Raw genomic sequence first — 55861 nt, forward strand, 5'->3', positions numbered from 1 at the left:
GTACAACAAGCACTAGCAGCTATCAATTTCAAAGCATACCTGGACCAGCAAGGCCTGACCGACCCGCACCTGCGCTGGTATCTGGACTACTGCTGCCGCGACGACTTTGGCGCGGGCGCGGCCACCGTGTCGGCCTGGGCGGGCATCCACTACTTTGCCAGCCGCCACGGCTTCCACGCGCCCGGCATGGACGCGGGCGAGCGTGACAGTGTGCTGACCTGGCCCGAGGGCAATGGCTGGTTGACGCAGCGCCTGGCCGCACCGCTGGGTGACCGGCTGCGCACCGGGCAGGTGATCATGCGCATCGCCGAGACGCGCCACGGCGTGGAGGTGGATGCCTTCAACACCGCCACCCAGGCGCTAGAGCGCTGGCAGGCCCGCCGCGCCATCATCGCGCTGCCGGTGTTCATCGCGGCCCGCGTGCTGCAAAACCCGCCGGATTTTTTGCGCCAGGCCGCCGCCCGCACCACGTATGCGCCGTGGCTGGTGGCCAACATCCACATCGCCACGCCGCTGTTTGATCGCCCCGGCCCCGCGCCCAGCTGGGACAACGTGCTGTATGGCGCGGCGGGCCTAGGCTATGTGGATGCCATGCACCAAAGCCTGCTGCCCGTGCCCGCCGCCACGGTGCTGACCTACTACCGGGCGTTGGGCGATGTGCCGAATGGACGGCGCGTGTTGATGGAAAAGCCGTGGGCCGCGTGGCGCGACGAGATCCTGGCCGAGCTGGCCACCGCCCACCCCGACATCGTCCACAAAACCACCCACATCGCCATCACCCGCTACGGCCACGCGATGGCCATCCCCACGCCCGCAGCTTCAAGCCAAATCGGCCTCCAGCGCACAATAGACCTGCGCAGGCAGCTACAAAAAACGCAGCGTCTGGGTTTTGCGCACAGCGACTGGGCGGGCTACTCGGTGTTTGAGGAGGCGTTTACCCAAGGCCACCGGGCGGCATAAGGGCCACAGGCAGCCACTCCAGGCGTTCTGCAATCCACCAGGCCGCCATCAGCAGCGCCAGCAGACTGACCACACGGCGGGTACGGGTATAGAACAGGGGCTGGCGCTGCGCCAACACCAGCAATGGCGGCAACAGCAGCGCCAGCAAAGCCAGCTGCACCAGCTCGATGCCCAGGTTGAAGGCCAGCAGGGCCTGGGCGTGCTGCCAAGGGGTCAAACCGGCCCCGGACAGGCTGGCAGAAAAAGCCAGCCCGTGGATGAGGCCCAGCCCCAGCGCCAGCAGCGCCTCGCCGCGCAAAAACAGCGGCCGCCAGGCGTGCCCCGCCGCAATGGCGATGGTGGCGGCCACGGCCACTTCCACCGGCTGCGATGGCAGCACCAGCAGCCCAGTGCTGCCCAGCACCAGCGTCAAGGTGTGGCCAAGAGTAAAGGCGGTGACCACGCCGACGATCTGGCGCAAGGCGGGCCGCACGGCCAGGGCGCGGCCCCAGCGCCGGGGCTGGGCTTGCAGCGGGGCCACCAGCAGCAGCAAGAATAAAAACAGCAGGTGGTCTGTGCCTTCGGCGATGTGCCACGCCCCGGCCTGTAGCAGCCGAACGATGCTGGCACTGCTGCGGGGCGCGTCCAACGCCAGCGGCAGGCGGTTGTGCGCAAAGTCCAGCTCGCCCAGCAGCAGGGGCGGCTGGCCGGCCATGCCGCCCGCCCAGTCGTTGCGCAAAAAAACCTGCACGCGGTGGGTGCGCACCTCGTGGGTGATGGCATCCAACAGCAGCGTGGGGCTGCGCGGGTCGGCACCGGGCGGGGCGCGCAGCTCCATCACCGCCTCTAGCTCGGCCGAGGCGTTATGGCCCTGCACCGACAGTTGCAGGCGCAGCGCCTGCCAACCCACATTGCCGCTGCGCGCGCCCACGTGCTGTAGCAGGTAGCGCGACAAGGCCTCGCCGTGCTGCGCCAACACCGTGCTGGAATAGTCGGCCAGCGGCTGGCCAAAGGCAGATTCCAGGGGAATCAGCGGCATTTGCAGCGTGAGCCGCAAGCCGCTGGGCGTGGTGTCTATCCACACCCGGCTCTCGGGCATGGGGTGGGCCGATGCCCCTGCCATCCAGGCGATGCAGAGCCAGCCGATCAGCGCGGCACGTACAAGCCTGCACAAGCGCATCAGCTACCGACGCAGTTACCACCGTAATCGGCCACCCGGTCGCGCCAGATGGTGTGGTAATGCACATCGTTTTGGATGATCACACCACTGGGCACCGAGAACTCGATCCACACGCGCGGGCCGACGATGCGGAAGTAGTTGTTCTGCGTGGTTACCGTGCCGTCACCGGTGTAGCCCACGTAGGTCGAAGCCAGCGCGGTGGCGCTGAGGTAGCTGCCCAGCAGCTCCGTGGCGTATTCGCTGGCCTGGGTGTTCACATACGCCGTGATCGCGGCCTGCACCAACGCCTGGGCGCTGGAAGACAGGCTGCTGTACGCCACTCCGGTGGATGCGTAGGTGGAGAAGGTGTGCGACGTGCAGGTGCCGTCGATATTGCCCGAGCCTTTGGCTCCAAACAGGATGTCGCCATACGTGCCACTGAGCTTGGCCGCAGCGTATCCGGTGAGCGCGGAGCCGAGGTTGGCGATGGCCGTGCGCTGCGCCGACATGGGGTCAAAGGCCACGCTGCTTTGCGTGAACGCGGCCCGGGGTTCGATCGCCAAAAACAGCGGGGTGGGCGATTTGTACGTACCGTTGAGGGCGATGTTGTAGGTCAGGTGGTGGCCGGTGAGTTGCAACATCCAGAAACCCGTGGTCGAGGGCGTGCCGATGAAGGCAATGTAGAAGTAGCCCGCGCCGTAGCTGCTGGTGCCGCCGCCGTTGGCAGCGAGATAGTCGTCCGCCGCCTGCATGCCGATGTGCAGGTCGTTGCCCGCCGTGCTGAGGGCGGTGGCGATCAGGGTGCGGGCAGCGGTTTTCTGGGCGGTACTCAGGTCACCCCATTTGACGCCGTTGCGGGCCACCATCGTGGATGGCAGGTTGGACCATTTGCGCGCCGTGTCGATGCTCCAGGTCGATTGAACCGTGGTCTTTTGCGTACTGCTCAAGGTGGTATTGAACGCCACTGCGGCGGTATAGACAGCGCTACTCAGTGTGCCGTTGGTGCTGGTCGAGGTGGACACACTCAGGGTGGCCGCCGAACTGGTCACCGAACCATTGGTGTTGCTAACCACCACCGTGTAGCTGCCCGCATGCATGGTGGCCACCGCGCCGATGGTGTAGCTGCTGGCGGTAGCCCCCGAGACGGCTGTGCCATCCTGGTACCACTGGTAGGTCAACGTGCCGGTGCCGGAGGCCACCACGCTGAAGCTGGCGCTGGCACCGGTGCTCACCGATTGCGCAACCGGCTGCGTGCCAATGGTGGGCGCGCCGGTGGCGGTGCTGACCGTCAGCGTGGCGGTAGAGCTGGTAACGCTGCCGTCGGCGCTGCTGACCACCACGTCGTAGTCGCCCTCGTCGGCGGCGGTGACCGTTGCAATGATGAAGGTGGCGGCGGTAACGCTGTTGATGGCCACGCCCCCTTTGCGCCACTGGTAGGCCAGGGTGCTACTGCCACTGGCCACCACGCTCAAGGTGACACTGGCACCGACTACCACCGCTTGGGACACCGGTTGTGTCGTGATGGTGGGCGCCGCCGTGCTGCTGTCGCCCCCACCGCCGCAACCGACAAAGCCCATCACCCACAGCAGACATATCCGCCCGAAAAATTGTGCCAGCATGGCCCCACCCCTTTGTATGTTTTGAGAAAACCACAGCCACAACGGATGCGCACTGCGCGGCAGCATAGGTGCGGCTTGTATGCTGCTTAAGTGGCTTGGGTAAAGTTTTGAAGCCGGTGTATTGCCGATGTGAACGGCCGATAAAATTTTAATGAAATAGGCCTCTAGCGCATACTTCACCTACGCATGTAGCTATTAAAAATATAGTAAATCTACGTCTGCGAAGGTACACCCCAAGTCTGCGGCGGAGCATCGCTACCGGCCACCGAATACAGCGCGTTGGGGGCGTTGCGGGTTTGCTGAAACACCTCTAGCGTTTCGCCGCGCATGGCGGCGTAGATGTGCAGGTTGGACACGCCCAGCACCGCACCCAGCTTTTCCAGCCCAAAGAAGATCGCGCCGTAATGGATCAGGCCGCGCCAGTCGCGCCGCGCCAGCAGGTCGCACTCTGCATCGGTCAGGCCCTTCTCTTGCATATACGCGGGGCCATCGGCCAGGAAGCGCTGGCGGTGCGCGGGCACAGCCATATCGCGCAAAAATCGGTTCAGCCGCAGCGCCTTCACGCTACGCGCAAAGTTAAACGGGTAGCTGCCTTGCAGGCGCTCGGCCCCGGCCATTTGCACGGCCATGGCGGCGCGGTGGCGCTCGACCTCGCCCGCGATCACCGGGCCGGCCAAATTCTCATACACCACCGCCGCGATGCCGGTCATGGACGGCAGGTAGTAGGCCTGGTGCAGCTTGCGCACCTGGGACGATAAGGCCCCGCGCATGGTCAGCCACATCATCACCTCGGCACCTTCCATGCCGCCCAGCGTGGCCAGCTCGGCGTGGGTCAGGCTGGCTAGGCGCTCGGGGTCGTTCTCGAACAGCTCCAAAAACTGCATGTCCCAAGGCGTGTTGTTGAAGCCCGCGCGCTCGCCGTGTACCTGGTGCGACAGGCCGCCGGTGGCCACAATCACCACGCGCAGGTCGTCGGGGTAGCTCTCGATGGCGCGGCGCAGGCCCTGGCCCAGCTTGTAAAAACGCCGGGCGCTGGGCAGCGGAAATTGCAGCACGCCCATTTGCAGCGGCACGATGTCTACCGGCCAACCGTCTGCATGGTCCCACAGCACGGACAGCGGCGAGAAGCAGCCGTGGTCCAGCGGTTTGTCTTGAAAGAAAGACATGTCGAATTCATCCGCCATCAGCGACTGGCCGATGTGCGCGGCCAGCGCGGGGTGGCCGTTTATGCCCGGCAGATCACGCGCACCACCGCCCTCGTCAGCCACCTCATAGCGTTCGCCAATACCCAGCGCAAAGGCCGAATAGTGGTCGAAGAAGAAGGAGGTGACGTGGTCGTTGTAGGTGACCACCACCACGTCGGGCTTGACATCTGCCAGCCATTGTTTGACCGGCTCCATCGCCTCGAAGATGGGGGCCCACACCGGGTCGGCCTGCTTGTCGCGGTCAAACGCGAAGCCGATGGTGGGGGTGTGCGAGACGGCTACGCCGCCGATGATTCTGGCCATAAAAGTGCTTTAACGGGTGGGATGAAAAGCACCCCGGACCGGGGTGCGCTAAGGGTCAGGGGTTGGCAGCCAGCTTGGCTTTGATCCAGCTGAAGGCTTCCTGCACGTCGTAGTTGCCGCTGTGTGGCACCAGGTAGGGGTACTTGAAGTCCACCTCTTTGACCGACGCGTCTTTTTTGATCGCGTAGTACAGCAGGGTCTGCATGGCATACGCGGTGTCACGGTCGATCATGCCGTGGCGCACATACCAATACGGGGCGGTGTCGGCGCTGGTGTTGAGGTAGGCGATCGGGTTGATCAGCTTGAGCTGGGTGGCCAGTTTGCTGGTGCTGCTGGCCAAAACCGCATCCCAGGCCAGGCCGGTGTCGTCCACGCCCGAGCCGTCGCCCTTCACGGCGTTGTTGGCCCAGCTCCAGGCGGTGAAGTTGGAGTAGCCGTAGTAGTCGGAGCCAAACAGGGTGGATTCACCGCTGATGTTGGGGTTGCCGGTCACGCCCACCGGGTCGAAGGCCACCACGGTTTTGAGCACGCGGATCTTGGTGACGAAGGCGAGGTACTTGGCGTAGTCGATACTGGCCACCGTAGCGCCAGTGCCACTGCCCGCCAGGGTCAGCCAGTCGTTCAGGTACGCCACCCCGCCGATGGTGAAGTTGGCCCCCAGCGCGGGCACGGCCGTGCCCTTGGCGAGCTGGGCTTCGATTTCTTTTTTCAGGAATACCTGGGTGCTGTCGCGCATGTTGGCGGCGGTCAGTGCCGAGCCATCTTCGCGGGTCAGGCCCAGGCCACTGAGGTAGGCCGCAAAAGTACCGGCAATCGCGGTGGACGCGGCGGGCTGCGGGCCTGCCGAGTAGGCCACGCCGCCCAGGGCAGCGGTATTGGTGTCGGTGCGGGTGGCGTTGTATTCCCACTCGTACCCGGCATCGGCATTGCCCAGGTTGTTGATCGGGCAGTAGGCCACCGCTGCGAACACATCGTCCTTAAGGGTGCTGGTGGCTGCACTGCCCGTGCCCTGTATGCCTGCTGCACCGATGTCGGCCAGGTAGGGAAAGTAGTCGGCGCTGTTGCCACTGGCCGAGACGGCAGATGTCAGCCCGCCACCACCGCTGGTGCCGGTGAGGATGATGCGGTTGGTGTTGCCCGGCAGCAGGCTGTCGTTGAGCCGCAGGTAGCGGATGGCGGCCTTGGTATCGACCACCGGGGCCGGGGACTTGCCTGCCCAGCGGCCATCTTCGGCGCGGGCCCCCCGGCTGCGGGTACCCAGGTTAACCACCACAAACCCGGCCTTCAGGGCCGCGCCAATCGCGTCCGTGTCGTTGGTACTCACAAAGGCTTTCGCTTCGGTAATGCTGGTAGATACCGCGCTGGTCATCCAGCCAGAGTTGTTGACCACCACGTAGATCGGCTTGGTCTGGTCCGCCACCAGGTCTTCGGCTACCGAGATGAACATGGTCTGGTACACATACGGGTCGGCCAGGGTGCTGGTGGTGGTCGAGCCAAACGATTGCTGCGTCAGCGCCATCTTGACGGGCTTGGCCACATACACGCGCCGGTACTGGCGCACCTTTAGCGCCACGCCGTCCAGCGTGACGTTGACGGTGGTGTAGGCCGTGGCGTCGAACTTCAGCGCGGTGTCTTCCGCGCTGACCGCTGCCGCAGCGTCTCCGCCGCCGCACCCTGCGAGCATGCCCGCACTGGTGGCCATCATGGGCATCGCAGCAATCAACGAGCGGCGTGTGAGTTTGAATGTCATGTGAGTCTCCTCCACCCTTAATGGGTTTTTTTATACAAAGAAAGTGCCCGAAGGCACGGCAAAGGTGTCAACCACCAAAAGTGCGCACCAGCACCAAGGCAATCGACGGGAACGCGAGCAAGAAACCAATGCGGATGAAGTCCGAGGCCAGGAAGGGCATCACGCCTTTGAAGGTTTCTTTCAAGGGCACGTCTTTGGCCAGGCGGTTGATGATGTAGACGTTCATGCCCACGGGCGGATGCACCAGGCCGATCTCCACCACCATCAGCGCCAGGATGCCGAACCAGATGGATTTGTCGGTGGCGGTCATGCCGTAAAAGTCCAGGCCCATCACCACCGGGTAGAAGATCGGAATGGTCAGCAGAATCATGGCCAGGCTGTCCATCACGCAGCCCAGCAGGATGTAGATCAGCAAGATGACCAGCATCACCAGCATCGGGCTGAGCTGTTGGGCCTGCACCCAGGCGGCCAGTTCCACCGGCATTTGCGACAAGGCCAGCGTGCTGTTGAGCATGTCGGCCCCCACCAGCACTAGAAAGATCATCGCCGTGGCCTGGGCCGTACCCAGGGCACTGGCCAGCACGCCCTGCATGCGCATGCCGCCGGTGGCGATGGCCAAAATGCCGCAGGCTGCCGCACCAATCGCAGCCGCCTCCGTCGGGTTGGCCCAGCCGCCATAAATGCCCACGATCACCACCGCAAACACGCCCAGCACCGGCAGCACCTGCCACAGTGCCTTCAGCCGACCGGCCCAGGGCACGACCGGGCCGGCGGGGCCGGATGCGGGGTCCACCGCCACCATGATCCTGATGACCAGCATGTAGCCCAGCATGGCAATGATGCCGGGCAGCACCGCTGCCATGAACAGCTTGCCAATGGATTCCTGCGTCAGGATGGCGTAGATCACCAGCGGCACCGACGGCGGAATCATGATGCCCAGCGTGCCCCCGGCGGCCAGCGCCCCGGTAGACAAACTGCCCGCGTAGCCAAAGCGTTTCAGCTCTGGCAAAGCCACCTGGCCCATCGTGGCGGCCGTAGCCAGGGACGACCCGCAAATCGCCCCAAAGCCCGCACACGCGCCCACCGCCGCCATCGCCACGCCGCCCTTCCAGTGGCCCATGAAGGCCGACACACACCGGAACAGCGCCGCACTCAAACCGCCGTGGGTGGCAAACTGCCCCATCAGCAGAAACAGCGGAATCACCACCAGGTCGTAGTTGGACAGGCGGGCGTAGGCCATGTTTTTCAGCATGCTGAGCAGCGGCGTGGTGTCGCCCCCGGTCAGGTACACATAACCCGCCGCGCCCATGGTGAACATGGCGATGCCAATCGGCACGCGCAGCACCAGCAGGCCCATCAACAGCACAAACACCCAGCAACCGACTGCAATACCGCTCATGGCTGCACCCCCACGCTGCTGGTATTTACATCCGCATGCTTACGGCGCTGGCCCAGATGCCAGGCGACCATGTAGAAGCCCGCCAGCGCCAGCAGCACAAAGCCCGGCACCATGGCGATCTGGCCCCACCACAGCGGCAGGTCCAAAATCATGGTGGTCTCCGCCGCTTCGCGCACGCCAAGTGCGCCCGCCGCCGTGCGCCAGGCCAACAGCGCGCCAAACAAGCCCACCAGCAAGGAGCCCCCGGCATCCAGCAGGTGCACGCTGGCAACCCGCAGGTGGGCGGTGAAGAAATCAACCTTCACATCGCCACCGTTCAGGTGGCAATAGGCAAAAAAGGTGGAGGCGGCAAAAGCGCTGCACACCTGCAGCAGCTCCACATCGCCCGGCACCGGGGCAGACCACAGCTTGCGGCCGACGATGGAGACGATGCTCATGGCGACCAGCAGCACAAACACGGCACTGCCCAGCACGCTGGCGGCCTTGCAGACGGCCAGAAGTTGGCGGCCAAAGGGGCCAAAAAGGCCGAAAGGGGTTTGCTCCAGCGGCACACCCGGAATTGGTTCTTGCATAGCTAACGGTTTCTCAAAATGGATAAGGCGCAGACATCCCGGCCCCTGCGGGCCAGGGAGAAATGGGTCGGGGAGTTACTTGGCGTGTTTGGCGATGAGGGCGCGGGCTCCATCGAGCAACTGCTTGCCGTTAGCGCCTTTGGCGGTGATGTCGCTCACCCAGGCATCGGTGACGGTCTGGCCCACGGCCTGGAACTTTTCCAGCTCGGCCTTGCCAATCACGTTGGTGGTGTTTTTGGCGGTGGTCTTCTTGCCCTCGGCATCGGCCTGCAAAAAGACCTTGCCGATCTGGCCCGACAGGGCCTGGCCGCTGTTGTTGTCCAGCACCTTTTTCAGGTCAGCGGGCAGGGCTTCGTACTTGGCCTTGTTCATGGCAAACACGAAGGTCGAGGTGTAGATGGCGGCCTCGGTGGGGTCGGTTTCGCTGTGGAACTTGACCAGCTCCTGGATCTTCACCGACGGCACCACTTCGTAGGGCACCAGCGCGCCGTCGATCACGCTTTTGGCCAGCGCCTCGCCCACCTGGGGCACGGGCATGGCGACCGGCGTCGCGCCCAAAGCAGCCAGCAGCTTGTTGGTCTGGCGGGTGGGGGCGCGCAGCTTCAGGCCCTTCAGGTCGGCCAGGGTTTTGATGGGCTTGTTGACCATGTGGAACACGCCGTCGCCGTGCACATGGAAAGCCAGCGGGTGCAGGTCTTTGAACTCGAGCGGCGCGTACTGGCCCACGTAGTCCCACAGCGCCTTGCTGGTGCCTTCGGGGCTTTGCATCATGAAGGGCAGCTCGAACACTTCGACCAGCGGAAAGCGGCCGGGGGTGTAGCCGGTGAGTGTCCAGATCACATCGACCACACCGTCGCGCACCTGGTCGATCAGCTGCGGTGGCGTGCCGCCAAGTTGCATGGACGGGTAGATCTGGCACTTCATGCGGTTGGCCGATTCTTTGGCGATGCGGTCGCACCAGGGCTGGATGAACATGGTTTGCGCATACGAGCCCGCTGGCAGGAAGTGGTGCACCTTGAGGGTGACTTCCTGGGCGGCTGCGCCGGTAGCTATGCCAGCGCACAGGGCGGCGGCAAAGAGGGATTTGGAAAGAATCGACATCAGGGGTGTCTCCGTTTTTCGTTAGGCGATGGACTAGTTAAGCGGACGGATTGTGCGAACCGCACCCTGGTTTCGGAAGATGTTGATTTCAGGCCCGTGATAACCTAGAGTTATCACGACACTAGGGTTAACCATGAAGCTCGCCACCCTCCGCGCCCTGATCGCCACCATCGACGAAGGCAGCCTGCGCAGTGCCGCCAAGCGCATGCAGGTATCGCAACCGGCCATGACCAAGATGGTCCGCGAGCTGGAGCTGGAGCTGTCCACCACCCTGCTGGTGCGCACCTCCAAGGGGGTGCTGCCCACCGCCCAGGGCAAGGCGCTGTACGAGCGGGCGCTGACGGTCTGCAAGGAGCTGGGTACGGCGGTCGATGAAATCAGCCAGCTCAGCGGCAAGATGGTGGGTACCCTGCACATCGGGGCTGTGCCGCTGGCGGTGATGCTGCTGATACCTGAGACCCTGCGCACCTTTGGCCGCGAATTCCCTGACATCCAGCTGCGCGTGAGCGAAGAGCTGTACCTGGCCCAAATGCAGCGCCTGCGCGCCGGGCATGTGGACATTGCCATCAGCGGCATCCCCACCGGGCTGTCGTCGGGTGAGTTCATCGTCGAGCCGCTGCTGAGCACCAGCATGGTGGTGGTGGTGCGCAAGGGCAGCCCGCTGGCACAGGCCACATCGCTGACCGAACTGGCCTCGGCAAAATGGGTCTATACCGGCGCATCGAACAGCACCGCCAGCGACACCGGCTACGCCAAGCTGCTGTACGAGCACCACGGCCTGACCGCGCCACCGGTGGGCGCGGTGGTCAACTCCACCCTGGCGCTGCTGTCGCTGGTGGCCACCGGGGATTTCATCGGCCTGATGCCCCAGCAAATCGCCACCCACCCTATGGCGGCCCCGTTTTTGTCGGTAGTGCCCATCGCCGAAGGCGGCTACCCGCTGACGGTGGGAGCCATCGTGCGCAGCGACGCGGTGGTGTCCCCCGCTATCCGCCACTGCATTGCCCATCTCCACCGGGCTGCACACCAGATTTCAAGCAAAATAAGCCTCTAGCGCATATTCCACCTGCGCAAGCAGCTATTAAAACAGGAGTAACCCATGACCGGCCTCTACCCGCCCCTAGAACCCTACCGCACCGGCATGTTGCCGGTAGACGCCATCCACACCCTGTACTGGGAGGAATGTGGCAACCCCGACGGCGTGCCGGTGCTGTTTTTGCACGGCGGGCCGGGCGCGGGCCTGTCACCGACGCACCGGCGGTTTTTTGACCCGGCCTACTACCGCATCGTGCTGTTCGACCAGCGTGGTGCGGGCCAGTCCACGCCGCTGGGCGAGGTGCGCAACAACACCACGCAGTTGCTGGTGCAAGACATCGAGCAACTGCGCCAACTGCTGGGCATTGCGCAATGGCTGGTGTTTGGCGGTTCCTGGGGCTCCACGCTGGCGCTGGCCTACGGGCAGGCCCACCCCGCACACTGCACCGGCTTTGTGTTGCGCGGCATCTTTCTGTGTACCCCGCCCGAGGTGGAGTGGTTCCTGCACGGCATCCGGCACTTTTTTCCGCAAGAGCACGCCGCCTTTGTCGCCCACATTCCCGAGGCCGAGCGCGGCGACCTGCTGGCGGCCTATGTGCAGCGCCTGTTCAGCGACGACCCGACCGAGAACCTGGCCGCCGCCCGCAGCTGGAGCCGCTACGAGGGCAACTGCCTGCACCTGCTGCCGCAGCCCGAGGTGGCCGACGCGTTTAGCGCGGACGCGGTGGCCCTAGGCGTAGGGCGGCTGGAGGCGCACTACATGCGGCATGGCGGCTTTTTTACCGACAACCAACTCATCCGCAACGTGGGCCGCATCCGCCACCTGCCCGCCGTGATCATCCAGGGTCGCTACGACGTGGTCTGCCCGCCCTGCACCGCCTGGGCGCTGCACCAGGCCTGGCCGGAAGCCAGCTTCCAGCTGGTCGAGGCGGCAGGCCATGCGGCGATGGAGCCCGGCATTGCCAGCGCACTGGTGGCCGCCACCGAGCGCTTCAAACGCGGCGAAGCCTTGTAACAAAATGCAAAGCAGATAAGCCCGTAGCGCTTATTTCATCTGCACCAATAGCTATACAAACAATAGCAAATCATTGGGGCAGCGGCATTCATCCTTCAAATGGTGGACACGCGCTTCAGCCCGCCTCCTATATTGAAACAGCCCATACAAGGCCCAATACAGGAGACCCCTATGCCCGTTGACCCTACTGCACCACGCGCCATTGACCCTAACGATCCCGGCCCCGACAACCCCGAATTCCAGCAGGTGCTGGAGGCCCTGGTCGGGGTCTACCGGCCCATCCTGCAAGAAGACCTGCAACGCGCCGACGACCTGCAAGCGCTGGACAAAGAGGCCGCCCAACAAGCGCCCGACTGCGAGGCCGAAATCGCCCTGGCGCAGCGCCTGTTCAGCCGCTTTGCCGATGAAAAAGTCACCCTGGCCCTGCTGCCCACCCAGGCCCGCGAGCTGCTCGGCCCCACCGACAACTGGCGCTGGGGCCTGCTGCACATCCGCTGCTGCATTATTTTTGGCTGGCTGCTGTGCCGCCGCCCGCGCAGCTTCCGGTTATCGGCCTACTACCTGTACCGCTACTGGCTGTGCGTGCGCGAAGTGCTGGGCACGCCGGTCACGCCCGGCCAGCTCAGCGCAACCGAGCGCAAAGACCTGGACACGCTGATTGCCGCTCTGGCCAAAGCCTACCGGCCCTACCTGTCGGACCAACTGGCCACGGTGGACTTCACGGCGGGCCTGCCAGAAGCGATAGACGGCGGCCAGGTCGATTGCCAGGAGGGCGAGGAAGAAGCCGCTGCCGTGTTCGAGCGGCTGCTGACGGTAGACACCGCCCAGGCCCTGCTGGGGGCCGCCGCATTCAAGCTGCACAGCGCCCAGCCGTGGTTCTGGTTCTACCGCTGCTGGTGCCTGTGCGCCATCCGCTTTGGCTGCTGCCTGGCCCGCGCCCGCAGCCTGGTAGACGTAGCCCGTTGCCTGCGCAGCTACTGGCGCTGCCTGCGCGAGTGCTTCCGCCCGCTACAGTGCGCCCTGACCGGCCCGGACGGCTGCGTGGCCGAAGAAGTCAACCAGGCCATCCCGGCCCTGGTCGTACCCATCACCGGCACGGCAGCCGGCATGGGCTTTGTGCGCTATGTGCTGGAATGGTCGCTCAACGGCGCGGTCTGGCATGCCAGCGATTTTGTCTACCCCCCCGTGCCACCGGGCAGCACCGTGCAGGGCAGCAGCCCGGTGGCGGGCGGCCTGCTGGGCTACCTCAACACCACCCTGCTGAACGCGGGCACCTACTTTGTGCGGGTCACGGTGTTTGGCAACAACCAGTCCACCGTGCCCTGCCAGACGGTGTTTTCGGTGTTCAAGAAGGACGTGCGCATCCTCGGTATTGGCGGCAGCACGGCGCTGGATTCTGCCTGGACCGACCCCGCAGCCCGGCTGATCGATTTTGTGCCCGCCCTGTGCAGCCGCCCGGCGGGCACGTTTGAAGCATCGTTTGGTGGCGGCATTGCGGTGCTGGGCTCGGCCTTCATTGGCGGCTGTGACGACCGGCAAAAAATCAAACGCTACACGCTGGACTACAAGGCGGGTTATGAATCCGATTGCTTCACACCGGGCTGGAGCAACTTCTGGTCGGTTGAATTCAACACCCCCGCGCAGTACCGGGCCATCAACATGCGCACCGACAGCTCGACACTCACCGCCTACTGGACGGCGGACTGCCTGGTGCCCGTGCCCTTTCCGCCCTGGTGCTTTTTGGACGACCCGCAAGCGCTGCTGTCGCCATCGGCCTGGAACAGCCACATCGGTGGCTGCCAGCTCAGCGGCCTGTACACCCTGCGCCTGCTGGTAGAAGATACCCTGGGCGGCACCTATTACGACATCCAGCGCGTCTGGCTGGACAACAAACCGCTGAGTGCGCTGATCCGTATCGATGCCGTGCCCCAGTGCGCCGACTTGCGCGTCAGCAAGTTCGCCCAGCCGCCAGATTGCAGCGTGCCCTGGAGCCTGCCCATCTCGGGCATTGCCTACGACGAATACATCGACGAGCTGCTGCCGCTCACCCGGCCGAACGACAACTTTGACCACTACACCTTGTCGGTCACCAAACAGGGCGGCCCGGCGCTCAACATCCCGGTGCCCGGCCCCGGCGGTGGCTGCTTCTCTGGCACCTCGCGGGTGGGGGACCCCGGCACCCGCTGCGGCGTGGTCATGGCCCCGCCCATGCTGGGTGTACTGGCCCTGTTCGACCTGCGCGCCATCGACCCGAAGTGCAAAGCCTTTATGCCCTACACGGTGGATGATGCGTTTACCACCCCACGTGGCAGCTGCTGCGTCTACACCTTCCACCTGGCGGTGTGCGACCGCACGGTACGCCCCGGTGGAACGCACTTCGTCTACGCCGAGTGGCCGGTCAAAATCTGCAACGACCTGCCCGAATGAGCATGGACACCCCCTGGTTCCACGCCGTGCTAGCCGCCTTGACCACCTGGCGGCTGGCCCACCTGCTGGCCCTGGAAGATGGGCCGTGGAATGCCGTGCTGCGCCTGCGCACGGCGGCAGGCCAGGGTGTGTGGGGCCAGATGCTGGACTGCTTTTACTGCCTGAGCCTGTGGCTGGCCGCCCCCCTCGCCCTGACCGTGGCCCGCACCCCGCTGGAATGGCTGCTGGCCTGGTTAGGCCTGTCGGGCGCGGCCTGCCTGCTGGAACGGCTGGGGCCCACCCCAGCACCGCCATTTACCAACCTGGAAGGAGACTGCGATGGGCTGCTGTGGACAGAAACGCGAAACCCTGGCGACGACCCGGCTGCCGAGCCGCACCGCCCCACCACCCACCCCGGACCGATTCACCGCGTTCGCTAAAACACCCGCACCCGCACCAGCGTCGGCCACCACGCCCGCCAGCCTGGGCAGCCAGAACCTGCGATACCTGGCCCGCTCCGCCGTGCAGGTGCGCGGCCCCAGCACCGGGCGCAGCTACCTCTTCTCGGCCGCCCAGCCAGTGCAACGCGTCGCCCGTGCCGACAGCGAAGCGCTGCTGCGCAGCGGCCACTTTCGGCTGGAAGGCTGAGGTTTCCAGCCGAATAAGGCATTCATCTCCTTTATGGCGCAAAATGCGCCATAAAGGAGATTACCCATGTCCACTGCCTTCGCCTCCGTCAAACTCCCCTCCGCCCTGGTGCAGCAAGCCCGCGAAGCCGCCCAGCCGCTGCGCCGCTCGGTGGCCGGGCAGATCGAATATTGGGCCACCCTGGGCCGCGTAGCCGAGCACTCGGGCCTAACCGTGCAAGAGGCGCGCACGGCGATTGAGGGGTATGAGACGGCGCCCCCCCCAGTCCAGGCAAACCAGGCAGACAACCTATTGGCCCAATTTGTGGCCGCACAAGACGATGGCAGCCTGGCGCAGCGGGTCCGCGAAGTGATTGCCAGCAACCAGCGCAACGCACGCAAGGCAGTCGCCTGATATGGCGCAGGCCGCGACCAACGCCGTCAAACCGGTTTTCTATTTGCTGGCAGGCCCCAATGGCGCAGGAAAGTCCACGCTCTACAAGGCGCTGGTGCTGGCCGGTACGGTGCCAACCCAGGCCGAATTCGTCAACGCCGACTTGCATGAAGCGGCCCATTTACAGCACATCGCCGACCCGCAAGCCCGGTCTGAACAAGCACGGCTATGGGCAGACGCACGGCGGGCGACACTGCTGGCAGCAGGCCAGTCGTTTGTCAGCGAAACCGTTTTTTCGCATGTCTCCAAATTGGCGTTGATTGAAGAGGCCCAAGCACAGGGCTTTTTGGTGATGCTGCTGGTCGTGTGCCTGGATGACCCACAGCACCTGCTGGCCCGTGTGGCTGGGCGCATTACCGAAGGCGGGCATGCCGTGCCCGCCGAACGGATTTTGGCCCGCTACCCCCGTACTGTAGAAAACCTGACCCGGGCGGTGCGGTTGGCGGATGTGGCAGTTTTATACGATGCACAGGATGTTGCACCCGGCACACATGCCTTGGTGGCCGTGTGCAAGCGCGACTGGACGCAAGAAAAAGTAGCACCACTCCCCCGCTGGGCACAGCAAGTTTTAGGCGCGCCCCCACCGGGCTAGCGCCTAGCAGCCTAGGCGTTACCCCGCCAGCATGCGGTCAATGCGCGGCTTCACCACAAAACCCATCAGCAAACCAATGCACATGCCCAAAGGCAAGGACTTCAAAAACGCCGCCAGCCAAGCCGCCGGGAAACTGCTGCTCCAGCCCACGTTGCTGAGGGTCACGGCGCTGGCCAGCAAAAACTCCATCATGCAGGCGGTCACAAACGCCAGAATGGTCTTGCGCAGCACCTGCGGCAGCCCCGCGAAGATGCGCTGCACACCCCGGTCCAGCCCGCCCATCAGCATGAAGCTGAGCACCATGACCGGCAGGGCCGACAAAAATCCGCGCATCCAGCGGTGCAGAAAATCTGCGCTAAAACCCACATTCGTCCAGGTAATGAAGCCGCTGAGCAGCAGCCCGATGGTCGGCAGGATCAGCAGCACCGGCAACAGGCGGCGCAGCTTGGAAGCAGGTGCAGGGATAGGGGTGGGGGTAGAAACCAAAGGGGCAGAAGAAGATGGCATGGTGCTTGTGCTATTGTTGACAATATCAACAATGTAATCCAATATAGTTGCACATGTCAACCAAAAAAACATCCCACAAGCCCTCTCCCGATCCGGTCAGCGTGGCCGCGCTGGATGCGTTCATCGACCTGTTCGAAGGCATCAAGGCCCGCATGGGCAGTGCGCTGCGCGACACCGGCGACACCCTCACGCCGATGGCGATGCGGCTGCTATCCCATTGCCTGGCCCACCCTGGCGCCAGCCAGCAAACTCTGGTGGAACTCAGTGCACGCGACAAAGGCCAGGTGGCACGGCTCATCAAAGAACTGGACCGGCAGGGCATGCTGGTGCGCGAGGACAGCCCGGACGACAAACGCAGCTACCGGTTGCAAGTGACCCCCGCCGGGCGCGCCGCCTGCGAACGCTTTCGACAGCACCACACGGCCATCGCCGCAGAGTTATTTACCCACATGGCCGGGCCAGACGTGGCGCAATTTACCCAGCAGCTGCAAGGCCTGAGCGCGCAACTCGCCCGCACGCGCTAGCTCAGCGCTTAGGTAAATCCACCACCGCTTCCAGCCCTGGCTGGGCGGGCCGCAGCGTGAGCCACCCGCCGTGCGCCTGCACCACCAGGCGGCACAGATACAGCCCCAGCCCGACCCCGCCGGTGCCGCGCTGGCGGGCTGCGTCGGCTCGGTAAAACGGTTGGGCCAATTGCGCCCATTGCGCCTCGGCCACGCCGGGACCAAAGTCACGCACCCGCAGTTGCAGCCCGCCATCGACCTGTGCCAGATGCACCTCAATCACACCCTGACCGTGCTGGCGGGCGTTGTCCAGCAGGTTGCGCAGCAGCAGGCGGATGCGCACACGGTCCAGCGGCCACAGGGGTAGGTGGGGTTCGGTATAGAGCGCAATATCAGCGCTGGCCATCTCGGCCACCAGCGCCGCCAGATCGGTGGGCTCCAGGTGCAGGGCGGCGTGCGGGCTGGCCAGGCGCTCGCTCTCCAGCAGGTCGCTGATCAGGTCACGCATCAATTGCAGGTCGCGCAGCAGGGGGTCGCGCAGGGGCTGCACGTCGGCCGTCTCGGGCAGCAGCTCGGTATTGAGCCGTGCGCGGGTCAGGGGTGAGCGCAGTTCGTGGCTGATGGCCAGCAGCAGGCCGCGTTTGGCTTCCAGCATGGCGTGGATGTCGTGTGCCATCGTGTTGATGTGTTGGACCAGATCGCCCAGCTCGTCGCGCCTGAGTAACGGTATGGGCTGGCTGAAATCCCCCGCGCCAAAACGCTGCGTGCCTTGGCGGATAGCCTCCAGCGGACGCAGCAGGCGGCGCACCACCGCAAATGCCACACCGGTCAGCAACAGCAAGACGGCCAGGGTGGCCCAGAGAATCGGCTGGCGCGACTGCTGCAAGCTGCCCATATCGCCCCAGCCCAGCACCACCCGGGTGCCATCGGGCGTGGTGCGCGTCAGCAGTTTGTGCATGCCTTGCATCTCATCGCGGTGCAGCCATGCGGGTTCGATTTTGTCGGGGTGTGAGTTCCAGTGCACCAGGGGGCCGTCCAGGCGCACCGACAGCGGCAGGCGCTGCACCAGCGTCTGGGCGCGGTCAATACGGGGTGGGCTGCCCAAGTCGGTCACCAGATGGTCCACATAGTCGGCCATCAGCGGCAAGGCGGCATCGCGCCAGCCAACCGAAAAGGCTTTTTGCATGCCGACCACGAACACTACCGACATGGTCAGCGCCAGGCCCATAAACAGCACCACCAGCCGCCAGCGCAGCGAATGGCGCACCGCATGGATGGCACCACGGATACGTTTAAACACGGGCCACTGCCAGGGAATATCCAGCATTGCGCCAGGTTTTGATGCAATCCAGTGGTTCCAACTTTTTGCGCAGGCGGCTGACCAGCAGGTCTACGGCGCGGGTTTGCAGGTCGGCCTCGTGGCCGCGCAGGCGGTTCAGGATGTCGTCGCGGCTGAACACTTTGCCGGGCTCGCGGGCCAGCAGGGTAAGCAACTCAAATTCGGTGCTGGTCAGGTCCAGCGCATCCTGGCCGCGCAGCACGCTGCGGGTGTCCAGGTCGATCGCCAGGCCGTCAAACACCAGCCGGTGCGCGTCGCTGGGCAGCCGTTGGCGGCGCAGCACGGTCAGCAGGCGGGCCACCAGCTCGCGCGGCTCGAAGGGTTTGGGCAGGTAGTCGTCTGCGCCCAGCTCCAGGCCCACCACCCGGTCCATCACATCGCCACGGGCGGTGAGCATGATGAGCGGAATGTCGCTGTCTTTGCGGATGGCGCGGCACAGGGCAAAGCCGTCCATCTCCGGCAGCATCACGTCCAGAATGGCCGCATCAAAGCCCCCCTGGCGCAGCAGGGCCAGCCCGGCGCTGGGGGTCAAGGCACATTCCAACGCCAGGCCAAACCGCGCAAAGTACACGCCCAGCGGCCCGCCGAGTTCGGCATCGTCGTCAATCAGCAGTATTTTGGGCATGCTGGATTGTCATCCCCGGTGCCACCAGCCCCCACGGTGTTGCATGAAGTCACGTATTTGCTGTTGCTGCATCGGGTTCAGCGCATCAAAGAAGTTGGCGGCTGCGGTGATGACTGCCGGGCTTTGGCTGCGCAGGGCGGCGGTTTTTTCTTCCACCAGCGCCTGGGCCTTGCTGCGGTCAAACTGCGGGCCCGCCACCAGCGCCTGTAGGTCGGCACGCGGGTCGGTGCTGCTGCCCACCAGGGCTTTGCGCTGGGCTTGCAGGGTGTCGCTCAGGGTGCCCAGCAGTTGCTTTTGCGCGTCGTTCAGATCGAGCTTTTTGCCGACTTTCTCGATCATCTTGGCGCGAAATTCGGCGCTGCGCTGCTCCGTCATCGGGCCGCCCCAGCGGTGCTCGCCACGGCCCGCGCAGGCGCTCAGGCCACCCACGAGAATGCTGGCGCCAAAGATGCCAATGAGGCTGCGTTTCAAGATGCTTTTAAGGTGGAATCGCATGGTGTGGGTCCTTGTACAAAGTGTGGTTCAACAGTGTCAGGACTAGATGCCCAGTCCCAAGGGTTCCCATCGTGCCGTGGTGCCGGCCGTGCGTCCTCTCGGGGCGGTATCGGTTTGTGTCGTTTTATGTCGTGCTGGCGCCCATGACAAATGCAATGCACCCACGGCATCCCGTCACATAGCTGCATTGCCACACCCAGAAGATCAGCCATCGCACCACAGGGGTTGCGACAACCTCCAGGAACGACTATGGCCCCCACATTCCAACGCCTCGCGGCATCCACCCTGCTAGCCCTTGCGGCAGGCCCTTTTTTGATGGCCAGCAGCCTGCCCGCCACCGCAGCCCCCTCCCCTGACGAAGCGCTGGCGACAGAGGTACACAACGCCCTCACCAGCCAACTTGGCAATGCAGTGAAAAACGTGACGGTGGCGGCCGACAACGGTACGGTGACACTGTCCGGCTGGACCCAGGGGCCGATCTCGGAGGGCAAGGCCCGCTATGTGGCCAGCACCGTGCCCGGCGTAGACCGCGCGTACAGCAAGATCCGCATGTTCTCGACCAGCGCCTACCGTTAGTACAGCGTTTCCACCTCGCTGGCCAGCAGGTAGCCCGCGCCGCGCTCGGTCAAGATCAGCGTGGGGTTAGCCGAATCCAGCTCTACCTTGAGGCGCAGGCGGCGGATTTGTACGTCGATGGTGCGGTCGTAGACCTCGGCTTCGTGCAGGCGCGACATCGACAGCAACTGGTCGCGCGACAGCACCCGCTGCGGGGCCCGGCACATTGCCCCCAGCAGGCTGAATTCGCCGTTTGACAGCTCTACCGACACGCCCAAGGGCGACACCAGGCGGCGGGTGCGCAGGTTCAGCTCCCAGCCCGAGAAGCGGAACGCGCGGCGGCTGTTGTCGCGCTCGGGCAGGGTGGCCTGCACCTGGTAGCGGCGCAGCACGGCGCGCACCCGGGCCAGCAGTTCGCGCGGGCTGAAGGGCTTGGTAACGTAGTCGTCGGCGCCCAGCTCCAGGCCCATCACGCGGTCGGCCTCTTCGTTGCGGCCGGTCAGAAAGATGATGGGCACGCTGGCACGTTCGCGCAGGGTGCGGGCCAGTTGCATGCCGTCTTCGCCGGGCAGCTTCAGGTCGAGCAGCACCAGGTCGATGGCCTCGCGGTCGATCAGCGCAAACATCTCGGCGCCCGAGGCGGCGGCGCTGACGCGCAGGTCGTTGTCGCTGAGGTATTCGACCACCAGCTCGCGGATGGTCGGATCGTCGTCAATTACTAGAATATGCGGGGCGGTAGAGGCGGACATCGGTGGGCTCACAATCAGATTCGGCGCAGGTTTTAACGTGAAACAACTTGCATGGCTCGGCCAGCGCAACAGGGAAAGTATGCAACGTATTTGGCAAAAGATAGCGGCCACGGTGCCACGTTTGTGGTTGGTGGCCATCGGCCTGGGGCTGGCGCTGGTGCTGGCAGCCGGGGTGGCCTTGGGGCATCTGCGGAGCGAGGCCATTCGCAGCCAGTCGCGCGAGCTCAACCTGCTGTCGCTGGCCTTGACCGATGAAATCCACCGCGAGCTGCGCGGCATGAACGCCGGGCTGCGCGCCATCCAAGTGGAGCTGGGCGAGGGCCACCTGCCCATCGTGGGCACGGCTGCCGCCCGGGCGCTGCAAACCCGCACCGAACTGATGGCGATGGTGGACACCTTGTCCCTGGTGGACCGCAATGGCCTGGGGCTGGCGACATCGGCCCCTACCCCCTTGCCGGGCATGGACAGCTTTGCGCCGGGGTTGAACCAGCTGGAGCCAGAAGCGGTTGCCGTCAGCCGCCCCTTTCTGGACCCGCGCACCCAGACTCCGCTGGTAACGCTGGCCGTGCCGTTTAACGATGCTTTGGGCGCACCGGCCGGCTGGATATTTGCCACCATGCGGGCCGAGGCGCTGCTGGGCGCGTTCTCGGTGGCCAAGCCGGCTGCCGATGCGCGCATGGCCGTGTTTCGCCGCGACGGTGTGCTGCTGGCCGGTGGTGTGGTCAACAACTCCCAATGGGACGAGGCCACCATCGCCCGCCACCTGGCCACCCAGCGAGACACCCAATTGCGCCGCATGCCCGACGGGGCCGAGCGCCTGGTCGCCCTGCACAGCCTGGAGCGCTACGGCCTGGAAGTGGTGCTGACCCGCGACCTGGACGTGGTGCTGGTGGCCTGGCACGAAGCCGCCACCCTCACGGCCGTGGGCATGGCGCTGCTGTTGACCGTGTTGGCCGCATCGGCCCACCTGGTGCTGCGCGCCAACCAGCGCCGCGCCGCCGCCCAGGCCGCGCTGCAAACCCAGATGTCGCGGGCCAACAAACTCGAATCGCTGGGCGAGCTGGCGGGCGGCGTGGCACACGATTTCAACAACGTGCTGGCGGCCATCGTCGGCTTTGGCGAAATGGCCCAAGATGCCGCCGCACCCGGCAGCGCCCAGGCGCGGCACCTCGACAAAGTGCTGGGTGCGGCGATGCGCGGCAAGGCGCTGGTGGAGCGCATCTTGTCGTTTGGCAAAGGCGGCGGCTGCGCATCTACCGTGTTTGCGCTGCAACCCATCGTCGCCGAAGTACTGACCCTGCTGGCCGCCACCTTGCGCCCCGGCATCGTGCTGGAGCGCGGGCTGGATGCCCCCGGCAAACTGCTGCGCGGCGACCCCACGCAGGCCTTTGAAGCCGTGATGAACCTGTGTACCAACGCCATGCAAGCCATGCCCGGCGGTGGCCAGGTGCAGGTACAACTGGTGCGCCAGCAGGTGCTCACACGCAGGGTGCTGTCGCACACCCAGCTGGCCGCCGGGCCCTACCTGGTGCTGACCGTATCCGACCAGGGCAGCGGCATCACACCCGAGGTGATGGAGCGGCTGTTTGAACCCTTCTTCACCACCCGCAGCGCCCACGCGGGCACCGGGCTGGGGCTGGCCGTGGTGCATGGCGTGGTGGCCGAATTTGGCGGTGCCATCGACGTATACAGCCAACCCGGCAAGGGGGCGCGTTTTACCCTGTACTTCCCCGAATGCACCAGTGCACCCGGCCCCAGCCCCACCACGGCCCCGCCCACCTCCGCCGGGGATGGGCAAACCCTGCTGGTGGTAGACGACGAGCCCACCCTGGTGGCGCTGGCAGTGGAAATGTTTACCGCGTTGGGTTACCAGCCGGTGGGTTTTACCGACCCTCGGGCCGCCCTGCAAGCGCTGCGCAACGACCCGCTGCGCTTTGCCGCCGTGGTCACCGATGAAGTGATGCCCGGGCTCACCGGCATCCAGCTCACCGAGGCGATACGCACCGTTGCCCCCACGTTGCCGATCCTGATGGTCAGCGGCTACGGCGGTGCCTCGCTGGCCCAACGGGCCGCCACGGCCGGGGTATCGCGCCTGCTGACCAAACCCATGCAGCGTGACGAGCTGGCCCGGGCCCTGGCCTTGTTGCTCAAACCGGTAAAGAACCCCTTATGACACATAGCAACCCGCCACACAGCCAGAACGCACGCACGCCAGAAACACCGCAGATCTGGCTTTGCCAGGCTGCTGGTGTTGCCCCCAGCAAGGGGGTTGGCGAAAGATGCGCAGCACTACAGCCTGGGGGTGAGCGGTTATGACATATGCAACACAGCAGCACAGAAGTGACGCAGGCAAAGGGCGGGTAGGCGAGCAAGATAGCGCCATGTCCAACCTGCCCCGCTCCACCCTGCTGCCAGATACCCGTTTGGTGATCCACGCCGCCGCCGACCCCACCGTGCGATGGGTGCTGTTTGCTGCGCCGCTGGAATGGTGGTGTTGGCTGCGCAGCCTGTACGCCCCGCAGGCCAAACCCGAAGGCCCGCTGCGCCTGCACATCGACACCCTGCAAGGCCAGCGGGTATTCACCGCCGACGATGCCGGGCCCCTGGTGGAGCTGGCATTGCCGGTGGGCACCTACCATGTCACCGCTGTGCAGGGCAATCTATGCCGGGGCTACACGTTGACGCTGGTGGAAGGCGTACCCAACGATCTGTACCTGTGCCCTACCCTGTGCGGCGGGGCTGGCGGAATTCAAACCAAATAGGGCTCTAGCGCACACTCCACCTGCGTCAGTAGCTATTATTATGATAGTGGCATGAACTGCTCCGCCAGGCTGGCGTGCATGGCCGCCCCCAGCGGCAAAATCGCGTCGTTGAAGTCGTAGCGGCTGTTGTGCAGGGCGCAGCTGCCCACGCCGTTTTCCACGCCCTGGCCGATGCGCATGTAGGCCCCGGGTTTGGCTTGCAGCATGAAAGAGAAGTCTTCTGAGCCCATGCTGGGGTCCAGGTCACGCACCACCTGCCCGGGCCCCACCAGGCCCTCGGCCACCTGCGCCATGAACTGCGCCTCGGCGGGGCTGTTGATGGTGGGCGGGTACAGGCGCTCGTACTGCACCGAGGCGGTGGCCCCAAAGCCCAGGGCCACGGCGCTGCTCAGCTCGGTAATGCGCCGCGCAATCAGCTCCTGCACGGCCGGGTTGAAGGTGCGCACCGTGCCCACCAGCGTGGCCTTGCCGGGCACCACGCTCATGGCCCCCAGGTCGCCCGCCTGCACCGCGCAGATGCTGACCACCCCGCTGTCGATGGCGCGAATATTGCGCGACACCACGCTTTGCAGGGCGGTGATGACATGCGCCGCCACCAGCACCGGGTCTACGTTTTGGTAGGGGTGCGCGCCGTGGCCGCCCCGGCCGGTGATCTCGATGGTGACGCGGTCCGACGCGGCCATCATCGCGCCCGCATTCAGGCCAATGGTGCCGGGCCGCATGTGGGGCCAGTTGTGCATGGCAAACACGGCATCCACCGGAAAGCGCGCAAACAGGCCGTCGTCGATCATCGCCTTGGCCCCGGCGTAACCCTCTTCGCCGGGCTGGAAGATCAGCGCCACCGTGCCGTCGAAGTTGCGGGTCTCGGCCAGGTAGCGGGCCGCGCCCACCAGCATGGCCACGTGGCCGTCATGGCCGCAGCCGTGCATCAGGCCGCTTTTGGCAGATTTCCAGGCGAAGTCGTTCAGCTCGGGCAGGGGCAGCGCGTCCATGTCGGCGCGCAGGCCAATCATCTTGCCGCTGTGGTTGCTGCGCCCGTGGATGATGCCCACCACGCCGGTTTTTCCAATGCCGGTGTGTACCGCGTCCACGCCGCACAATGTGAGCGCCTGGGCCACGCGGTCTGCCGTGTAGACCTCTTCAAACCCCAGCTCCGGGTGGGCATGCAGATCGCGGCGCAGGGCCGTCAACTCGGGGTGAAACTGGGCAATATGCGCAAACGCACGGCCATTGGCCTGGAGCAAGGGTGTGGACATAGAAACCTTAAGAGCTGCCAAAACTGTACAAGCTTTGGCCCTCTGCCCGCCCCCAGCCCGCTAGAAACCCCGCAAGTCGTCCACCGCTTGCAGCAGCTTGCCGCCCCGCACCACCTCCAGCGTGCGGGTGATGGTGGCGATACTGTTGTCGAAGCTGCCGTGGTCGGCGGGAATCAGCACCTGGGCTGCGCCGGGCAGCGCGGCGGTAGGCACGGTGGCGGTTTTGACCAGCGTCCAGCGGCCCGACTTTTCCAGCTGGGCATCGCGCACCGCACGCCGCCACAGCTTCAGGCTTTCATGGGTGCTGGAGCTGCCGTCCCAGCCAGCATCTTCGTTGCCGTAGGCCTTGGCCATGCCCGCAATGGGCGTGCGCAAATCCGCCTCCAGCGCGCCTGACACCATGTACAGCAACGACTTGCGGTAGATGCCCGCCACATTGTCGGCACGCTCCAGCGGGTCAGACAGCAGGCTCATGTGCAGCCGCTGCATCACCTGCGGGTTGTGGCCATAGTGCTGGTTGGCAAAGGCCACGCTACAGGCCGGGGCAAAGAGCTGGATGGAGGGGATGGTCTGCATCGGCACCTGGCGGTGGGCCAGGCTGTCCAGCATGTGGCCCAGCAAGATGGAGCCGGCCGAATGGCCCACCAGATGGATCTCTAGCTGCTCGCCCCAGGTGTCCAGCAGCTGCTGCAAGGCGCGGATGATTTGCTCGCCGCCGCGCCGGGTGGCAAACGCCAGCTCGGCCACGTCTTTCATTTGCGTCCAGATCGGCCGCACCAGACTGCGGCCGATGGTGGATTCGATGGCCAGGTCGGTTTTTTCGGTGACCTTCTCGGCCAGCTCCTCCAGCCAGCTACCGGCCAGTGCCGGTTCTTCGCGGCTCTGCTTGCGCAGCAGGCCGACGATGGATTCCAGCAGCCCGGTCTTCCAGACCAGGAACAGCGGGTAGCAGCCATTGGCCTCGAAGTGTCGGCCCATAGCGCGGGCGCGTTGGATGGCATCGCGCTCGCTGTTGAGGCCACCGTGGGCGTAGATGACGAGGCGTTTTTTACCCTCCAGCGGGCCGTGGGCCGGGTCGCGGAACCAGGCATCTGGCAACGCGCAGACCTGGTGGGCCAGGGTCCGGCTGAGTGCATCTTCGGTCAGGTAGCGCTTGACCCGGCCATCGTCGCCTAACACCACGCTGTGCTGGTAGGCCTGGTCGGTGCTCCACCACAGGCTGGTGTTGGCACCACCCGCCATGCCCGCGCCCGCCGGGGCGTTGAAGCAAATGCGCCCTTCCACCACGCCGGGCACACCCAGCGCCACCACCCAGGCATCCATGCCGTTGGCCAGCCAGTCGGCATAGCCCAGCACCGCAAAGCCGCCCATGCCAAAGCCGCTGCCCCACGAGTTCTGCACGATGAAGCCCTGGGTGTTGAAGCCCACCAGCGCAAACGCGTGCCCCCCGCCATCGGCCGGGCGGCCATCGAAGGGGATCAGCGGCAGGTCTTTGTGCCCGCCAGGAATGGCCGGGGTTTGCAGCACCGCGTGCCAGCCGCCGTGCGTCATGGCCGACACAAACACCGCCCCCACGGCCTGGATGGCGGCTTGCAGGTCGGTGATGGATTGCAGCGCAATGCGGTAGTACACGCCCAGGGTCTGGTCGGTAGCGTTTTGGGCAAAGCCGTAGCGCGGCTGCGGCTCATCGCGGAGCCAGAAATCCTCTAGGCAAACCCCGTGGTTGAACCAGCCTTTGAGTGCCCCCCGGCAGCTGGAGCCGCTGTAGTCTTCGCCCGCATATTCGTCGTAGCGGCGGGCGTAGTTGTAGAGCATGCGCGGGCTGACGGAGGCCACTTCTTCTGTGCCCGCCGCCTTGGTCCAGCGCAGGTAATTCACCACGCAGGCCAGGCCGTAACCGGTGCATGCGCCCTCGTTGCCCTGGTCCAAAATCAGCCCGGCGGCGGTGTAGGCGGGCAGGTATTTCTGGATGTCGGCATCGGTGGGGTAAGCCGCCAGCAAGCCCAGCGGCGGCGGTTGGTAGACGCGGTCATGCAGGTCAATCGGGTCTTTGCGCACCTTGAGCTGGCGCTCGGCTCCCAGCTTGGGGGGCTGGACGGCCTTGGCGGCCTTGGACACTTTGGCAGCACCCACTTTGGGGGAGGCGATGCCCAGCAGCCTGTCGGCCCGGGCAAACACGTCCTTGAAGCGGTCTAGCCCGTGTGAGCCGCCGTTCACCAGCTTGCGCGCAGCGGCCAAATTGCCCGCCGCCAGCGCGGCCCGCAGCGGCACGGCTTTGTCGGCCAAAAACCGCGCCAGCAACAGGGCGGCAATTTCCGGGGCATTGGCCAGATCGGCATTGCTGGCTTGCGCCACGCCCAGGTCGATGCCCAGCGCGCGGCCGTAGCGGGTGTAGTTGTCGCGCCCGGTCAGCTGCACAAAGCCGCGCCCCTTGAACCGCGCACCGTCGCCCGCCTGGGTGTTGCCCACGCGCTTGCCCGGCCCGGTGCCGGGCTCGTACAGGCCAAACGGCTTGCCGCCCGGCGCGGTGTTGAACTGCGACTGGAATTCCGAGATCGGCAAAAAGCCCTCGGTCTCGGCGCGGATGCTGCCCAGGGCGGCACAGACGGTGGGCCAGTCGGTCAGCCCCAGCGCGTCCAGCGCGGCGGCCACGTAAGGCAGGTAGCGGGCGATGTTGGCGGGCTTGGTGGCGGGGAACAGCTGGCGCACCAGCTCCAGCGTCAGTGGCACCTCAAACTGGGGGGCCGGGCGCAGGCCGAGCAGTTGCAGGCAGTACGGCCCCACCACCCCATCGGACACCAGCCCCACGCCCGACTGCCAGCGGCGGGCGGCGGCTTCTACGTCCACCGTCATCTCGTCGCCCGAGGCCAATCCGGGAAAGGCCTGGGCATCCGCGCCCAGTTCTCTGGACAGCGCCGTGCACAGCGCTGCAACTTCGGGGCCTTGGCGGCCCCGTACCAAAAGTGTGTCCATGCCAGTCTCCTAGAGGGAAAACTTGGGATTGTGGGCACGCAAGGCGACGCGGGCATCCTCCTTTTAGGGGAGAAATCAGCGCTGGTGGGTCACCTCCAGCTCGGTCACGGCCGCCGCCTGGTTGCCCCACGCGGTGCGGATATGGGTCAACACGGCGGCAATGTCGGCATCGTTCAGCACCAGCACAAACGGCGGCATGCCAAACGGGCGCGGGTTACCTGCGGTGGCCGGGGCAAAGCCGCCGTTGCGCACGCTTTGCACCAGGTTGGCGGGGTTTGCCAGGGTGACGGCGCGGTTGCCCGCCAGCGCCGGATACGCACCGGCCACGCCCTGGCCCTGCGCGCCGTGGCATTCGGCACAGCGCTGCTCGTACAGCTTGGCACCGCGCTCGGCCAGGCGGGGGGTGGCCGCAGGCAGACGCACCAGTGGCAGTGGAATTTGCGGCAGTGCTTGCAAGTAGCTGGCGGTGGCGGCCAGATCGTCTGCCGACCAGAACTGGGTGCTGCGCAGCACCACCTCGGCCATCGGGCCTTGCACCGTGCCCTGCGGGGCCACGCCGGTGTGCAGCAGGCGCACGGTGTCGGCCAGCGGCCAGCTCTGCACCCCGGCTTCAAGGGGCGAGGTGAGCGCGGGCGCCACCCAGCCGTCTACCACCCCACCGGCCCAGGCGCGGCGCACATCGCTGCCACCCAAGGCGTTGCGCGGGGTGTGGCAGGCGGCGCAATGGCCCAGGCCATTCACCAAATACGCACCCCGGTTCCACGCGGCAGACTGCGCGGGTTCCGGCTGGAAGTTGCCCGGGCTGAAATACAGCGCCCGCCACACCGCCAATGCGGCCTGCTGGTTGAACGGCCAGCGCAGTGCGTGCGTTGTGGTGGGCTGGGCTGCGGGCTGCTGTGTGGCGGGCAGACTGTGCAGGTAGGTGTAGAGCGCATCTGAGTCGGCGCGGGTCACCGTGGTGTAGCTGGGGTACGGGAACGCCGGGTACAGCAGCCGCCCGTCTTTGGAGCGCCCGTTGTGCAGCGCCCGCCAGAACTCCGCAGGCGACCAGTTGCCGATGCCGGTCTGCACATCGGGCGTGAGGTTGCTGCTGTAGACCGTGCCAAACGGCGTGTCAATGCCGCGCCCGCCCGCATACGGCGTGCCGCCACGCACCGTGTGGCAGGCGGCGCAGTTGCCCACCGTAGCCAGGTATGCGCCGCGCGCCAGCAGTTCGGGCGTGGATGGAACGGTGGCCGCCGACAGATCGGGCTCGTCGCGCGTGTTCAGCAGCCACACGAGGGCGGCCATGCCCAGCAACAGCGCACCCAGGCCGAGGGCGATTTTCTTCACGGTGCACTCCCACACGCCATCGCCAAGGCAGCAGGTGGCCGCACGGTGGCGGGGTGGGTGTTGGCGGGCAGCGGTTGCGCCGCCAGCCAGCTGGTGGCGGCATGCACCTCGTCCGGGTTGAGCTGGCGCGCCACCGCGCCCATGCAGTCGGGCGCATGGGCCCGGCGCTGGCCGGTGCGCCAGGCCCCGAGTTGGGCATTCAGGTAGTCGCGCGGCAGACCCAGCAGGCCGGGGATATTCGGGGCCACGCCGGTGAGCGCAGCGCCGTGGCATTGCACGCAGGCAGGTATCTGCCGCGTGGCATCGCCCTGCTGCACCAGCGCCTGGCCCCGGCGCAGTACCTCGGCAGTGGCGTTGCTGGGCCGGGGCGCGGGGTACGGCAAATCAAGCTGGGAGAAATACTGCGCGATCTCCAGGAGGTAGGCATCGCTAAGCGGATCGACCATCTGCACCATCAGCCCATAGTGGCGGCGGCCGTCGCGAAAATTGAGCAGCTGGTGGTACAGATAGCCCACCGGTTTGCCCGCAATGCGCGGGTAGTAGCCGTCGCTGGCGGCCCGGCCCTCTTTGCCGTGGCAGGCGGTGCAGGCCTGGGTGCGCTGGGCGATCGTGTCTTCAAACACAGGCGGCGCGGCGGGGCTGGCCGATGCAGCCAGCAGCCAAAGAAGTGCGTACAGAAGTTTCTTCACGGTGGCGAATCATGCCCGAATGGGCCATCGGGATCGGGGGCGAAAATATATACAAAATATGCTTCTAGCGCATATATAACTTACGTAATAAGCTATATAAATTATAGCAAATAAACATGCCATAAAAAAACCCGCCGAAGCGGGTTTTTTGAGAAACCGTGGCCGAAGCCTTCAGCCCATGTGCAAACCACCGTTGACCGAGAAATCCGCGCCGGTTGCGTAGCCGCCTTCTTCGGATGCCAGCCAGGCGATGATGGAGGCGATTTCGCTGGGCTTGCCCAAGCGCTTGACCGGAACCTGGGCCACGATCTTGGCCAGCACGTCTTCACGGATGGCGTTGACCATGTCGGTGCCGATGTAGCCAGGGCTGACGGTGTTGACCGTCACGCCCTTGGTGGCCAGCTCTTGCGCCAGGGCCATCGAGAAACCGTGCATACCGGCCTTGGCTGCCGAGTAGTTGGTTTGGCCGGCCTGGCCTTTTTCGCCGTTGACGCTACTGATATTGATGATGCGGCCCCAGCCCTTTTCCACCATGTCACCCACCACCTGCTTGGTGACATTGAACATGCTGTTCAGGTTGGTTTCGATCACCGAATCCCAGTCTTCACGCGACATCTTCAAGAACATGCGGTCCTTGGTGATACCGGCGTTGTTCACCAAAATATCAATCATGCCGTGCTCGGCCTTGGTCTTGGCGAAGGCTTCGACGGTGGACTCCCACGCGCCGACATTGCCCGCTGAAGCGTAAAAGGTAAAGCCCAGCGCCGCTTGCTCGGCAATCCACTTGGCGTGGTCGCGGGTGGGGCCGCAACCGGCAATCACCTTGAAACCGTCTGCATGCAAACGCTGGCAAATGGCGGTCCCAATGCCACCCATGCCACCCGTGACGTACGCTACTTTTTGAGTCATGTTTATCTCCAATGTCCTATTGTTGTAAAAAATAAATTACCAATGTGTCGCTGACAACTACCGTGCCGTGAGTTTCAGACAGAACGCAAAACCACCAGAGATACCGTGGAACTGGCTTTGCCAGGCCACTGGTATCGCCCCCTGCAAGGGGGTTGGCGCAGCGCAGCGTAGCCTGGGGGTGCGCTACCTTTCGATCGTGAGAGCAACGCCCATGCCACCGCCGATGCACAGCGAGGCAATGCCCTTCTTGGCATCGCGGCGTACCATTTCGTGCAGTAGCGTCACCAAGATGCGGCAGCCAGACGCACCGATGGGGTGGCCGATGGCGATGGCGCCGCCGTTGACGTTGACCTTGCTGGTGTCCCAGCCCATTTCATTGTTCACGGCGCAGGCTTGGGCGGCGAAGGCTTCGTTGATTTCCAGCAGGTCCAGGTCTTGCGCCTTCCAGCCCGCACGGGCCAGGGCTTTGGTGGATGCAGGCACCGGGCCCATGCCCATGATGGCGGGGTCCAGGCCGGTGGTGGCAAAGCTGGCGATACGGCCCAGCGGGGTCAGGCCCAGGGCGGCGGCCTTCTTGGCCGTCATCACCATCACGGCGGCAGCGCCGTCGTTCAGGCCGGATGCATTGCCAGCGGTTACGCCACCGGCTTTGTCGAAAGCGGGGCGCAGGCCGGCCAGGGCTTCGGCGGTGGTCTTCTTGTTGATGAACTCATCTGCCGAGAAGACGATAGCGTCGCCCTTGCGCTGGGCAATGCTAAACGGAGCTATCTCCGCCACAAAGCGACCGGCTTCTTGTGCCGCAGCGGCCTTTTGCTGGCTGGCCAAGGCCAACGCGTCTTGCATGTCGCGGGTGATGCGGTATTTTTTGGCCACGTTTTCAGCGGTGATGCCCATGTGGTACTGGTTGTACACGTCCCACAGGCCGTCCACGATCATGGTGTCGGTCATCTTCCAGTCGCCCATGCGCTGGCCGTCGCGGCTGCCCAGCAGCACGTGGGGGCTGGCGCTCATGTTTTCCTGGCCACCGGCAATCACGATTTCGCTGTCGCCATAGGCCACGGCCTGGGCTGCCAGCATCACGGCTTTAAGGCCGGAGCCGCAGACGGCGTTGATGGTCAGGCCGGGGGTGCCTTGGTCGAGGCCGCCCTTCAATACCGACTGGCGGGCCGGGTTTTGGCCGGCACCTGCGGCCAACACCTGGCCCATGATGACTTCACCGATTTGGTCGGCGCTCAGGCCGCTACGGGCCAAAACTTCCTTGATGACGTGGGCACCGAGTTCGGTGGCCGGGGTCTTGGCTAGGCTACCGCCAAATTTACCCACAGCGGTACGGGCCGCTGCAACGATGACGATGTCTTCCATTTTTTGCTCCTGGGGTTGTTGGTTTAAATACTTACAAATGGCAGTGTAGAGGCTGGATTCAAGCTCTTTGTATACGCACAGGACTAGACGCAAGCCCCCGGTGCGCCCAACGGGCGACACAAAGGGCGCTGCGTCCAGTCCTACGCATGTTTCTTACGCTGCACGGGCTTTCACGTAGCGGCCCGGCGCGGGCTCCATCGCCTTGTAATCGGCACTGCCGTACTGGGTGGGTGCAGCAATTTGCTTGCCAGCATGGCCCTTGAGCCAGGTCGACCAGTCGGGCCACCAGCTGCCTGCGTGTTCTTGGGCCCCGGCAATCCAATCCTCCGCTTTGGGTGGGAAGGTGGTGGCATCGCTGGTCCAGTGGCTACGCTTCTTTTTGGCCGGCGGGTTGATCACCCCGGCAATGTGGCCGGATGCGCCCATCACAAAGCGCTTTTTGCCCGGCAGGTGCTGGGTGGACGCGTAGGCCCCGCCAATCGGCACGATGTGGTCTTCGCGCGAACCGTAGATGTAGGCCGGGATATCCAGCAGGCGCAGGTCGATCTTCTCGCCACACACCACCGCTTTGCCGGGCTGCACCAGTTTGTTTTCCAGGTAGGTGTTGCGCAAATACCAGGCGTAGAACGGGCCGGGCAGGTTGGTGGAGTCACTGTTCCAGTACAGCAGGTCGAACGGCGGCGGGGTTTCGCCCTTGAGGTAGTTGCCCACCACGTAGTTCCACACCAGATCGTTGGGCCGCAGCATGCTGAAGGTGCTGGACAAATCGCCGCCGGGCAGCAGGCCGCCCTGGCCCAGTTGCTTTTCGCGGTACTGCACCATCGCTTCATCCACAAAGATGTCGATGATGCCGGTGTCGCTGAAGTCCAGCAGCGTGGTCAGCAGGGTCAGGCTGGCCAGCGGCTTTTCGCCACGCGCAGCCAGCACGGCCACGGCGGTGCTCAGAATCGTACCCCCCACACAAAAGCCCAAGGCATTAATGAGCTTAGCGCCCGTGATGTCTTGGGTTACAGCTATTGCTTTAATAGCAGCGTCTTCGATGTAGTTGTCCCAGGTTTTGTCGCCCATCGACTTATCCGGGTTGCGCCAGCTCACCACAAAGGTGCGGTGGCCCTGCTCCACCGCGTAGCGGATCAGCGAGTTTTCGGGTTGCAGGTCGAGGATGTAGAACTTGTTGATGCAGGGCGGCACCAGCAAAAACGGCTTGGCGTAGACCTTGGCCGTGAGCGGCTTGTACTCAATCAGCTGGAACAGCTCGTTCTCGAACACTACCGCGCCCTCGGTAGTGGCCACATTGCGGCCCACCTCGAACAGGCTCTCGTCGGTCATCGACATATGGCCTTGCTGCATGTCGTGCAGCAGGTTTTGCAGGCCCTTGGCCAGGCTTTCACCCTGCGTGTCGATGAGCTTCTTTTGCGCTTCGGCGTTCATCGCCAGGTAGTTGCTGGGCGCGGATGCGGCCATCCACTGCTCGACCGCAAACTGGATGCGGGAGCGGGTTTTGTCGTCCGTCTCTACCGCGTCGGCCAGCCCCATCAGGGTGCGGCTGGTCAGCAGGTAAGAGGCGGCGGAGTAGGCGGTGAGCGGGTTTTCAGACCAGGCTTTGGATGCAAACCGCTTGTCTTTGGCGATGGCGGCGGCATCCACACTCTGGTTCCACAGCTGGGCGGACTCTTCCAGGTACTGCTTTTGCAGGGCTTGCAGCTTGATCGGCGAGAAAGCGATTTTGGGTGTGGCGGCCACGCCCACCGGCTCCCCCAGGTCCAGCCCCTGGATGGGCTTGATGGCATCGGCCCAGGCCCGTGTCCAACTGTCACCCAAGGTCTGCTGGAATTGCTGGGCGCTCTTGGCCCAGTCTGGATCAGAATGCATGAAAATCCCTCACAAAGCGGTACTTTAGGTTGCTAACGGTATCCGACCCGCAGGGGCAAAACCCTGCGAAAACCACTCTGTTTTTGAAACAATTTGTATGTACATCGTTCCAATTGGCTGGCTCTACGTAGCCCTCATGATGGCTGTCGCCGAGGCGACCAATACTAACGGTACTGTACTGGGCGGCATCTTCACGTTTCTACTGTACGGCCTGGGCCCGGTGTCGCTGGTGGTGTACCTGATGGGCGCGCCCGCGCGGCGCAAGGCCATCAAAAAGCGCGAAGCTGCGGCCATTAACTCAACCATTGACTCAGCCATTGAGCCAGATGCAGGCCGCCATGCGCCCGCAGACCCCGCTGCGCCGGTACGAGAAGAAGCGTGACGGATGGCCCACCGTGCACCAGCCCGCGCTGCCGTCGTTGCCGTAAATACCCTGCACCCCTAGCGCCTGCAAACGTAAGCGCGCCAGGCCAGGCAGGTTGGCCCGCCATTTGTCCGGGCCGTGGCGCACAAACAACGCGGCGGCCTCGGGCTGCTGGGCGATGAAGGCAGCGGGCACTTCCGGCCCCACCTCAAAGGCATCCGGCCCAATGCAAGGCCCCAGCCAAGCTATTATTTTTATAGCGCCTTGCGCAGGATCCACCTGCGCTAGAGTCACTATTTCTTTATAAACCGCTTCCAGCACACCCTGCCCCCCTAAACCCAGCAGCCCGCGCCAACCCGCGTGCGCGGCGGCCACCACCGTGCCCCGGGTGTCGGTGAACAGCACCGGCAAGCAGTCGGCCACCATCGCGGTGCAGGCAATGCCGGGCTGGGTGGTCAAGCTGGCATCGGCCACCAGCGGCGCAGGTGTTGACCCGGTCAGGTGCGCCACAGCGCGGCCATGCACTTGCTGCAAGAACACCGGCTGGGCGGTGATGGCGGCGGCCAGCCGGGCGCGGTTGGCCTGCACATCGGCCAGCGCGTCGCCCACATGGTCGCCCAGGTTCAGCGCGTCATACGGCGCGGCAGACACGCCCCCGGCGCGGGTGGTGAACACGGCACGCACCCGGCTGGGCGCAGGCCAGTCCGGCACGATCCAATCGGTCATTCAAACGACGAGGTAGGCGCAACCCCCACCGCCAGCGTATCCACCGCAAACTGCCCGCGCTCAAACACCAGGCCACGGCCCGGGCGGCTGCCGCAGGCGTCGATCTGGCCGATCAAGATGTCGTGGTCCCCGGCGGTCATGGTTTGCTGCAAAGTGCAGTCGAACCAGGCCAGCGCGTCTACCAGTTGCAGGCGCTGGGTATCCAGCCGCACAAACTGCCCCGCCGCAAAGCGCTCGGCCTGGCTGCCCCGGGCAAAGGCCTGGGCCAGTTCTTTGTGCTCGATGCCCAGCACGCTCACGGTGTAGCCACCGCCGCGCACAAACGCCTCATGGCTGGCGCTGCTGTGGCGAATGTTCCACAGCACCAGGGCCGGGTCCAGCGACACCGCATTGAACGAGCTGCAGGTCATGCCCCAGTCCTGCCCGTTCCAGTGGGTGGTGACCAGCGTCACCCCGGTGGCAAAACAGCCAAACGCATCGCGCAAATTACGGCTCATGGGGTTGGGGCTCCATCAATGGAAAAGCCTGCTGGCTGGTAGAAATAATGTTGCATCAAATGAGTTTACCCAGAAGCGATGACCCGGCAATGGGCAGGTCCAAACCGACTAAAGTACGCACCTACCATGCCAGCCCCCATGCAACTCGTCCCCCACGCCATCCTCTGCGAAGGCTGCGATGCGGTCTATCCCAAGACGCGGCTGCAAGCCTTTGAGACCGCACGCTGTACCCGCTGCGGTACGGTGCTGGAGCGCTACCAGGGCGATGCCCACAAGCGCATGCTGCCGCTGGTGCTGGCGGGCCTGCTGATGTTTGCGGTGGCCAACCTATTTCCCATCGTGTCGATCGTGATTGGCGGCCAGTTCAGCGACACCACGCTGGTGGGCGCGGTGGCAGCACTCACCCAAGAGGGCATGGGCGAGGTGGCGGCGCTGGTACTGGCCACCACGCTGCTGTTTCCGCTGCTGCAACTGCTGGTGTTGCTTTATTTGCTGCTGCCTCCGCCCCGCCAACGCCGCCCCCTGGGCTTTACCTGGCTGGTGAAGCTGCTGCAACTGCTGCAACCCTGGGGCATGGTGGAGGTGTTTTTGCTGGGCGTGCTGGTGGCCATCGTCAAACTCACCAGTTCAGCCGAAGTGATTGCCGGCCCGGCGCTGGGCGCGTTTGTGGCGCTGACGGTGCTGCTCACAGCGATTTTGTCTTTCTCGCCGCGCAACTTCTGGCACCTGGCGTTTGACGAGGCGGTGCATGCGCCCAACCCATGAGTGAGCCCCGCACCGCGCAGTCGTTGGACCTGATCGCCTGCCACCCCTGCGGCGCTGTCTGGCAAGGTGCCGTCGAAGGCGCGGCCTGCGGGCGCTGCGGCAGCCCGCTGCACCGCCGCAAGCCCGACAGCCTGAACCGCACCTGGGCCCTGCTGGCCGCCGCCTACCTGATGTACCTGCCCGCCAACCTGTTGCCGGTGATGGTCACCAGCAACCTGCTGACCACCAAGCAAGACACCATCCTGAGCGGGGTGATTTACTTCTGGGTCACCGGCGCCTGGGGCCTGGCCACGGTGGTGTTTGTGGCCAGCTTTCTGGTGCCGCTGTTCAAGCTGGGCGCGCTGACCATCCTGGCGTGCATGGCCCAGCGGCACAGCCGCAACAACCGGCCCGACCGGGCGCGGCTGTACCGCATCGTCGAGGTGATTGGCCGCTGGTCGATGCTGGACGTGTTTGTGGTGGCGCTGCTGGCCGGGCTGGTGCGCATCCAGGGGCTGGCCGAAGTCACCGCCGGGCTGGGCATTGCCGCCTTTGCCACGGTGGTGGTGCTGACCATGCTGGCCTCCCTGAGCTTTGACCCGCGCCTGACCTGGGATGACCCAACCCCCATCCCCACCGATTCCCCCCTGCACAATCCACCGCATGCACCCACCTGAATCCCTGCCTCCGTCTCTGCCATCGGACTTGCCCGCCCCCACCGTGACCCGCGCGCGCCGCTGGCTGCCATCGCTGGTCTGGATCGTCCCCATCGTGGCCGCGCTGGTGGGCATCACCCTGGTGATCAAGACCGTGCGCGACCGGGGGCCGGTGATCGACATCAGCTTCAACACCGCCGAAGGGCTGGTGGCCGGCAAAACCAAGGTCAAGTACAAAGACGTAGAGATCGGCTCGGTCACTGCCATCACCCTGGCCGAGGACCGCTCCCGCATCATCGCCACCGTGCAGCTGCAAAAAGAGGCCAAAAGCTTCGTCGCCAGCGACACCCGGTTCTGGGTCATCCGGCCCCGGCTGGAGGCCGCCGGGATCAGCGGGCTGGGCACCCTGCTGTCGGGGGCCTACATCCGCGCCGACGCGGGCACGTCGGACGACACACGCAGCGAATTCACCGGGCTGGAAGTGGCCCCCATCGTCACCCGCGATGCCTCCGGGCGGCAGTTTGTACTGCGCGCCAGCAACATCGGCTCGCTCGACATCGGCTCGCCGGTGTACTTTCGCCGCATCAAGGTCGGCCAGGTGGCGGCCTACGCGCTGGACGAAGACGGCAAGGGCGTGACCCTGCGCGTCTTCGTCAACACCCCGTTTGAGAAGTTTGTGGGCGCCAACACCCGCTTCTGGCATGCCAGCGGGGTGGATATAGAGGTCAACGCCAGCGGCTTCAAGCTGCGCACCCAGTCGCTGGCCACCGTGGCGCTGGGCGGCATTGCCCTGCAAGCGCCCCTGGATGCCACCGGCCCCCAGGCCAGCGAAAACACCAGCTTCGCCCTGGCCGAAGACGAAACCACCGCCCTCAAAGCCCCCGACGGCCCGGCCCAGACCCTGCTGTTGCACTTCAACCAGTCGCTGCGCGGCCTGAGCCCCGGTGCCACGGTGGACTTTAGGGGCGTGGTACTGGGCAAAGTGGTGTCCATCGGCGTGGAATTCGACCGCAACAAGCGCCAACTGCGCATGCCGGTGCTGGTCGAGGTCTACCCCGACCGCCTGGGCCCTGCGTCCGGCAGCCTGCCGTCTGAAACCCTGGAGGTGCAGCAACAGCGCTTGCAGCAGATGGTGGCCCGTGGCCTGCGTGCCCAGCTGCGCACCGGCAGCCTGCTCACCGGCCAGTTGTACGTGGCGCTGGACTTCTTCCCTAAAGCCCCCGCCGTGGAACTGGCCCGCAACAAGCCCGGCGAGCCCATCGAAATGCCCACCCTGCCCAACGGCCTGGACGAGCTACAAACCCAGGTGTCCGAGATCGTCGCCAAGATCAACAAAGTGCCGTTCGAGCAGCTCAGCACCGACCTGCGCAAAACCCTGGCCACGCTGGACACTACCTTGGTCGGTGCCGAGCAGCTGGTGCAAAAGCTCAATAACGACGTGGCCCCCGCGCTCACCGCCGCCATGCAAGACGCACGCACCACCCTGACCGCCGCCAACCGCACCCTGGGCACGGCAGAGCGCACCCTGGCCGAAGACGCGCCGCTGCAACAAGACCTGCGCCAAACCCTGCGCGAAGTCAACCGCGCCGCCGCCTCCATCAAAGTGCTGACCGACATGCTGGAGCAGCACCCCGAGTCGCTGCTGCGTGGCAAATCCGAGGAGAAAAAATGAAGTTGATTCCCGCCACCGCGCTGCTGTGGGCCCTGGCTCTGGCAGGCTGCGCCACCCCGCCCGCCACGCACTACTACAGCCTGGCCCCCACGGCACCAGCCGCCAAAACCAGCGCCCTGCAAATCGAAGTGCCGTCTGTCGCCATGGCCGAACGCCTGATCCGCCCGCAACTGGTGGTCCACAGCGCCAGCACCCGCATGGATATTCTGGAACTCCACCGCTGGGCAGCCCCCTTCGACAGAGAACTGCACGACGCACTGGCCGAGGGCATCGCCCAGCAACTCGGGGCGATTGATGTCACCACCGGTGGCCGCCTGCCCGACCAGCCGGTCTACCGCATCGCCGTGCAGTTGCGCCAGTGGGATGCGGCCCTAGACAGCCAAGTGCAGGCCAGCTTCAGCTGGACCATCCGCCGCAGCGACGGTGCGCGCAGCCTGGCCTGCCAATGGAGCCAGTCCGAGCCCATAGACACAGGTACAAGCCCCGGCATACCCGCCCTGGCCCAAGCTGCCCAGCGCCTGACCCAGCGCGCCGCGCACACCATGGCCGCAGCCGTGGCCGCGCTGGATGCCCACGCCAACGCCGCCTGCCCCGCACCGTAGTTGCTATATTTTAAATAGCATCTTGCGCAAGTAGCATATGCGCTATAGGCCTATTTGATGCTTAACTTCGCAACGGCGGCGGGGCGAACCGAATCATCCGCCACACCACCGCCGTAAACGCCAGCACCACCAGCAGCATGCAGGCATAGGCCCAGCGCAGCCCCACCCAGTCCGACAGGCTGCCCACCAGCAGCCCCGCCAACTGCGAACCCAGGCTAAAGCCAATCATCAGCAGGGCCGACAGCCGTGAAGCCTGCCCCGGGGCCGCGTCAATCATGGTGGCCAGCAGCACCGGAAACACCACCCCAATCCCTAGGCCAAACAGCAGGTTGCCCACTGCGGGCAGCCACCAGCCGCCCACCCCCGGCAGCAAGGCATTCAACCCCATGCCCACCAGCGCCAGCAGGTTCATACGCCACAGCTTCTGCCGTATCGACCAGCTGCTGTGGAAAAACGCCTGCCACAGCCGCGCCGCCACCATGCCCGCCACAAAAAACTGCAAGCCCACCCGCGCGCCATTAGGGCTGAGGTGCTGGGCTTGGATGCCGTAGCTCACATACCAAAAGTTCTGCCCCCACTCCAAAAACCCGGCCAGCACCCCGCCCGCCACCGTCCAGGCGATCACCGGGCGGCGCAGCAACTGGGCATAGCTGAGCGCACCGCCCGCCTCATCCGCTGCGTGGTGCGGCGCACCCAGATGCGCAAAATAACGCCGTGGCCAGAACAGCAGCAGCACCGTCAGCAGCGGCAACAAATACAGCGCGTAGGGCGCACGCCAGTTGGTGTTGACCGCCTGCACGCCAATCACCAGCAAGGGCGACAGCAAATTGCCCAGGCTGAAGGCCACGTCCACCATGCTCAGCAGCCGGGCGCGCAGCTCGGGCTGCGGGCTCACATCGGCCAGAATGCCGTGCGCCAGCGTGAATAGCGCCGTCTCCACCAGCGCCACCGAAAAAAACCCCAGCAGCAACGTGCCGAAGTTGGGCGACAGCACGATCAGCACAATCGACCCCAACGCCGCAGCGGTGTAGCCTAAAAACAGCGGCCGGGGCGGGTAGCGCTGCGCCATGCGCCCGCCCTGCAAAGCCCCCAGCACCGAGCCGGTAGACCAGACCATCATCAAAATGCCCAGCTGCTGGTAGTTGTCCAGCTCCGCGCGCAGTTCGGGCGTGACCGCCCCCAAAATAGCCGCAAAAATGCCCGCGCAAAAGGCGGTGTAAATCACCACCCAGGCCAGGTAGGGAATGGTTCGGAGGAAGTCTTTGGGTTTCACAGGAGGCCAGCAAGTAGAAAGGCTGGCGATTGTCGCGGTTACACCGCGTTAACGCAGGCGGTGGAACCAATGTCGGGCGCGGCCTGTCAACCAAGCACCGCTTGGTGCGTCATAGAGTACCAAGCCCCATCCCTTAGGAACCCTTCATGCGCCTGATTTCCACCGTAGTAGCCACCACCCTTCTCGCCAGCAGCCTGACCGCCTGCGTCGTCGCCCCCTACCAGCAAGCCGCACAACAACCCGTGGTGGTCCGCCCCGTCGCCCGCATGGACACCGGCCGCGTGGCGCAGATGGAGCTGGTGCGCACCCAGGAGCGGCCCCAGCCCAGCGGCGGCGGGGCCCTGATCGGCGGCATCCTGGGTGCCGTCATCGGCCACCAGATCGGCGGTGGCTCTGGCAAAGGCGCGGCCACCGTGCTGGGTGGCTTGGGCGGAGCCATCGCTGGCAATGCCGTCGAAGGCCAGCAGCAGCAGCCCGGCCAGGTGCAAGAGTCCTACCGCGTAGGCGTGCAAGGCGACGACGGCAGCTACCGCTACTTCAACGTGCCCGCACCCACTGACCTGCGCATCGGCGACCGCGTGCGCATGGGCAACGGCCAACTCTTCCGGTAGGGGCGGTTACGATCGGTGCCCCCTTACGCATTACGCGGCACCAGAAAGACCCCCATGGCCATCCAATGGTTCCCCGGTCACATGCACCTGACCAAAAAAGCCATCACCGAGCGCCTCAAAGAGATCGACGTGGTGATTGAACTGCTAGACGCACGCATGCCCGGCTCCAGCGCCAACCCCATGCTGGCCGAGCTGATCGGCGACACCCCCACGCTGAAAGTGCTGAACAAGCAAGACATTGCCGACCCCGCCCGCACCGCCCTGTGGCTGGCGCACTACAACGCCCTGCCCGGCACCCGCGCCATCGCCCTGGATGCGAGCGAGGTTGCGCCCGCCCAGCGCCTCATCCCCGCCTGCCGCCTGCTGGCCCCGCTGCGCGGCGGCATGGTCAAGCCCATGCGGGTGCTGATTTGCGGCGTGCCCAACGTGGGCAAATCCACCCTGGTCAACACCTTGAAAGGCAAGCGCGCCGCCAAAACCGGCGACGAGGCGGGCATCACCAAGCTGGAGCAGCGCATCGTGCTGGCCGACGACTTCTATGCCTATGACACCCCCGGCATGCTGTGGCCGCGCATCATCGTCGAACAAAGCGGCTACCACCTGGCCGCCTGCGGCTCCATCGGCCGCAATGCGTTTGACGAAGAAGAGGTAGCGCTGGAGCTGTTGCTGATTCTGCAAAAGCACTATGCCGGGCAGGTGGAAGAACGCTACAAACTAGACCCGATCTTGGGCCTGACCGACATCGGCGTGCTCACCGAGATCGCCCGCAAACGCGGTGGCCTGCTGGGCGGCGGCAAGGTCAACCTGCAAAAAGCTTCTGAGGTCGTGCTCACCGAATTCCGCTCCGCCACGCTAGGCCGCGTCACGCTGGAAACCCCGGAAGAATTCGCCCAATGGCTGGCCGTGGGCCAAGCCGCCGATGCAGCGCGGCAGGCCAAGAAGGATGCGCGAAAGGGTAAGAAAATAGTCCTGGAGTAAACAAAAAAGCCGCTTTCAAAGCGGCTTTTTTTGGCAAATAAATACGGGCTTAGTGCAGCAATTTAACAATGCTGGCAATCGTCCCCATACCTGCGAACATGGCACCAACGATCCACTTGATCAGATCTGCCTGCATGGTCATCATTTGCTTGGTCAAATCTGATTTGACTTCGGCGATTTCTTTGCGAACTTGCTCCACATCACCACGGGTTGCTAGCTGCTGCGCATGCAAGGCATAGTGCTCATTGATTTCTTTTTTAATCGACGCAGCAACATTACGAGCCCTTTCCGGGGACACGTTAGCAGAGGTCAAAGCTTCAAAAATTTCAAGTTCCATTTGGTGAGTCTACCCGGTTTACCAAAGTCGCAAGTCACGCCCAAAGAACACTCCAACTACAGCCAGAGCCGCTAAAAACCAAAAAGCCGCTGGGTTTGCACCCAGCGGCTTTTCTAGTTATTTGACTTTAAGCCAACCCGTTTAGGCTGGCGTTCAATCAGAACTTGTGGCGAATGCCAGCAGCGAACAAGGTGGTCTTGCTGTTGGAAACGGTAGCATCATGCTTGGTGCTGACGTACGACGTGTACAGCGTGGTGCGCTTGCTCAAGTCATACAAGGCTTCCAGATCGTAGCCTTTGGACTTGACATCTGTACCGACAGCGCTGAATACATCGCCCTTGGACTGAGCGTACTCAGCACGCAAAGTGAAGGCACCCACGGGAGCAGAAACGCCCACCGAGTATTCCTTGTTCTTGCGCTCAGAGGTACCGATATCCAGCTTGGCTTGGTTGTATGCACCGTACAACTTGGCAACGCCGAAGTCGTATGTAGCGCCGAACAAGGTATTCTTCAGGTTGATGTCACCACCAGTTGCAGTCTGGGTTGCAGACTTGGCCAAAGCTTCATCTTGGTAAGCGAACAACACACCAATTGGGCCATTGGCGTACTTGGCAGCCAACGACAGGGTGCTGGTAGCGCTGGTGGTACCAGTCTTGTCTTCACCCAAGCCGTAGGTCACGGAACCCGTGAAACCAGCGTAGTTTGCGGTTTGGAACTTGATGCTGTTGTCGACGCGCGAGTTGTAACCAACCCAAGCGCCTACGTTGCCAGCAACACCGTTAAAAGCACCAGCAACTGTAGTTGCGTTAGCAGCGGTAGTAGCGGTGGTGGTACCAGCAATCACGCCGGCCACAGCCTTGGACACACCAGCGCCGCTGGTTGCGTCAACGCTGTTGTGGCCAGATGCCACAAAACCACCGATTTCGTCGTCGAGCGAGGTGTCGTGGCGACCGAAGGTCACAGTACCGAAGCCACCGTTCAGACCGACAAATGCGTGACGACCAAACAACAGACCGCCTTGGGCGCTAGAGCCAGTATCCACGTTGAAGCCGCTTTGCAGATCAAACACAGCGTTCAAACCGCCGCCCAGATCTTCCACGCCCTTCATGCCCCAACGGCTTCCGTTCTGGATGCCAGAGCCCAAACGGGTTTGGCGAATATTAGTGCTGGTCACAGCGAAAGGAGTGGTAGCAGCAGCAGTGAAAACATTAGCTTTGTAAGACTGCACGCTGACATCGATCAGGCCGTACAAAGTCACGGAAGATTGGGCCATGGCGGCGCCGGAAGCGGCGATAACTGCCAAAGCGATCAGGGATTTTTTCATTTCAAATATCTCCAAAGATTGAAAGATGTCGGGTTCGCAGTCTTGCTGCCACCTCAACGCGACTCCTTGTTCAGAAGCTGCCGCAATTACACCAGAGGGTTTACAAACAAACTATGAATAGCTTGTCACATATCCTCACATGTTGAATTTAAACAACGGTTCTTTACCCAGAGTGCAGTGCCCATCCTGCGAAAGTAACCATTTGGTAACTTTGACCGATCTCGCTACATACTTCACCGCTCTGGGAATCAACTTTGCCAAACTGACATATTTTGCAGACCAGATACGGCCCGTTCTAAACAGATCCCCAAACCGGCATGCAGGGTTTCTCCCTGCTAAAAAAGTCGCCCACGCGACCAGCAACCCGCCGTTATTTGGGAACATACCTGCTCACGCAACGTGGTGTGCGCAGCCGGTTTGCCAGGAAATGGGATAGGACTGGATGCAGCTCCTCTGTGTCGCCCTCTGGGCGTACAGCGGGTTTTGCGTCCAGTTCGGTGAGGGATTCGCTGCGTATTTTTGAGAATAACTTTGGAGCATGTATGAAGAAGATAACTTTGGTTTCTGTTGCAGCACTGGGCTGCTTGGCTGCCTCTGGTGCGATGGCACAAGAGACCCCCGCCAGCAGTGTGACGCTGTACGGCATTGCCGATGCAGGTATCAACCACGTGACGGGCCTGAAGCAAGGCTCCGTTACCCAACTGGCCAGCGGCATCATGGAAGGCTCACGCTGGGGCCTGAAGGGCAATGAAGATTTGGGCGGCGGGTACAAGGCCATCTTTACGCTGGAGAGCCGGGTGGAGTTGGATACGGGTTCGGTGAGCAACACTACCGCATCGGGTTCGCAATTACCTGACAGGGTGTCTAGCGCGACACAGATGGGCTTGACTTCACCCAGCCCCCTTCTGCAAGGCACTTACCAAGCCCTAGTGACCGCCGCTGGTGCTGGAATCGGAGCCAAGCTAGGGGTTAACCTTGAAAAGAATCTATTCGACCGCCAAGCCTACGTTGGACTGATTACGCCAGTGGGTGCCATTACGGCGGGTCGCCAGTACACACCGGGTTATCTGGCAGCGGCTACTTTTGACTCGATGCACACCGAATCCAGCTTGGCACTGGGCCAACTGGTGGCCGTGCCCGCTTCGTTCACGATTCGCGCTAGCAATTCGCTGCAATACGGCATCAAGGTGGGCGGCATCACGGCTACGGCCATGTACGCAGCCGCAGAAGGTAGTTTGACCACCGGGCGCTTGCTAGGCACGATGGTGACCTACAAAGGCGACGGCTACAGCTTTGGCGGTGGTTACAACACCCAAAAGAACGAGTTGGGAAAGAAATCGCTGACGAACACCATTCTGGGTGCTTCGGTGGATATAGGTCCCGGCGTTTTGGGCCTAATGGCGGCCAACATTAAAGATGAAAATCCTTCTGGCTTGTCCGGCATCGCCACCGCACTTGTCGGTGGAGGAGCCCCTGCAACGTTAGCAACGCAAGTGCAAAACGCTTTCATCAACGGCTTCAAGCAAGACGCCAACCTATTCCACATCGGCTACCGCATGACGATGGGCCCTAATACGGTGACCGTGGCATACAACACCATGAACGACAAAACGGCATCCAATGCCGACCGTGACTCGTATGGCGTGGCTTACACCTATGCACTGTCCAAGCGCACCGATCTGAATGCCGTGCTGACCCACTTCAACAACAAGAACACCTCGCAGCTGGCCCCCGGCGGCAATGGTTTTCTGGGTGGTGTGACCCGTGCTGCAGGTGTGGATTCCAACAACGTGGCTTTTGGTATTCGCCACCGTTTCTGATGTAGCAGACGCACTTTCGCGTTAAACCCCGCCGCATAAAAAGTCCTCCCGCGTGGAGGACTTTTTTATGGGCGGCTTGATTTACAGTGCTGACATGCATCTACCCCGCCCGCCCACACTCGACCAGCTTTGCCGCACCGCCGATACCGCGCTGCGCACCGTGTTTACCCAGCCGCACGCCAGCCGCAGCTGCCCCACCGTACCCGAGCACGCCAGCGAACTGAGCCCCGCCGACAAAACCCATGCTGGTGCGCTGATGCGGGTGAACCACGTGGGCGAGGTCTGCGCACAAGCGCTGTACACGGCACAGGCTTTGGTGACTAAAAGCCCGGCGCTGCGCAGCCATTTTCAGCATGCAGCCGCCGAGGAAACCGACCATTTGGCCTGGACGCACCAGCGGCTCACCGAGCTGGGGGCACGCCCCAGCCTCTTGAATCCGCTGTGGTACGCCGGGGCTTTTAGCCTGGGTGCGTTGGCCGGTCAGCTCGGCGGCGACCGCTGGAGCCTGGGATTTGTGGTGGAAACCGAAACCCAGGTGGCCGCGCATCTGCAAAGCCATCTGGAACGCCTGCCCGCCAACGACCACGCGTCGCGGGCTATCGTGGCACAGATGAAAGACGATGAAGAGCGGCATGCCGAACAGGCTTTTCTGGCGGGTGCATTGGACCTGCCCGCGCCAATCAAGACCTTGATGACCTTCGCCGCCAAGGTGATGACCACCGTGGCCAGCCGGATTTAGACCACTTCGACCAAATCAAAGCTGGTGGTGATCTCGGCCGTCTTGCCCAGCATGATGGTGGCCGAGCAGTATTTGTCGTGGCTCATGGCGATGGCGCGTTCGACCGCCGTGGCGGGAATGCCTTTGCCGGTGACGGTGAAGTGCATGTTGATCTTGGTAAATACTTTGGGATCGACCTCGGCGCGCTCAGACACCAGCTTGACCGAGCAGCCGCGCACATCGTGGCGGCCACGCTTCAAAATCAGCACCACGTCATAGGCAGTGCAGCCGCCCGTACCCGCCAGCAGGGTTTCCATCGGGCGCGGTGCCAGGTTTTGGCCACCGTTCTCGGGTTTGACCGCATCCGGCGCGCCGTCCATCGTTAAGGTGTGGCCGCTGCCGGTTTCGGCTACAAAACCCATGCCCGAGCGGGTGCCGGTGGCGCCGGTCCAACTGACTGTGCATTCCATTGTTTTCCTTGATTAAAAGCGTGAAGTACCGATTTTGCCCGCAGGATGCCAACTCCTTCACGGTTTTGGGGTCACTTGCTTGCTGCAACGCAACATCACTAGGGGAAAACGATTAGAATTCATTTATCGCAGCAAATTACTTTGTTGCACCGGTTGTCTCCTCCACCCTCTGAAAAGGTGGATTTAAGCCCCGAGTCTCACGACTCGGGGCTTTTTTTATGCCTTTTTAGATCGCAGGGACCGCCCCTTTATCATCCAAGGCCCAGGAGAACCCATGACGACTGCATCTGCCAAGCCCGCCAAGGCTGAAAAATCCCCCAAGGCCCCCAAGCCGCTCACCCCCGCCGACTATCTGAAGAAGATTTTGACTGCCCGTGTCTACGATGTGGCGATTGAAACCGCGCTGGAACCCGCTCGCAATTTGAGTTTGCGGCTGAACAACACGGTGCTGCTCAAGCGCGAAGACACCCAGCCGGTGTTCAGCTTCAAGTTGCGCGGCGCGTACAACAAGATGGCGCACCTGACCCCGGCGCAGCTCAAAAAGGGCGTGATTTGCGCATCCGCTGGCAACCACGCGCAGGGCGTGGCCATGAGTGCCCGCAAGCTGGGAGCCCGCGCAGTTATCGTGATGCCGACCACCACGCCGCAGGTGAAGGTGGACGCGGTGGCCCGACTGGGCGGCGAAGTGGTGTTGTTTGGCGAGAGCTATACCGATGCCTACAACCACTCGCTGCAACTGCAAAAGAAGCAGGGCCTGACCTTTGTGCACCCGTTTGACGACCCGGACGTGATTGCCGGGCAGGGCACGATCGCCATGGAAATCCTGCGCCAACTGCAAAGCCTGGGCTCGCAGAAGCTGGACGCGGTGTTTGTCGCCATCGGCGGAGGCGGGCTGATTTCGGGCGTGGCCAATTACATCAAGGCGGTACGGCCCGAGATCAAGGTGATCGGCGTGCAAACCAAAGATTCGGACGCAATGCTGCAATCCGTCAAAGCCAAAAAGCGCGTCACGCTGACCGATGTAGGCCTGTTTGCCGATGGCACTGCCGTGAAGCTGGTGGGCGAGGAAACCTTCCGCGTGGCACGTGGCCTGGTGGATGGCTACATCACGGTGGATACCGATGCCGTCTGCGCCGCCATCAAGGACGTGTTTGTGGACACCCGCAGCATCGTCGAGCCCTCGGGCGCGCTGGCGGTGGCGGCCATAAAGCAGTACGTGGCCACGCACAAAACCAAGGGCGAAACCTACGCCGCCATTTTGTGCGGTGCCAACATGAACTTCGACCGCCTGCGCTTTGTGGCCGAGCGGGCCGAGGTGGGCGAGGAGCGCGAAGCCCTGTTTGCCGTCACCGTGCCCGAAGAGCGCGGCAGCTTCAAACGCTTTTGCGGCGTGATTGCCGAGCTGCCCGGTGGCCCGCGCAATGTGACCGAATTCAGCTACCGCATCAGCGACGCGGCCAAGGCCCATGTGTTTGTGGGCCTGACCACGCAGGCCAAGGGCGAGTCGCTCAAAATTGCCGCCAACTTCAGCAAACAGGGCTTCAAGGCGCTGGACCTGACGCACGACGAGCTGGCCAAGGAGCACATCCGCCACATGGTGGGCGGCCACTCCACCCTGGCCAAGGACGAGCGCCTGCTGCGCTTCATCTTCCCCGAGCGGCCCGGCGCGCTGCTGAAGTTTTTGACCCTGCTGCGCCCCGGCTGGAACATCAGCCTGTTCCACTACCGCAACCAGGGCGCGGACTATGGCCGCATTTTGGTGGGCATCCAGGTGCCCAAGGCAGACGACAAAGCCTTTGCCAAATTTCTGACCACGCTGGACTACCCGTGCGTGGAAGAAACCCTGAACCCGGTGTACCGGCTGTTCTTGCAGAGCTGAGGATGCACAGAGCAGCCCCGTCTTACTCCCTCCCCCGCCGGGGGAGGGCTGGGGTGGGGGCACGCCTTCAAACGCAGCCCCCATCCCAACCTTCCCCCGGCGGGGGAAGGGGTAATACCGGCCCATCCCCATGAACCCCATCCGCCACTACCTGCTGGCCGTGCAGTTCTTCACCCGCATTCCGGTGACCGGGCGGCTGGCGGCGTGGGTGGGTTACAGCCCGGCGATGCTGCGGGCCAGTGCGGCGCATTTCCCCGGTGTGGGCTGGCTGGTGGCACTGGTGGCGTGCACGGTGGCGGCGCTCAGCGGCACGCTGCTGCACGGGCGGCCAGGCAGCGCGCTGGTGACGGCGGTGCTATGCACGATTGCCAGCGTGCTGGTGACCGGCGGTTTCCACGAAGACGGGCTGGCCGATGTAGCCGACGGGCTGGGCGGCAGCCATGCGCGGGAGCGGGCGCTAGAGATCATGAAGGATTCGCGCGTCGGCGCATTCGGTGCGATGGCGCTGGTGCTGGCGCTGCTGGCCAAAGTCGCGCTGCTGGCCATGCTGGATGCGAGCAGCGGCACGGCCCTGCTGGCGGCGCTGGTGGGCGGGCATGTGTGGTCGCGCTTTTGCCCGCTGCTGCTGGTGCGCCTGCTGCCGCACGTGGGCGATGCCGCCACCTCCAAGAGCAAACCACTGGCCGCGCAGATCAGCCTGGGCGCGCTGGGCGTGGCATTTTTATGGTGTTTTATGCCGCTAGCGCTTATGGAATGGGCGCAAGGAGCTACATTTTTAATAGCAAGCATGGTGGCCAGCCTGCTGGCGCTGGCATGGATGGGGCGGCTTTTTGCGCGGCGGCTACAAGGCTTTACCGGCGACTGCCTGGGCGCCACGCAGCAGGTCTGCGAAATTGCGTTTTACCTGGGTGCGGCGGTGGCGCTGGCATGACGCCCACATGACATTCTGGGCCGTGCGCCATGCCCAGCCACTGATAGCACCCGGCATCTGTTATGGCGCGTTGGATGTGGCGGCAGACGCGCAGGCCACGCAGGCGGCGGCGCACAGGCTGGCGGCGGTGCTGCCTACAGGCATTTCGGTCACCTGCTCAACGCTACAAAGATGCGAGCAGCTTGCGCAGGTGCTATCTGCGCTAAGACCCGATTTGACACTTAAATTTGACCCCCGATTGCGCGAGATGGACTTTGGCGACTGGGAAGGCCAGCGCTGGGATGCCATCGGACAGCCTGCGCTGGCAGCCTGGACGGCCAACTTCGCCCGTCACCGGCCCGGCGGCGGTGAATCGGTGCAGCTATTTATGCAGCGGGTGGCGGCGGCCTGGGATGCGGTAGGAACGAAAAACACGCTGTGGATCACGCATGCCGGGGTGATCCGGGCCTGTAGCTTGCTGGCAGCGGACATCCGCAGCATCGACCGTGCCGACCAGTGGCCGCAGGCGGCTCCCGGCTACGGCGAATGGCTTATTTTTGAACCGGCAGTTCCAGCGCAAACGCGGCCGGACCTTCTAGGCTGTTAGCCAGCGCGGCGCGGCGCGGGGCGACGGATTGCAGCAGCAAACCCCCGTCTACCACGCTGCCCACCCGGAAGGGCTTGGGCGGCTTGCCGTCTATCGCAATCAACGCCGCGCCACGGTGGCCCGCCACCACCCCCAGCAGCACGAAGCGGGTGGAGGGGTTCACCAACGCCACCGCCTCCGCGCCCTGCGGCATGGCGCCCAGCACACGGGCGACGGCGGTGCTGTCGATGGGCGCACGGGTCTGTGTGGACACGGCCGTCTGCGGGCCGACCGCGTCGGCGCTGGACTTCAGCCCCCAGTACGCGGTGCTGGCCAAGGCCGCTGCCCAGACCACAAAAGTCACCAGCCGGGGGGCCCAGCGGGCAGCAGGGGATGCGGATGTATTCAGTAACATGGATTGATTATCATCGCAGCCCATGACGACATCTCACCTCTCCTTTCGCCGCCGCCTGCAAGCCGGTTTCACCCTGATCGAACTGATGGTGGTGCTGGTCATCATCGGCGTGCTGGCCGCGCTGATCGTGCCCAACGTGCTGGAACGTGCCGACGATGCCCGCGCGACCGCCGCCAAGACCGACGTGAACAACCTGGTGCAAGCCCTGAAGCTCTACAAGCTGGACAACCAGCGCTACCCCAGCGCCGAGCAAGGTCTGCAAGCCCTGGTCGCCAAGCCCAGCACCAACCCGGTGCCGCCCAACTGGAAGCCTTACGTTGAAAAGCTGCCCAACGACCCCTGGAGCCATTCCTACCAGTACCTGAACCCCGGCGTGCAGGGCGAGATCGACGTGATGTCTTTCGGTGCCGATGGCCAGGCCGGTGGCGAAGGCAAAAATGCCGACATCGGCAGCTGGCAGTAGCTTGCAAATTCCCCGGCTAGCGCCAGCACACGCTGCTGGTGACCGCCCGCCCCCACCCCAGCCCTTCCCCGAAGAGGGCGGGAGCGAAACCGGAGCCCGCGTTTCGCCCTCCCCTTCCGGGGGAGGGTCGGGGTGGGGGCGGGATGCTCGGGCTCGCGGCTTCACACTGCTGGAGCTGCTGGTCGTCGTGGCCATCATCGCCATCGCCAGCGGGGGCGTGGCCTTTGCCTTGCGCAACAACAGCCAAACCCTGCTGGAGCGCGATGCGGCGCGGCTGGCGGCGCTGTTTGAATCGGCCCGCGCCCAATCCCGTGCGACAGGTGTGCCGGTACGCTGGCGGCCCACGCCCGAGGGTTTTGTATTTGATGGTCTGCCTGCACGGGCCTTGCCCGCACGCTGGCTGGGCACGGATACGCTGGCCCGCAGCAGCGACCCGGTGCTGCTCGGCCCCGAGCCGGTGATTGGCCGGCAAGAAGTCGTGTTGCAGTCCGTCAGCCAACCCAGCCAGGCGCTGCGCATTGCCACCGACGGCGCACGGCCTTTTGCGGTGCAGACGGTCACGCCATGAAGGCACGCGCTGTGGTGTCAAAAGCCTGTGGTTTTACCCTGATCGAAGTGCTGGTGGCCCTGGCCATCGTGTCGATTGCGCTGATCGCCGGGCTGCAGGCCACCCAGGCACTGACCACCAACGCCAGCCGCCAGACCGACGTGCTGCTGGCCCATCTGTGTGCCGAAAACGCGCTGGTCACCATGCGCCTGTCGGCCCAGATGCCCGGCGTGGGCGACAGCAACCACAACTGCGAGCAAGCCGGGCATGTGTACGAGGTGCGCCTGAACGTGCTGCCCACACCCAACCCCAGCTTTCGGCGGGTGGATGCGCAGGTGTTTGATGGCAATTCACCCATCCTGCGCCTCTCCACCATCGTGGGCAGATTCTGATGGCCCGCCAAAAAGGCTTCACCCTGGTCGAGCTGCTGGTGGCGCTGATGGTGATGGCGCTGCTGGCGGTGTTGAGCTGGCGCGGGCTGGACGGCATGACCCGGGCGCAGAGCCAGACCCAGCTGCGCGCCGACGAGGTGCTAACCCTGCAAGCCGGGCTGGGCCAGTGGACGGCCGACCTGGATGCCCTGCTGGTGCAGCCCCACACCACCGCCCTCGATTGGGACGGGCGCGGCCTGCGGATGACCCGGCGCAGCAGCGACCCCCAGGCCGTCGGCCCGCTGGTGGTGGCCTGGACGCAGCGCACTATCGACGGCACCGACCAGTGGCTGCGCTGGCAGTCGCCCCCGGTGCGCAACCGCACCGAACTGGCCCTGGCCTGGAGCCGTGCCGCGCTGTGGGCACAAAACCCCAGCGCCGAGGCCCAGCGCGCCGAAGTCGCCCTGACACCGCTGGCCGGTTGGCAGATCTTTTACTACCGTGATGGGGCCTGGAGCAACCCACTGTCCAGCAGCGCCAGCACCGCTGCCGTGGGCACTGCCACCGACACCAGCATCCCCGAAGGCGTGCGCCTGGTACTGACGCTGCCGCCCGGCCAGGCGCTGGCCGGGGTGTTGACCCGCGACTGGATTCGCCCGACCGTGGGTGGTGGCAAGTCATGACACACCGCCAAATTTATAAGAAATCGGCCTCTAGCGCATATTCCATCTGCGCAAGAAGCTATTATTTATATAGCGCACAGCGTGGCGCGGCGCTGCTGATGGCGATGCTGACCGTGACCCTGGTGGCCACCCTGGCCGCTGCCTCGCTGTGGCAGCAGTGGCGCAGCGTGGAGGTAGAGGCGGCCGAGCGCCAGCGCGTGCAGTCGGCCTGGATACTGACCGGCGCGCTCGACTGGGCCCGGCTGATCCTGCGCGAAGACGGGCGCTCTGGCGGGGCCGACCACCTGGCCGAACCCTGGGCCGTGGCGCTGCAAGAGTCCCGCCTGTCCACCTTTTTGGCGGCCGACCGCGACAACACCGGCGGCATGGCCACCGACGAGCAGCTCGATGCGTTTTTGTCCGGCCAGATCACCGACATGCAGTCGCGCCTGAACGTGTTTAACCTGGTCGAGGACAACAAGGTCTCCGAAGTCTCGCTGGCCGCCTTTGGCCGCCTGTTTGAACTGCTGAACCTGCCGCCGCAAGAGCTAAGCACCCTCAGCACCCAGCTGAAGCTGGCCCTGGACAGCAGCCAAGCCAGCAGCAGCACGGCTGCCGTGCCGCTGCTGCCGCGCAGCGCGGCGCAACTGGCCTGGCTGGGCCTGTCGCCCACCACCGTGGCGGCATTGCAACCCTATGTGGGCCTGCTGCCGGTGCGCACCGCCGTCAATCTGAACACCGCCAGCGCCCAGGTGCTGGTGGCCAGCGTGCCCAACTTGAGCATGGCCGATGCCCAAAAGCTGGTGGCTGCCCGGGCCAGCAAATACTTTAAAAGCACCGCCGATGCCAGCGCCATCCTGAACCAGCCCGGCATCGTCTTCAGCGAGAGCGAGCATGCCGTATCGACCCGCTATTTCGAGGTGCTGGGCCGCCTGCGCCTGGGCGACACCACGGTGCTGGAGCGCTCGCTGGTGCAGCGCGACGGCATTGTGGTAACCACCCTGTGGCGCGAAAAAGCTACCGAACCCCTCCCTACAATGCCCAACCAATGAGCACCCTGATCGTCCTCCTCCCCCTAGAGCCTGCCAGCGGCGCGTTCGACTACGTAGTGAGCTTTGACGGCCGCAGCGCAGACAGCCACGACCGCGCACCCGCCGCCCTGCTGCCGCGCAGCACCGAGCTGGTGGCCGTGGTGCCTGCGCAGGCCTTGTCATGGCACCAGGTCAGCCTGCCCAAAGGCAGCTTGAAACCCGGGGCGATGGGCGGGGCCACCGACTCGCCCCGGCTGCGCAGCGTGCTCGAAGGTCTGCTGGAAGAACGCCTGCTGGAAGAACCCGCCGAGCTGCACTTTGCCCTGCAACCCGACGCCCCCGCCGATGGCCCGGTGTGGGTTGCGGCCTGCAACCGCGCCTGGCTGCGCACCGCCCTGGCCGTGCTGGAGGCCGCCAAGCGCCCGGTGGCCCGCATCGTGCCCGAATGCGCGCCAGAATCTGCTCCCGGTAGCCGCAGCCTGCACGTGCTGGGCACGCCCGCGCAGCCCCAACTGCTCAGCACCGGCCCGCACGGTGTCAGCCTGCTGCCCTTCAGCGCCGCCACCCTAGCGATGGCCCAGGCGGGCCAGACAGAACCGGTCGAACTGGTGGCCGAGCCCGCCGTGGCCGCGCTGGCCGAACAACTGGCGCAGCGCCCCGTGACCCTGCAACACACCGCCGATCGTTGGCTGGCATCGGCCCGGGGCCGCTGGGATCTGGCCCAGTTCGACCTGCGCAACTCCACCCGCAGCCGCGCCTGGAAAGGCCTGGCCGCCCAGGCCACCGTGCTGCTGCAAGCCCCGCAATGGCGGGCCGCCCGCTGGGGCCTGGCGCTGCTGCTGCTGGCCCAGATCGTGGGGCTGAACACCTGGGCCTGGCAAGAAAGCCGCAGCCTGCAAGCCAAGCGCGCCGCCCTGCAAGCCACCCTGACGCAGACCTTTCCGGGTGTGAAAGTGGTGGTCGATGCGCCGGTGCAAATGGGCCGCGAACTGGCGCTGCTGCGGCAAACCGCCGGTGCCACCTCGGCCCGTGATTTAGAGGCCATGCTCAGCGTGCTGGGCACTGCCCTGCCCCCGCAGCAAGCCGCCACCGGACTGGACTTTGCCCCCGGCGAGGTCCGGCTCAAAGGTATTCCGTCCGGCACCGATGCCACCCTCGCCGCCCCCCTGCGCGCCCAAGGCTACAGCCTGCGGTCTGAGGGCAACCTGTTCATCCTGCAACCTGCTACGGGTGCCGCCCCATGAAACTGCCCGCACCCCTTCAAGCCCACTGGGACAGCTTGGCCCCGCGTGAACGCCACAGCGTGCAGGCCGCGCTGGCGCTGGTCGCCCTGACCCTGCTGTGGTGGCTGGCTTTTAGCCCGGCGCTACAGACCTTGCGCGCGGCCGATGCCCAGCACCGCCAGCTAGACGCGCAGTTGCACACCATGCGCAGCCTGCAAACCGAAGCCCAGGCACTGCAAGCCCTGCCCAAGCTGGGTTTTGACGATGCACTCAAAGCCGTGGAAGTGGCCACCCGCACCGAACTGGGTGGCAGCGGCACGGTCAACACCACCGGCGAACGCGTCACCGTGAGCCTGAAAAACACCCCGGCCGACGCGCTGGCCCGTTGGCTGGCGCAGGTGCGCATCAACGCCCGCGCCCTGCCCACCGAGGCCCGGCTGGTGCGTAACCCGGTGGACCCCATCGCCACCGCCCCGGTGGCCAAATGGAATGGCACGCTGGTGCTGACGCTGCCCAGCAACCGCTGATGCGCCGCATACCAAGCACCGTGGTGCGCCCGCCCTGGCGCTGGGCCTGGGCCGGTGGCCTGCTGGGCCTGGCCGTAGCAGTGCTGCTGTGCGCCCCGGCGCGCTGGTTGGCCGCTGGCGTGGCCCAGGCCAGCCAAGGCCAGGTGCAACTGGCCGACCCGCGCGGCACGGTGTGGAACGGCTCGGCCCAGCTGGTGCTGACCGGGGGCACAGGCAGTACCGACAGCACCGCCCTGCCGCAGCGCCTGCACTGGCAAATCCGCCCGGCCATCACCGGCCTTCACACCGCGCTGCTGGCCGACTGCTGCATGGCCCAGCCCCTGCAACTACACGCCACGCCGCACTGGGGCGG

Annotated in this window: 58 protein-coding genes (2 of these 58 cut by a window edge); 32 read left to right on the forward strand and 26 right to left on the reverse strand. The window is 64.5% G+C overall.

Features of this window, described 5'->3' with window-relative positions; all coding sequences use genetic code 11:
- A protein-coding gene (locus AC0969_RS01885; RefSeq protein WP_479622426.1) for an NAD(P)-binding protein crosses the window boundary here: on the forward strand, positions 1-960 show its 3' portion. The gene continues 606 nt to the left of window position 1, outside the view; 960 of the gene's 1566 nt are visible here — the last part of the coding sequence; its start codon lies off the left edge, out of view; it ends in the stop codon at positions 958-960.
- On the opposite strand, the gene AC0969_RS01890 is transcribed toward AC0969_RS01885, so the two are convergent.
- The 7 genes from AC0969_RS01890 to AC0969_RS01920 form a co-directional block, all read right to left on the reverse strand.
- On the reverse strand, positions 935-2119 hold the full coding sequence (locus AC0969_RS01890) for a HupE/UreJ family protein (RefSeq protein WP_479622427.1): 1185 nt from the start codon (positions 2117-2119) through the stop codon (positions 935-937). The two genes, AC0969_RS01885 and AC0969_RS01890, sit on opposite strands and share 26 nt — an antisense overlap.
- Positions 2119-3717: a DUF3500 domain-containing protein gene (locus AC0969_RS01895; protein ID WP_479622428.1), complete on the reverse strand. Its 1599-nt coding sequence runs from the start codon at positions 3715-3717 to the stop codon at positions 2119-2121. The genes AC0969_RS01890 and AC0969_RS01895 overlap by 1 nt, the downstream gene beginning before the upstream one ends.
- A gap of 212 nt (positions 3718-3929) precedes the next feature.
- Positions 3930-5225, reverse strand: a complete 1296-nt coding sequence (locus AC0969_RS01900; protein WP_479622429.1) for a gallate dioxygenase — start codon at positions 5223-5225, stop codon at positions 3930-3932.
- A 55-nt stretch (positions 5226-5280) separates the two neighbouring features.
- Positions 5281-6975, reverse strand: coding sequence for a subtype B tannase (locus AC0969_RS01905; RefSeq protein ID WP_479622430.1), 1695 nt, complete (start codon positions 6973-6975; stop codon positions 5281-5283).
- A gap of 67 nt (positions 6976-7042) precedes the next feature.
- Positions 7043-8374 (reverse strand): TRAP transporter large permease, encoded by a 1332-nt coding sequence (locus tag AC0969_RS01910; RefSeq protein WP_479622431.1) that lies wholly within the window; start codon positions 8372-8374, stop codon positions 7043-7045.
- Complete coding sequence (locus AC0969_RS01915) at positions 8371-8946, reverse strand: TRAP transporter small permease (protein WP_479622432.1); 576 nt, start codon at positions 8944-8946, stop codon at positions 8371-8373. Before AC0969_RS01915 ends, AC0969_RS01910 begins: the two co-directional genes overlap by 4 nt.
- A 75-nt stretch (positions 8947-9021) precedes the next feature.
- Entirely contained in the window at positions 9022-10047 is a 1026-nt protein-coding gene (locus AC0969_RS01920; RefSeq protein WP_479622433.1) for a TRAP transporter substrate-binding protein, read from the reverse strand.
- Positions 10048-10180: 133 nt separating this feature from the next.
- On the opposite strand from AC0969_RS01920, the gene AC0969_RS01925 reads away from it, so the two are divergent.
- From AC0969_RS01925 to AC0969_RS01955, 7 genes are all read left to right on the forward strand, one after another.
- Positions 10181-11101: a LysR family transcriptional regulator gene (locus AC0969_RS01925; protein WP_479622434.1), complete on the forward strand. Its 921-nt coding sequence runs from the start codon at positions 10181-10183 to the stop codon at positions 11099-11101.
- 45 nt (positions 11102-11146) lie between these two features.
- Entirely contained in the window at positions 11147-12097 is a 951-nt protein-coding gene (pip, locus tag AC0969_RS01930; protein WP_479622435.1) for a prolyl aminopeptidase, read from the forward strand.
- 171 nt (positions 12098-12268) lie between these two features.
- Positions 12269-14524 (forward strand): hypothetical protein, encoded by a 2256-nt coding sequence (locus AC0969_RS01935; protein WP_479622436.1) that lies wholly within the window; start codon positions 12269-12271, stop codon positions 14522-14524.
- Positions 14521-14943: a DUF1360 domain-containing protein gene (locus tag AC0969_RS01940; RefSeq protein WP_479622437.1), complete on the forward strand. Its 423-nt coding sequence runs from the start codon at positions 14521-14523 to the stop codon at positions 14941-14943. Before AC0969_RS01935 ends, AC0969_RS01940 begins: the two co-directional genes overlap by 4 nt.
- A gap of 82 nt (positions 14944-15025) precedes the next feature.
- A complete protein-coding gene (locus AC0969_RS01945; RefSeq protein ID WP_479622438.1) occupies positions 15026-15151 on the forward strand; it encodes a hypothetical protein in 126 nt (41 codons plus the stop codon).
- Between the two features lie 66 nt (positions 15152-15217).
- A complete protein-coding gene (locus AC0969_RS01950; protein ID WP_479622439.1) occupies positions 15218-15544 on the forward strand; it encodes a TA system antitoxin ParD family protein in 327 nt (108 codons plus the stop codon).
- 1 nt (position 15545) lies between these two features.
- Positions 15546-16175 carry an ATPase gene (locus AC0969_RS01955; RefSeq protein ID WP_479622440.1) on the forward strand — a complete coding sequence of 210 codons (630 nt, stop codon included), beginning with the start codon at positions 15546-15548 and terminating at the stop codon, positions 16173-16175.
- 18 nt (positions 16176-16193) lie between these two features.
- On the opposite strand, the gene AC0969_RS01960 is transcribed toward AC0969_RS01955, so the two are convergent.
- Positions 16194-16682, reverse strand: coding sequence for a DUF2798 domain-containing protein (locus AC0969_RS01960; protein ID WP_479622441.1), 489 nt, complete (start codon positions 16680-16682; stop codon positions 16194-16196).
- Between the two features lie 53 nt (positions 16683-16735).
- Here AC0969_RS01960 and AC0969_RS01965 point away from each other — a divergent pair, with 53 nt between their 5' ends.
- On the forward strand, positions 16736-17206 hold the full coding sequence (locus tag AC0969_RS01965; RefSeq protein ID WP_479622442.1) for a MarR family winged helix-turn-helix transcriptional regulator: 471 nt from the start codon (positions 16736-16738) through the stop codon (positions 17204-17206).
- A gap of 1 nt (position 17207) precedes the next feature.
- Here the strand turns inward: AC0969_RS01965 and AC0969_RS01970 are convergent, their stop codons facing one another.
- From AC0969_RS01970 to AC0969_RS01980, 3 genes are read right to left on the reverse strand one after another with little or no spacing between them, the layout of a single operon-like run.
- Positions 17208-18485, reverse strand: coding sequence for a HAMP domain-containing sensor histidine kinase (locus AC0969_RS01970; protein WP_479622443.1), 1278 nt, complete (start codon positions 18483-18485; stop codon positions 17208-17210).
- The gene (locus tag AC0969_RS01975; RefSeq protein WP_479622444.1) at positions 18478-19149 is read right to left on the reverse strand and encodes a response regulator transcription factor; all 672 of its coding nucleotides are present in this window, start codon (positions 19147-19149) and stop codon (positions 18478-18480) included. Before AC0969_RS01975 ends, AC0969_RS01970 begins: the two co-directional genes overlap by 8 nt.
- 9 nt (positions 19150-19158) lie before the next feature.
- A complete protein-coding gene (locus AC0969_RS01980) occupies positions 19159-19644 on the reverse strand; it encodes a Spy/CpxP family protein refolding chaperone (RefSeq protein ID WP_479622445.1) in 486 nt (161 codons plus the stop codon).
- Between the two features lie 249 nt (positions 19645-19893).
- Between AC0969_RS01980 and AC0969_RS01985 the strand changes: the two genes are divergently transcribed.
- Positions 19894-20220, forward strand: a complete 327-nt coding sequence (locus AC0969_RS01985) for a BON domain-containing protein (RefSeq protein WP_479622446.1) — start codon at positions 19894-19896, stop codon at positions 20218-20220.
- Here AC0969_RS01985 and AC0969_RS01990 read toward each other — a convergent pair.
- Complete coding sequence (locus AC0969_RS01990; RefSeq protein ID WP_479622447.1) at positions 20217-20948, reverse strand: response regulator; 732 nt, start codon at positions 20946-20948, stop codon at positions 20217-20219. The two genes, AC0969_RS01985 and AC0969_RS01990, sit on opposite strands and share 4 nt — an antisense overlap.
- Before the next feature lie 79 nt (positions 20949-21027).
- Between AC0969_RS01990 and AC0969_RS01995 the strand changes: the two genes are divergently transcribed.
- Positions 21028-23121 (forward strand): ATP-binding protein, encoded by a 2094-nt coding sequence (locus tag AC0969_RS01995; protein WP_479622448.1) that lies wholly within the window; start codon positions 21028-21030, stop codon positions 23119-23121.
- Between the two features lie 208 nt (positions 23122-23329).
- The gene (locus tag AC0969_RS02000) at positions 23330-23710 is read left to right on the forward strand and encodes a hypothetical protein (RefSeq protein WP_479622449.1); all 381 of its coding nucleotides are present in this window, start codon (positions 23330-23332) and stop codon (positions 23708-23710) included.
- Between the two features lie 38 nt (positions 23711-23748).
- Here AC0969_RS02000 and AC0969_RS02005 read toward each other — a convergent pair whose 3' ends face one another.
- The 7 genes from AC0969_RS02005 to phaC all read right to left on the reverse strand — a co-directional run bounded on the left by AC0969_RS02005 (position 23749) and on the right by phaC (position 34103).
- On the reverse strand, positions 23749-24966 hold the full coding sequence (locus tag AC0969_RS02005) for a M20 aminoacylase family protein (protein WP_479622450.1): 1218 nt from the start codon (positions 24964-24966) through the stop codon (positions 23749-23751).
- A 60-nt stretch (positions 24967-25026) separates the two neighbouring features.
- Positions 25027-27939: a C1 family peptidase gene (locus AC0969_RS02010; RefSeq protein ID WP_479622451.1), complete on the reverse strand. Its 2913-nt coding sequence runs from the start codon at positions 27937-27939 to the stop codon at positions 25027-25029.
- 75 nt (positions 27940-28014) lie between these two features.
- Entirely contained in the window at positions 28015-29229 is a 1215-nt protein-coding gene (locus AC0969_RS02015; protein ID WP_479622822.1) for a c-type cytochrome, read from the reverse strand.
- A gap of 38 nt (positions 29230-29267) precedes the next feature.
- Positions 29268-29960, reverse strand: a complete 693-nt coding sequence (locus tag AC0969_RS02020; RefSeq protein ID WP_479622452.1) for a c-type cytochrome — start codon at positions 29958-29960, stop codon at positions 29268-29270.
- Between the two features lie 171 nt (positions 29961-30131).
- A complete protein-coding gene (phbB, locus tag AC0969_RS02025; protein WP_479622453.1) occupies positions 30132-30869 on the reverse strand; it encodes an acetoacetyl-CoA reductase in 738 nt (245 codons plus the stop codon).
- Between the two features lie 183 nt (positions 30870-31052).
- Positions 31053-32231 (reverse strand): acetyl-CoA C-acetyltransferase, encoded by a 1179-nt coding sequence (locus AC0969_RS02030; RefSeq protein WP_479622454.1) that lies wholly within the window; start codon positions 32229-32231, stop codon positions 31053-31055.
- 153 nt (positions 32232-32384) lie between these two features.
- Positions 32385-34103 carry a class I poly(R)-hydroxyalkanoic acid synthase gene (gene phaC, locus AC0969_RS02035; protein ID WP_479622455.1) on the reverse strand — a complete coding sequence of 573 codons (1719 nt, stop codon included), beginning with the start codon at positions 34101-34103 and terminating at the stop codon, positions 32385-32387.
- Positions 34104-34200: 97 nt separating this feature from the next.
- On the opposite strand from phaC, the gene AC0969_RS02040 reads away from it, so the two are divergent.
- The gene (locus AC0969_RS02040; RefSeq protein ID WP_479622456.1) at positions 34201-34485 is read left to right on the forward strand and encodes a hypothetical protein; all 285 of its coding nucleotides are present in this window, start codon (positions 34201-34203) and stop codon (positions 34483-34485) included.
- Here AC0969_RS02040 and pgeF read toward each other — a convergent pair.
- Both pgeF and AC0969_RS02050 read right to left on the reverse strand, forming a co-directional pair.
- Positions 34414-35193, reverse strand: a complete 780-nt coding sequence (gene pgeF / locus AC0969_RS02045) for a peptidoglycan editing factor PgeF (protein ID WP_479622457.1) — start codon at positions 35191-35193, stop codon at positions 34414-34416. The two genes, AC0969_RS02040 and pgeF, sit on opposite strands and share 72 nt — an antisense overlap.
- A complete protein-coding gene (locus tag AC0969_RS02050; RefSeq protein ID WP_479622458.1) occupies positions 35190-35690 on the reverse strand; it encodes a flavin reductase family protein in 501 nt (166 codons plus the stop codon). Before AC0969_RS02050 ends, pgeF begins: the two co-directional genes overlap by 4 nt.
- Positions 35691-35828: 138 nt before the next feature.
- Here AC0969_RS02050 and AC0969_RS02055 point away from each other — a divergent pair, with 138 nt between their 5' ends.
- The 4 genes from AC0969_RS02055 to AC0969_RS02070 are packed head-to-tail and all read left to right on the forward strand — an operon-like array spanning position 35829 to position 39364.
- The gene (locus AC0969_RS02055; protein ID WP_479622459.1) at positions 35829-36455 is read left to right on the forward strand and encodes a paraquat-inducible protein A; all 627 of its coding nucleotides are present in this window, start codon (positions 35829-35831) and stop codon (positions 36453-36455) included.
- A complete protein-coding gene (locus tag AC0969_RS02060; protein WP_479622460.1) occupies positions 36452-37111 on the forward strand; it encodes a paraquat-inducible protein A in 660 nt (219 codons plus the stop codon). The genes AC0969_RS02055 and AC0969_RS02060 overlap by 4 nt, the downstream gene beginning before the upstream one ends.
- Positions 37098-38762, forward strand: a complete 1665-nt coding sequence (locus tag AC0969_RS02065; RefSeq protein ID WP_479622461.1) for a PqiB family protein — start codon at positions 37098-37100, stop codon at positions 38760-38762. The genes AC0969_RS02060 and AC0969_RS02065 overlap by 14 nt, the downstream gene beginning before the upstream one ends.
- Entirely contained in the window at positions 38759-39364 is a 606-nt protein-coding gene (locus tag AC0969_RS02070; RefSeq protein WP_479622462.1) for a PqiC family protein, read from the forward strand. The genes AC0969_RS02065 and AC0969_RS02070 overlap by 4 nt, the downstream gene beginning before the upstream one ends.
- 61 nt (positions 39365-39425) lie before the next feature.
- On the opposite strand, the gene AC0969_RS02075 is transcribed toward AC0969_RS02070, so the two are convergent.
- On the reverse strand, positions 39426-40637 hold the full coding sequence (locus AC0969_RS02075) for an MFS transporter (protein WP_479622463.1): 1212 nt from the start codon (positions 40635-40637) through the stop codon (positions 39426-39428).
- A gap of 146 nt (positions 40638-40783) precedes the next feature.
- Between AC0969_RS02075 and AC0969_RS02080 the strand changes: the two genes are divergently transcribed.
- A complete protein-coding gene (locus tag AC0969_RS02080) occupies positions 40784-41248 on the forward strand; it encodes a glycine zipper 2TM domain-containing protein (protein ID WP_479622464.1) in 465 nt (154 codons plus the stop codon).
- Positions 41249-41302: 54 nt separating this feature from the next.
- Positions 41303-42226 carry a ribosome biogenesis GTPase YlqF gene (ylqF, locus tag AC0969_RS02085; protein WP_479622465.1) on the forward strand — a complete coding sequence of 308 codons (924 nt, stop codon included), beginning with the start codon at positions 41303-41305 and terminating at the stop codon, positions 42224-42226.
- Positions 42227-42275: 49 nt separating this feature from the next.
- Here ylqF and AC0969_RS02090 read toward each other — a convergent pair whose 3' ends face one another.
- Both AC0969_RS02090 and AC0969_RS02095 read right to left on the reverse strand, forming a co-directional pair.
- A complete protein-coding gene (locus AC0969_RS02090) occupies positions 42276-42563 on the reverse strand; it encodes a hypothetical protein (RefSeq protein WP_479622466.1) in 288 nt (95 codons plus the stop codon).
- Between the two features lie 157 nt (positions 42564-42720).
- Entirely contained in the window at positions 42721-43887 is a 1167-nt protein-coding gene (locus AC0969_RS02095) for a porin (RefSeq protein ID WP_479622467.1), read from the reverse strand.
- Between the two features lie 542 nt (positions 43888-44429).
- Here AC0969_RS02095 and AC0969_RS02100 point away from each other — a divergent pair.
- Entirely contained in the window at positions 44430-45707 is a 1278-nt protein-coding gene (locus AC0969_RS02100; protein ID WP_479622468.1) for a porin, read from the forward strand.
- 94 nt (positions 45708-45801) lie between these two features.
- The gene (gene coq7, locus AC0969_RS02105; protein WP_479622469.1) at positions 45802-46446 is read left to right on the forward strand and encodes a 2-polyprenyl-3-methyl-6-methoxy-1,4-benzoquinone monooxygenase; all 645 of its coding nucleotides are present in this window, start codon (positions 45802-45804) and stop codon (positions 46444-46446) included.
- On the opposite strand, the gene AC0969_RS02110 is transcribed toward coq7, so the two are convergent.
- The gene (locus tag AC0969_RS02110; protein WP_479622470.1) at positions 46443-46895 is read right to left on the reverse strand and encodes an OsmC family protein; all 453 of its coding nucleotides are present in this window, start codon (positions 46893-46895) and stop codon (positions 46443-46445) included. The genes coq7 and AC0969_RS02110 overlap by 4 nt on opposite strands.
- Before the next feature lie 274 nt (positions 46896-47169).
- On the opposite strand from AC0969_RS02110, the gene ilvA reads away from it, so the two are divergent.
- From ilvA to AC0969_RS02125, 3 genes are all read left to right on the forward strand, one after another.
- On the forward strand, positions 47170-48774 hold the full coding sequence (gene ilvA, locus AC0969_RS02115) for a threonine ammonia-lyase, biosynthetic (RefSeq protein ID WP_479622471.1): 1605 nt from the start codon (positions 47170-47172) through the stop codon (positions 48772-48774).
- Between the two features lie 130 nt (positions 48775-48904).
- The gene (locus tag AC0969_RS02120; RefSeq protein WP_479622472.1) at positions 48905-49705 is read left to right on the forward strand and encodes an adenosylcobinamide-GDP ribazoletransferase; all 801 of its coding nucleotides are present in this window, start codon (positions 48905-48907) and stop codon (positions 49703-49705) included.
- Between the two features lie 7 nt (positions 49706-49712).
- On the forward strand, positions 49713-50291 hold the full coding sequence (locus AC0969_RS02125) for a histidine phosphatase family protein (protein ID WP_479622473.1): 579 nt from the start codon (positions 49713-49715) through the stop codon (positions 50289-50291).
- Here AC0969_RS02125 and AC0969_RS02130 read toward each other — a convergent pair.
- Positions 50236-50685, reverse strand: coding sequence for a type II secretion system protein N (locus AC0969_RS02130; RefSeq protein WP_479622474.1), 450 nt, complete (start codon positions 50683-50685; stop codon positions 50236-50238). The genes AC0969_RS02125 and AC0969_RS02130 overlap by 56 nt on opposite strands.
- A 22-nt stretch (positions 50686-50707) precedes the next feature.
- On the opposite strand from AC0969_RS02130, the gene gspG reads away from it, so the two are divergent.
- The 8 genes in view from gspG to gspN are tightly spaced (at most 44 nt apart) and all read left to right on the forward strand, a layout consistent with a single transcriptional unit that may run on beyond the window.
- The gene (gspG, locus tag AC0969_RS02135) at positions 50708-51148 is read left to right on the forward strand and encodes a type II secretion system major pseudopilin GspG (protein ID WP_479622475.1); all 441 of its coding nucleotides are present in this window, start codon (positions 50708-50710) and stop codon (positions 51146-51148) included.
- Entirely contained in the window at positions 51123-51716 is a 594-nt protein-coding gene (locus AC0969_RS02140) for a prepilin-type N-terminal cleavage/methylation domain-containing protein (protein WP_479622476.1), read from the forward strand. The genes gspG and AC0969_RS02140 overlap by 26 nt, the downstream gene beginning before the upstream one ends.
- Complete coding sequence (gene gspI / locus AC0969_RS02145; protein WP_479622477.1) at positions 51713-52087, forward strand: type II secretion system minor pseudopilin GspI; 375 nt, start codon at positions 51713-51715, stop codon at positions 52085-52087. The genes AC0969_RS02140 and gspI overlap by 4 nt, the downstream gene beginning before the upstream one ends.
- Positions 52087-52749, forward strand: coding sequence for a PulJ/GspJ family protein (locus tag AC0969_RS02150; protein WP_479622478.1), 663 nt, complete (start codon positions 52087-52089; stop codon positions 52747-52749). Before gspI ends, AC0969_RS02150 begins: the two co-directional genes overlap by 1 nt.
- 44 nt (positions 52750-52793) lie before the next feature.
- On the forward strand, positions 52794-53780 hold the full coding sequence (gene gspK / locus AC0969_RS02155) for a type II secretion system minor pseudopilin GspK (RefSeq protein ID WP_479622823.1): 987 nt from the start codon (positions 52794-52796) through the stop codon (positions 53778-53780).
- Positions 53777-55003: a type II secretion system protein GspL gene (gspL, locus tag AC0969_RS02160; protein WP_479622479.1), complete on the forward strand. Its 1227-nt coding sequence runs from the start codon at positions 53777-53779 to the stop codon at positions 55001-55003. Before gspK ends, gspL begins: the two co-directional genes overlap by 4 nt.
- The gene (gene gspM, locus AC0969_RS02165; protein ID WP_479622480.1) at positions 55000-55509 is read left to right on the forward strand and encodes a type II secretion system protein GspM; all 510 of its coding nucleotides are present in this window, start codon (positions 55000-55002) and stop codon (positions 55507-55509) included. Before gspL ends, gspM begins: the two co-directional genes overlap by 4 nt.
- Positions 55509-55861: the beginning of a type II secretion system protein N gene (gene gspN / locus AC0969_RS02170; RefSeq protein ID WP_479622481.1), read on the forward strand. The gene runs 439 nt beyond the window's last position; the window shows 353 of its 792 coding nt (coding positions 1-353); the start codon lies at positions 55509-55511; its stop codon lies beyond the right edge, outside the window. The genes gspM and gspN overlap by 1 nt, the downstream gene beginning before the upstream one ends.

The sequence above is a fragment of the Rhodoferax sp. LB1P47 genome, assembly GCF_056521445.1.

Coding starts and splice junctions, on each gene's coding strand:
- AC0969_RS02015 (WP_479622822.1), bottom strand. CDS start 29,229: ATGGCCGCCCTCGTGTGGCTGCTGAACACGCGCGACGAGCCCGATCTG.
- AC0969_RS02065 (WP_479622461.1), top strand. CDS start 37,098: ATGCACCCACCTGAATCCCTGCCTCCGTCTCTGCCATCGGACTTGCCC.
- AC0969_RS02100 (WP_479622468.1), top strand. CDS start 44,430: ATGAAGAAGATAACTTTGGTTTCTGTTGCAGCACTGGGCTGCTTGGCT.
- AC0969_RS01985 (WP_479622446.1), top strand. CDS start 19,894: ATGGCCCCCACATTCCAACGCCTCGCGGCATCCACCCTGCTAGCCCTT.
- coq7 (WP_479622469.1), top strand. CDS start 45,802: ATGCATCTACCCCGCCCGCCCACACTCGACCAGCTTTGCCGCACCGCC.
- gspI (WP_479622477.1), top strand. CDS start 51,713: ATGAAGGCACGCGCTGTGGTGTCAAAAGCCTGTGGTTTTACCCTGATC.
- pip (WP_479622435.1), top strand. CDS start 11,147: ATGACCGGCCTCTACCCGCCCCTAGAACCCTACCGCACCGGCATGTTG.
- AC0969_RS02140 (WP_479622476.1), top strand. CDS start 51,123: ATGCCGACATCGGCAGCTGGCAGTAGCTTGCAAATTCCCCGGCTAGCG.
- gspL (WP_479622479.1), top strand. CDS start 53,777: ATGAGCACCCTGATCGTCCTCCTCCCCCTAGAGCCTGCCAGCGGCGCG.
- gspG (WP_479622475.1), top strand. CDS start 50,708: ATGACGACATCTCACCTCTCCTTTCGCCGCCGCCTGCAAGCCGGTTTC.
- AC0969_RS01905 (WP_479622430.1), bottom strand. CDS start 6,975: ATGACATTCAAACTCACACGCCGCTCGTTGATTGCTGCGATGCCCATG.
- AC0969_RS01940 (WP_479622437.1), top strand. CDS start 14,521: ATGAGCATGGACACCCCCTGGTTCCACGCCGTGCTAGCCGCCTTGACC.
- AC0969_RS01920 (WP_479622433.1), bottom strand. CDS start 10,047: ATGTCGATTCTTTCCAAATCCCTCTTTGCCGCCGCCCTGTGCGCTGGC.
- AC0969_RS02030 (WP_479622454.1), bottom strand. CDS start 32,231: ATGGAAGACATCGTCATCGTTGCAGCGGCCCGTACCGCTGTGGGTAAA.
- phbB (WP_479622453.1), bottom strand. CDS start 30,869: ATGACTCAAAAAGTAGCGTACGTCACGGGTGGCATGGGTGGCATTGGG.
- AC0969_RS02125 (WP_479622473.1), top strand. CDS start 49,713: ATGACATTCTGGGCCGTGCGCCATGCCCAGCCACTGATAGCACCCGGC.
- AC0969_RS02060 (WP_479622460.1), top strand. CDS start 36,452: ATGAGTGAGCCCCGCACCGCGCAGTCGTTGGACCTGATCGCCTGCCAC.
- AC0969_RS01900 (WP_479622429.1), bottom strand. CDS start 5,225: ATGGCCAGAATCATCGGCGGCGTAGCCGTCTCGCACACCCCCACCATC.
- AC0969_RS01935 (WP_479622436.1), top strand. CDS start 12,269: ATGCCCGTTGACCCTACTGCACCACGCGCCATTGACCCTAACGATCCC.
- AC0969_RS01960 (WP_479622441.1), bottom strand. CDS start 16,682: ATGCCATCTTCTTCTGCCCCTTTGGTTTCTACCCCCACCCCTATCCCT.
- AC0969_RS01975 (WP_479622444.1), bottom strand. CDS start 19,149: ATGCCCAAAATACTGCTGATTGACGACGATGCCGAACTCGGCGGGCCG.
- AC0969_RS01965 (WP_479622442.1), top strand. CDS start 16,736: ATGTCAACCAAAAAAACATCCCACAAGCCCTCTCCCGATCCGGTCAGC.
- AC0969_RS01910 (WP_479622431.1), bottom strand. CDS start 8,374: ATGAGCGGTATTGCAGTCGGTTGCTGGGTGTTTGTGCTGTTGATGGGC.
- AC0969_RS02000 (WP_479622449.1), top strand. CDS start 23,330: ATGTCCAACCTGCCCCGCTCCACCCTGCTGCCAGATACCCGTTTGGTG.
- AC0969_RS02090 (WP_479622466.1), bottom strand. CDS start 42,563: ATGGAACTTGAAATTTTTGAAGCTTTGACCTCTGCTAACGTGTCCCCG.
- AC0969_RS02010 (WP_479622451.1), bottom strand. CDS start 27,939: ATGGACACACTTTTGGTACGGGGCCGCCAAGGCCCCGAAGTTGCAGCG.
- AC0969_RS02150 (WP_479622478.1), top strand. CDS start 52,087: ATGGCCCGCCAAAAAGGCTTCACCCTGGTCGAGCTGCTGGTGGCGCTG.
- AC0969_RS02080 (WP_479622464.1), top strand. CDS start 40,784: ATGCGCCTGATTTCCACCGTAGTAGCCACCACCCTTCTCGCCAGCAGC.
- AC0969_RS01980 (WP_479622445.1), bottom strand. CDS start 19,644: ATGCGATTCCACCTTAAAAGCATCTTGAAACGCAGCCTCATTGGCATC.
- gspM (WP_479622480.1), top strand. CDS start 55,000: ATGAAACTGCCCGCACCCCTTCAAGCCCACTGGGACAGCTTGGCCCCG.
- AC0969_RS01890 (WP_479622427.1), bottom strand. CDS start 2,119: ATGCGCTTGTGCAGGCTTGTACGTGCCGCGCTGATCGGCTGGCTCTGC.
- AC0969_RS02050 (WP_479622458.1), bottom strand. CDS start 35,690: ATGAGCCGTAATTTGCGCGATGCGTTTGGCTGTTTTGCCACCGGGGTG.
- AC0969_RS01955 (WP_479622440.1), top strand. CDS start 15,546: ATGGCGCAGGCCGCGACCAACGCCGTCAAACCGGTTTTCTATTTGCTG.
- AC0969_RS01915 (WP_479622432.1), bottom strand. CDS start 8,946: ATGCAAGAACCAATTCCGGGTGTGCCGCTGGAGCAAACCCCTTTCGGC.
- AC0969_RS02095 (WP_479622467.1), bottom strand. CDS start 43,887: ATGAAAAAATCCCTGATCGCTTTGGCAGTTATCGCCGCTTCCGGCGCC.
- AC0969_RS01995 (WP_479622448.1), top strand. CDS start 21,028: ATGCAACGTATTTGGCAAAAGATAGCGGCCACGGTGCCACGTTTGTGG.
- AC0969_RS01925 (WP_479622434.1), top strand. CDS start 10,181: ATGAAGCTCGCCACCCTCCGCGCCCTGATCGCCACCATCGACGAAGGC.
- ylqF (WP_479622465.1), top strand. CDS start 41,303: ATGGCCATCCAATGGTTCCCCGGTCACATGCACCTGACCAAAAAAGCC.
- AC0969_RS01990 (WP_479622447.1), bottom strand. CDS start 20,948: ATGTCCGCCTCTACCGCCCCGCATATTCTAGTAATTGACGACGATCCG.
- AC0969_RS01950 (WP_479622439.1), top strand. CDS start 15,218: ATGTCCACTGCCTTCGCCTCCGTCAAACTCCCCTCCGCCCTGGTGCAG.
- AC0969_RS02130 (WP_479622474.1), bottom strand. CDS start 50,685: ATGTTACTGAATACATCCGCATCCCCTGCTGCCCGCTGGGCCCCCCGG.
- ilvA (WP_479622471.1), top strand. CDS start 47,170: ATGACGACTGCATCTGCCAAGCCCGCCAAGGCTGAAAAATCCCCCAAG.
- AC0969_RS02055 (WP_479622459.1), top strand. CDS start 35,829: ATGCAACTCGTCCCCCACGCCATCCTCTGCGAAGGCTGCGATGCGGTC.
- AC0969_RS02120 (WP_479622472.1), top strand. CDS start 48,905: ATGAACCCCATCCGCCACTACCTGCTGGCCGTGCAGTTCTTCACCCGC.
- AC0969_RS01895 (WP_479622428.1), bottom strand. CDS start 3,717: ATGCTGGCACAATTTTTCGGGCGGATATGTCTGCTGTGGGTGATGGGC.
- phaC (WP_479622455.1), bottom strand. CDS start 34,103: ATGCATTCTGATCCAGACTGGGCCAAGAGCGCCCAGCAATTCCAGCAG.
- AC0969_RS02040 (WP_479622456.1), top strand. CDS start 34,201: ATGTACATCGTTCCAATTGGCTGGCTCTACGTAGCCCTCATGATGGCT.
- AC0969_RS02005 (WP_479622450.1), bottom strand. CDS start 24,966: ATGTCCACACCCTTGCTCCAGGCCAATGGCCGTGCGTTTGCGCATATT.
- AC0969_RS02110 (WP_479622470.1), bottom strand. CDS start 46,895: ATGGAATGCACAGTCAGTTGGACCGGCGCCACCGGCACCCGCTCGGGC.
- pgeF (WP_479622457.1), bottom strand. CDS start 35,193: ATGACCGATTGGATCGTGCCGGACTGGCCTGCGCCCAGCCGGGTGCGT.
- AC0969_RS02070 (WP_479622462.1), top strand. CDS start 38,759: ATGAAGTTGATTCCCGCCACCGCGCTGCTGTGGGCCCTGGCTCTGGCA.